Here is a 57,671-nt window from a genome sequence, read left to right on the forward strand (position 1 = left end):
TGGAACAAAACCAAAGAAGGTGCCAGCGAGCTGGAAAAGAAAGTCACTGAGTAAGTATTTATACTCACAAAAAGGTCGCGCTTGCGGCCTTTTTTATTTCTTCGAATACAATTAGCACCTCGGGCGTTTACGCAGTGCGCACTTATCGGAGAAACCACGATGTATCGCCTTTTGGCCTTTCTGACCGTTCTGCTGTTATGTCCTTCCCTGCATGCTGCCCCGAAGAGCTACATTATCGACACCAATAACACCGCCATTCGGTTGTCGTGGCATGCCTTCGGCGGCATACTCTCCTGGGCGACGTTCAGGGGCGTGATGGGCGCCGTGACGCTCAACCCGGAAAATGACGTCGACGACCATATTCACGTCACCATTCCCGTAGCGACTCTCGTAGCCTCAAACAAGCTGCTCACCTGGCAGCTGAAAAACGACATGTTTTTTGAATCCGAGCGCTACCCGACTATCGAGTTCATCAGCTCTCGTGTGGTTTCCCAGGGCGACGGGCGGTTCAGGGTGTTCGGCACGCTGACCGTACGAAACATTGCCCGCCCGTTGATCCTTGAGGCCGTCGTGAGAGACCCGCACGCGCAGGCCCTCACGCTGGATGCCACGACGGCGATCTCGCGCGCGGCCTACGGGATGGATAAGTTTGCCCTGGTCGTGGACGATCGTATTGCCATCGCTATTGCGATTAAGACGAACGACGTGCCGTCATCCTGAGATGAGCCGCTGTAGCTGCTCCGCATTTCCCCGCAGATGAGACGGCGGGTTGCGGCCAATGAGGACAAACTGGTAGCCCGCCTCCTGCCACCACGCCAGGTTCATGCCGTGCCGCTGCTCCTGGCGCAGAGAGGCCGTCGCCTTTTCATCAACAGGAGAGATACAGAGCGCCATCGGGCCGTAGTCGGCGTTGATCCAGGCAATCTGCGCGATCGAGGTGGTTTCATAGCGCAGCATTCGCACCATTTTCAGCTCTGCCCCCTGCAGGACAAGCTGCGACATATTCAGCTTCATGCCGATATCCTGCGCGGCTCGTTCCAGCCCGCGCTGCAGGACCGGCGTTGCGCTGTCCATATCCAGTAGCGTCTCGACGCTGTACAGGGACATATATTGCGCTTCGAGGTCGCGAATATGGGCGTTCTCATCCGCTGGCGAGGAAGCGGGCCTCAGCAGGTAGCCCAGCCCGGATCCGACCATCAAAAAGCTGACCGACGCGGCAATCAGCGCCCGCCTGCTGACGCCAGCCGGCGTGGAGGATTGTGGATCGGAAAGGGCCGCCAGACGCGCCTGCATTGCCTCAAGTGGCGCCTCATCCAGCAGGGGGGCAAACGCCCCGGCGAAATCCTGGGTGCTTTTCATCAGCTCGGCGGTTCGCCCGGAGAGGCGTTCATCACTTTTCAACTGTTCTTCAAATTGCTGCGCGTCGGCGCGGCACATCTCGCCATCTATCCATGCCACGATAGCGTCGTCGTTATAGGGCGGTGCAAAACGGTGCGCGTTCAAGAGCGTTTCTCCTTTACCGGAGGCAGTGCGTCAGCGAACCTGGCAAGCCGAGCTCGTGCCGTCGCCAGCCGGCTCATCACGGTACCGATCGGCACCGCCAGAGTGTCCGCCGCCTCCTGGTAGGTAAAGCCTTCGACATAAACCAAAAATACCGCGTTGCGCTGGGCTTCAGGCAGCGCGTTGACGCGCTGCATCACCTTAAGGTAATGCAGGCGCGTCTCATCCTGTTCACGGGTGTCCGGCGCCAGAAGCTCGTCGCTGGCGACAAATCCCTGCCCCTGACGCACGTGTCGTGCCCGAAGTTCAGAGATCCAGATGGAGTGCAGTATCGCGAACAGCCACCTGTCGATGCGCGTGCCCGGCGTATACTGGCTGCTCCTTTCAAGCGCACGCACGCAGGTGGACTGAACCAGCTCTTCGGCGATATCCCTGTTTCGCGACAGCACCAGCCCATAGCGCCAGAGACGCGGCAGGTGTGCGGCTAACTGTTGACGAACCTCACGGGTAGCGATGTGTTTTCCCTCCACGAGAAAATCAGGACTCCGGATGTCCGTTGATAGCGGCCTGCAGGTCACGATACTCCTCGCAGGACTGGCCACAAATACCGGCAATCACCTTCAGCTGTTCTTTCGCGAGGTCAGGACGCCCTTTTACCATCCACGCTTCACCGAGATATTCCCGGGCTTTGGCATAATCCGGTGCGATAGCCAGCGCGCGCTGGTAGTAACCAATCCCTTCGTCCGTGCGGCCAAGTTTGCGCGTGGCGAACCCGCGATAGTTCCACGCTTCAGGAGTATTGCCATTTTTCAGCGAATCAAGCAGGTTCAGCGCCGCCTGGTACTCGCCTTTCTTCGCGAGATGGTACGCATAGTTGGTTTTGTCCTGGTCGCTGAGGCTGCTGCTCTTGTCCGGCACGCATTTCTGGGTGGCGCTGTCATACACCTGTCCGGAAGGACAATCGGGCGTTTTGCTCTCGGAACTATTATTGCCCATGGCTAGCGCCAGGGGGGACAGCAGGGAAAAAATCAGCACCGGGATCAAACGAAACGAGGTCGTGTTCATACAAAGCTCCAGGGTAAGAAGGAAGTGACGTCAGTTAACGCCCGACTGACGATTTTTATTCATTCTCACCGTGAATATTTTGCTGTCGCAAAATCATGCTGACGTCGTAGCCCCAATGGCTATGAATCAGATTATTTCACCCTTGCCTTAACGTTATTATTTTCGCGTAATAGCAGAGTTTTAAGCCTACATGATAATATATTTCATTATACAAGTAACATAATATATCTTATATCAAAAACGTTAATCTAACTTAAATGCATATTAAGCGCGCTTAAACAATAACGTTAAATGTTATGTTTTAAATGTCCCCTACCAATTATCATACTGCGTTAATCATATTTAGAAGCAGCCTCAAAAGGCAAAGACAAAACAATATAAAACAGAAAGTTATGCAATATGAGCTATTAACACCCCCTATGTATTAATGCCATCTTTATTGTTTTGGCACTTATTTACGAAAGCTTAAGTTGCACAACTATCGTTTTCTGTCTATATCATTTTTATATTTTGAAAAATAATTCCTCTATTAAACACAGGGTTTTATAAGACGCAAAACACCCATAAAAACTGTTCTCTTTTATAAGTCATTAGATTCGCTCTGATGTTGCCACTCTGAATTCTGGCGGGCATCGTGCGCGCTAAAAACGACGGTGAGTGCTGCGTTATAACAGCAACTGCGCCGGGGGCGCCCTTTACCTTCTGCAGAGATGGCTCGTCTTGCTTGCCGTTCATGATACATCTGCTGGAGTAATGCCTAAATGAGCCAAATCTCTGTTATATCGAAACTTACTGGCGTGGAAACGACCACGGAAGGCACACAGATTACGCTGAGCCATTCCTCTATCGTTGAGCTTCATGTCGAGCGAGCGAGCGTCTCCCACTTCGCGCGAAACGGTAACGATCTGCTGGTTACGCTGCACTCCGGCGAGGTGATCACCCTTAAAAATTTCTACGTCACGGACGCGCAGGGCGTGAGCCAGCTGGTACTGCAGGACAGCAACGGCGCATTATGGTGGATTGAAGATCCGACCGGAGCCGCCACGTACGAATCTATCGCGTCCACGGACGTGCTGCTTGCGGCCTCCGGGAGCGACGCCGGTGGTGCCGCCATCTGGCCATGGGCCCTGGGCGGTATTGCCGCTGCGGGCGGCATCGCGGCGGCGGCAAGCTCCGGCGGCGGGGGTGATAGTGGCAGCAGTAACAATTCGGCCGATCCGGATACGACAGCGCCGAACGCGCCTTCCGGCCTTAAGTTCTCTTCAGATGGCAAAACCGTCACCGGTACCGCTGAACCCGGCAGCACCATCACGCTGAAAGACGCGAACGGCAACGTCATTGGCACAGGAAAAACGGGCAGCGATGGCAATTTTACCGTCTCTCTCGACACACCGTTGACCAACGGCGAGCAGGTGACCGCCACAGCGACGGATAACGCCGGGAATACCAGCCCGGGCACAACGCTCAACGCGCCGGACACCACCGCGCCCGATGCGCCAGCCATCACCAGCGTAACGGATGATATCGCCCCGCAGACGGGGGCAGTCAGCAACGGCGGCAGCACCAACGATCAGCGTCCGCAGCTTACCGGCACCGGCGAAGCGGGCTCGACAGTGACGATTTATGACGGCGGAGTCGCTATTGGTACGGCGGTCGTCGCCAGCAACGGCACCTGGACTTTTACCCCGTCAGTTGTTCTGAGCGAAAGCACCCACCAGATTACCGTGCGGGCAACCGACACCGCCGGCAACACCGGGCCTGCCTCGCCGGTGTTTACCCTGACGGTGGATCTTACTCCGCCGGACGCGCCGACCGCGATTGTGTTGACCGACGATACGGGCGTTATCAAGGGAACCATCACGTCGGGCGCTTCTACCGATGCTTCACTGCCGATCCTGGCGGGAACGGGCGAGCCCGGTGGGACCATCACCATCTACGATAACGGCGTGGTTGTTGGCACAACAACGGTGCTGCCCAACGGCACCTGGAGCGTCACGCCGAACGGTCCGCTTCCGGACGGGACACACTCCATAACCGTCACTGAAACTGATGCCGCAGGAAACCTGAGCGCGACCTCAGAGCCCGTCATCTTCACCGTGGACACCACGCCGCCGTCTGCCCCGGGTAATCTCGTGGTGTCGAATGATGGCGGCACCATCAGCGGCATCGCGGAAGCTGGCAGCACGGTGACCATCCGTGAAGGCGACGTCACCCTTGGCACAGCTGTTGCCGACAGCCAGGGTAACTTCAGCCTGACGCTGACCCCGCCAAAAGTTAACGGCGAAATCCTGACAGCTGACGCCACCGACACGGCAGGTAACACGGGGCCCGCAACCTCCGCGGCGTCACCGGATATTACCCCACCGCAGACGCCAGTTATCGTGTCGGTGATTGATGACGTGCAGGCCACCACCGGCCCCGTGGGCCAGAACGGCCTCACCAACGACCGGGCCCCGACCGTGAACGGAACGGGCGAAGCGGGCTCGACCATCACGATTTATAACGGCAGCGATGTCCTCGGTACGGTGGTTGTTCCCTCCTCCGGCCTGTGGAGCTTTACGCCGCCCGCACCGCTGACCGATGGCACGTACGAGCTGACGGCGAAGGCGACGGATCCCGCCGGTAACCCGAGCGGGTTGTCAGCCCCGTGGACAATTAACGTCGACGGCACGGCACCTGGCGCCCCGGTGATTTCACAAGTCGTGGACGATGTTCCCGGGCGCACCGGCTCGCTCGACATTAATGAGACCACTAACGACGCCACCCTGACGCTCAGCGGTACCGCCGAACCAAACGCGACGGTCACCCTCCGCGTGGACGGTGTTGCTATTGGTACGACCGTCGCCAATGGTCTTGGCGTATGGATCTTTACCCCAGACACCCCGATCGCTGAAGGTCCACATACCCTGACCGCCGTCGCGACCGATGCGGCAGGTAACACCAGCGGCGTCTCCAACACCTGGACTCTGACGATTGACAGCGTCGCGCCTGCCGCCCCGGTCATTACCCAGGTGCTGGATGATGTGCCGGAACGCCTCGGCGCGCTCAACCCTAACGACAGCACCAACGACACCACGCCGACGCTCTACGGCACGGCTGAACCCGGCTCAACCGTCACCATCCGCCTCGATGGCACCGATCTTGTCACGGTTCCGGTCGACAACAATGGCGCGTGGACCTATACCCTCACGACGCCTCTTGTCAGCGGGCCTCATACCTTTACCGTTGTCGCCACAGATACCGCGGGTAACACCAGCCAGCCGTCAGGCGGCTTCACCCTGACCGTCGATACCACACCGCCAGCGGCAGCAACCATCGCCACCGTGACAGATGACGTCGGTGGCGTTCAGGGCACGCTCAGCAGCGGCGATACCACGGATGACACCCAACCCCTGCTGCAGGGCACCGCCCCGGCTGATGCGACGATCACCGTCTATGACGGTGCCACCCTGCTCGGTACCGCCACCCTCGACGGCAGCGGAGGCTGGAGCTTTACGCCCGTTACCCCGCTCACTGACGGCCCGCATTCCCTGACGGTTCACGCCACGGATGCCGCCGGCAATACCACTATCTCCAGCCCGTTTGTGTTGACGGTAGATACCGTCGCTCCTGCAACGCCGGGTATCCCGGTCATCACCGTCAATCCTGACGGAGCAGACACAACGCTGAACCCGGGCGAAACCACCCGCGACACCACGCCAACCCTGAGCGGTACCGGCACGGCGGGCGATACCGTGACGATCTATAACAACGGCACCAAACTTGATGATGTCATCGTGGACGGTACCGGCAACTGGTCCTGGACGCCATCACCCCCACTGTCCGGCGGTACCTATGACATCACCCTGACCGTCACCAACGTGGACGGCACGGGCAACGAAAGCGCCCCGTCGCAGCCGATAACTTTCACCATTGATACCGAAGCGCCGGCTACGCCTGCGGCACCGACCGTCACCGACAGCGTCACCCAGATCACCGGCCCCGTACCCAATGGCGGAACCACCAACGATCCGCGCCCGGTTCTGAGCGGTACCGGCACGCCGAACGACGTCATCAACATCACTGACACCGTCAACGGCATATCGACCGTCGTGGGCACCGTAACGGTAGACAGCAGCGGTAACTGGAGCTGGCGCCCTGGCAGCGACATTGCCGAGGGCAGCCACGCCTGGACCGCCACCGCCACCGATGAAGCGGGCAACGTCTCTGACCCGTCGCCAGCGATTACGATCGTCGTGGACACCCTGGCGCCGGATACGCCGGTGATTGGCGCCGTGGGCGGCGCACCTGATGGTGGCTTTATCACGGATACCACACCGACAGTGGGTGGAACCGGGGTTAACGGTGAGACGGTGATCGTCTACAACAACGGCGTCGAAGTGGGCCGTGTTGTGGTGGTTAATGGAGAATGGAGTCTGACGCTTCCCACGCAAACGGACGGTCCGCTCAACATTACCGTGGCGGGCGTGGACGCAGCGGGTAACGTCAGCGCGCCGAGTTCGGTCTTTACCGTCACCCTCGATACCGTTGCGCCTGGGATACCGCAGATTAATGCCGTCTCAGACAGCCAGCTCACCAACAACGTGCTCTACACCCGCGACGGCGCGCCGACCCTTACCGGGACAAGCGAACCCGGCACCACCGTTATCGTCTCCGTCGACGGTATCCCGTCGGGCGTGCCGGTCACGATACAGCCGGACGGCAGCTGGAGCTGGACCGCAGGCACAACGCTCTCAGACGGCCCGCATACCTTCACTGTCTCCGCTACCGATGCGGCGGGTAACGCTTCAGGAACTTCAGCCCCGCTGAGCGTGACTGTTGATACCCAGGATCCAACCGCCCCGGGCAATCTTAGCCTTGCTCCAGAAGGTACACCGCTGACCGGAACCGCCGAGGCTGGAGCACTCATTACCGTTAAGGATAGTGGCGGAAACGTCATTGGTACCGGGGTTGCGACCGGAGGCAACTTCTCCATCGCGGTCAGCCCGGCCCCGCAGGATGGCGCGACCCTGACCGTGACCGCAACCGATGCGTCCGGACGTACCAGCCCTGATGCGACTTACAACGTCACCGGTACGCTTCCGAATCTTCCTGACGTGCCCATCATCACGGCGATCGTCGATGACGCGGATCCGGTCACTGGCGATGTGAAAGGCAAAACAACCAATGACACCACGCCAACGCTTACCGGCACGGCCGAAGCGGGCAGCCTGATCACCATTTATCAGGACGGCAGCGCGACGCCATTGACAACGGTGACCGCCGACGGCAGCGGCAACTGGAGCTATACGCCAGCCGCGCTTGGCGAGGGGCTGCACACCTTTGAGGTGACCGCGACCCTCAACGGCCAGACCAGCGGCCGCTCTCCGGCGGCCAGCGTCACCGTCGACCTCACCGCACCGGGCACGCCAGCTATCGGCGCGGTGATTGACGACGTCGGCCCGGGAACCGGTCCGCTGACCAGCGGCCAGACCACCAACGACAACCAGCCGACCCTCACCGGCACCGGCGCGGTCGGCGATACCATCTCCATCTACAACAACGGCGTGCTGCTGGGGACCGCGGAGGTCGGCAATACCGGCACCTGGAGCTACACCACGCCCGTTCTGGCTGAAGGCAATAACGTCCTGACCATCCGCGAGACCGATCCGGCGGGGAACCAGAGCGGTCCTTCGGCGGGCTTCACCGTTGTGGTGGACTCCGTTTCCGCCACGCCGGTCATCACCAACGTCACGGATAACGTCGGTAACGCTGCCACCACGGTGGTCAGCGGCAGTGAAACGAACGACGCCACGCCAACCCTTTCGGGGACAGCGGACGCAAACAGCGTGGTGACCATTTTCGACGGCGGCACCCAGATTGCCGTGGTAACGGCTGACGGCACCGGCGCGTGGACGTTTACCCCTGACACCGCGCTCGGCGAAGGCTCACACAGCTTCACCGTTCGGGCAACCGATCCGCTGGGCAACGTCAGCGCGGTCTCAGCCCCCTGGAGCATAGAGGTTGACCTGACGGCACCGACGGTTCCGACGCTGGATAATGTGAACGACAACGCCCCTGGCGGCGCCCAGGGCAACCTCACCAGCGGCCAGGTGACCAACGATAGCACCCCAACCATCAGCGGTACCGGCCAGGCGGGCAGCACGATTCACATCATGAACAACGGCACGCAGATTGGTACGGCGCTCGTTGACGGCAGCGGGAACTGGTCCTTTACGCCGACCGCGCCGCTGGGCGACGGCAGCTACTCCCTGCGCGCTTATGCAACGGATACCGCAGGCAACGCCTCGGCGAACTCGTCGGTCTTCGCCTTTACCATTGATACTGCAGCTCCCGGCGTACCGGTGGTGACCAGCGTGATTGACGACGTCGGTCCGGTCACCGGGACGCTAACGTCGGGTAACAGCACCAACGACGCGCGTCCAACCTTCAGCGGCACGGGTGACGTAGGTTCTACCGTGCACGTGATCGTTGATGGCAGCGAAATTGGCACTGCGGTGGTCAATGCCCAGGGCAGTTGGACCTTCACCCCGGGTACCGATCTGCCCGATGGGCCGCACGCCATCACCTTCAACGCCACCGACGTGGCTGGCAATACCGGTAGCACGACGGCACCGTTTAACCTGACGGTGGATACGGGCGTGCCGTCGGCGCCGGTCATTTCGACCGCGGGTGACAACGCGGGCAGCATTCAAACCCCGCTCTCTTCGGGGCAGAGCACTGACGACACCACGCCGACGCTGAACGGCACCGCGACCGCCAACGCCACGGTCACCGTGTACGAGAATGGCCAGCCGGTCGGCACCGTTCAGGCGGACGGTACCGGCGCATGGAGCTTTACGCCGTCAACGCCGCTCACCAGCGGCAGCCATACCTGGACCGCCACGGTCACCGATGCAGCGGGCAACGTCAGCCTGAACTCGCCGGACTTTACCCTGATTGTGGATACCACCGCACCGAACGCGCCGGTTATCAGCCAGGCGATAGACGACGTGGGCACCATCACCGGCCCGCTCACGTCCGGCCAGACAACCGACGATACGGTACCGCGCCTGGTCGGAACCAGCGAACCGTTTGCTACAGTGAAGATCTATGAGGGAACTACGCTGGTTGGCACGGGCACCGCGGATGGCAACGGAAGCTGGAGTATCTTACTCAACACTACGCTGACGGCGGGCGCGCACAGCTTCACCGCGCAGGCGACGGATGCGGCAGGCAACACCAGCGTGTCGTCCACCAGCTTCAGCCTCACCGTCGACACCACGCCGCCTGCGCTGCCGGTGCTGACCAGCATTCTGGATGACGTGGGCAATGCGGCAACGCCGGTGGCGAACGGCGGATTCACCAACGACGCGCAGCCAACCCTCAGCGGCACGGCGGAAGCCGGGTCGACGGTGAAAATCTTTGATAACGGCGTACAAATCGGCAGCGTGACGGCGACCGGCGGAGCGTGGAGCTTTACGCCATCCCCGGCGCTGGCCAACGGTCCGCACAATTTGACCTTTACCGCCACCGATGCGGTGGGCAACGCCAGCGCGCCGACCGCCGGGTATGTGATTAACGTCGATACCCTCGCGCCGGGCGCGCCGGTTATCAGTTCGGTGATTGATGATGTCGGCAGCGTCACCGGTCCGGTGACCGGTACGAATCCGACCAACGACACGCGCCCTACGCTGAGCGGAACCGCCGAAGCGAATGCCACGGTGCGTATCTACGACGGCATTACGCTGGTGGGCACGGTGACCGCAGACGGCAGCGGCAACTGGACCCTGCCGCAAACCACCACGTTGACGCAAGGAACGCATAACTTCACCGCCACGGCCACCGATGCGGCGGGCAACACCAGCGTGGCGTCAGCCGTGACGACGATTATCGTCGATACGACCGCCCCAACGGCGCCAACCGGAACCTTCAACGCCGACGGTAGCGTCCTGACCGGAACTGCGGAAGCAGGCAGCACCGTCGCGATCCGCCTTGCGGACGGCTCAACGGTGACCGCCATTGCGGGCAGCAACGGCACCTACAGCTACACCTTCATCAACAAACAGATCGAAGGCCAGACGCTGCAGATCACCGCTACCGACGCCGCGGGCAACACCTCCCTGCCGGGCTCCGCCCTTGCGCCGGTGGTGCCGCTCTCTGCCAGCAATAACGTCGAAGAGCTGGACCTCAGCACCACGGCCACCGTGACCAACAGCCAGTACAGCGATTACGGCTTCCTGCTGGTCGGCGCCGTGGGCAACGTCCTGACGCTGCTGGGCAATGATACGGCCCAGGTCAACTTCACGGTGGGCAGCGGCGGCAGCGCGGATATCGTGGTGAACGCCAACGCCACGGGAGCAGTGCTCTCTCTGCTCAACACCCTTGAGCTGGTGGTTCAGCATTACGTCAACGGCGCCTGGACCACCGTGGTGGACACCGGCCAACCGCAGTTTGCCGATCTCCTGACCCTCGGCGCAACCGGCGTTTCGCTGAACCTGACCGGGCTGGCCGACGGCAACTATCGCGTGCTCAGCTACAACACCAACCTGCTGGCGACCGGCTCCTACACCAGCCTCGACGTGGCAGTGAAAGAGACCGGTCCGGGTACGGTTACCGGCGACACCAGCCTCAACGGCAACGTGATCCTCGATACGGATCCGACAGCCGGCAGCGACAACGCGCCGGCCGGAACCACTATCTCCACGGTTACTAACGCGCAGGGCGTCACCACTAGCGTGAACGCCGACGGCACGGTGATTCAGGGCCAGTACGGTACGCTGACCATTAACCGCGACGGCAGCTACACCTACAACCTGACCGACACCAGCGCCGCAGTCATTGGCCGCACAGAGAGCTTCAGCTACACCATTACCCACAACGGCGTCAGCGCCTCGGCGAACCTGGTTCTCTCTCTGGGTGCCGGTACGGTAATCAACGGCATTGTGGCGGTGGACGACACGGCCTCGCTGACCTTTGACACCACCGTGAGCGAGATTAACAACGGCACATCGTCTCAGGGCGGCGTTACTCTGGTAGGCATTAATCTCGGCAGCACGCTGGGGCTTAACCTGCTGGACGACATGACCAACCCGATTATCTACAACGTGGAGGAAGGCACGACCCGCACCATGACCATCCAGGCCTCCGTGGGCGGCGTGGCGCTGGCGTCGGTGTTCGACCTGTACGTCTATAAGTTCAACAATGCGACCCAGACCTTCGAGCAGGTTCGCGTTGAGTCGGGCTGGCTGCGCGCCCCGGTGCTGGGGGGAACGTCACCTCAACTGACGCTGAACCTGCCTGCCGGGGAGTACCTGTTCCTGCTGAATACCGCGTCCGGGATCGCTGTACTGACGGCCTACACGCTGAGCGTCCTGCAGGATCATGTCTACAGCGTGGCGAGTATCAGCGAAACCACCACGGGCGACGTGCTGGCGAATGACCCGGTTCCAGCGGGCACGCTGGTTACCGAAGTGAACGGCGTTGCGGTCAACAGCAGTGGAACCACCACCATTCAGGGAGAATACGGCACGCTGACCATTAATTCGTCCGGCCAGTACACCTATACCCTGAGGAGCGGCGTGGGGGCGGATCATATCAGCACGCCGGACACCTTCGTCTACACCGTTACCGCGCCTGACGGCTCGAAGGATACGGCATCGCTCAACATCACCCCAACCGCGCAGGCGATGAATGCGGTCAACGACGTCAGCACCGCAATGGACGTCACCTCGGTGCACCACACGTCGGTCTACTCCGATACCACCGTGGGCGTCGCCAGTTGGACGACCGCGCTGCTTTCATCAACCCAGGGCAGCGGCAGCGGAACCTTCGTGGTCGACGCGAACACCGCGCTGCACAACGCGTCGCTGCACTTTAGCGTGGCCTCGCTGCTGTCGCTGGGCGGACTGACGGTGAACTGGTCTATTAGCGACGGTTCGGGAGTTATCCGCAGCGGCTCCTTCAGCGGCGCCTCGCTGCTGGGCGGCAGTATCGACGTTCCGCTCACCGGGCTGGATCTGAACGCCGGGACCTATACGCTGAGCTTTACCGGTAGCGTACCGGGGCTGAGCGTGGGGAACATCACCATCACGCCAAGCGTGAACGGCACCACCTACTCGCTGAGTGATTTTGACGTCACCGGCAGCCACACCGTCAACGGCAATATCTTTGACGGCACCGATTCTGGCGGCGTCCTGGATCAGCTCCACTCGGTGGATACCCGTCTGAGCGTGACCGGTTACAACGGCGTGACCACCACGCTGGATCCGTATACCGGCAGCGCAACGGTGAACATTGTCGGTCATTACGGCACGCTGGCGATCGGCGCGGACGGTCACTACACCTATACCCTCAACAGCGGGGTATCGCTCTCAACCATGACCTCGAAGGAGACCTTCAACTACACCCTGACCGACTCAACCGGTAGAACGGACAGCGCCACGCTGACCATCAATATGGCGCCACAGTTCATCAGCTCTGAGCATAACGACGCTATCACCGGTACGGCCTACGGCGATACGCTGATTTACCAGGTGCTGAACAGTACGGTGGGGAATGGCACGGCGGGTAACGTCAGCAGCACCGCGGGCGATCACTGGACCGGCTTCTCGCTGGCGCAGGGGGACAAAATCGACATCGGCGATCTGCTGGTCGGCTGGAACGGTAGCTCCGCGACGCTGGGGAATTATCTCCATGTCACTAATAGTAATGGCAATACCGTGATCTCCATCGACCGTGACGGTGCGGGAGGCACCTACACTAATACCACGCTCGTTACGCTTGATGGCGTTCAGACCACCTACGACGAGCTTGTTAACCAGCAACACATCATTACCTGATAGCACCTGCAGGAGATGACCCGGGCGCACAGCGCCCGGGCATAAATAATAAAGCCGTACTCTTTTTATTAGGGACATGACATGGGAATGAAGATGCCTCACTGGTGGCTCTCGTGCTGCCTGATATCTGTGCCCGCTCTTTGCGCGAACCCGGCGGCAATCATCAATACCGGCCAGCTTCGCGAAACGCAGGAACTCCCCTCGCTCAATGGCCGCGTCGCACCTGCGGCGGGCAAAGCCGCACCCGGTTCATTGCAGCTTGGCGATGCCGTCAACCGCGCCGTCACCTGGCACCCGGCCATCAGCGAAGCCGTGGGGAAACTCTACCAGCAGAGCGAAGAGGTGGACGTCGCTAAATCAAAATACTATCCGCAGATTAATGCCGGCGTGGACAACGGTTATTCCCATGACGGCGACCAGAACGGCTTTACGCCGTCGCTGGTGCTCTCTCTTTCACAAATGCTCTACGACTTTGGCAAAGTGGACAGCCAGGTGCGGGCCGAGAGCGCGGGCGTTGCCCAGCAGCAGGCCAACGTGCTGGTAAGTATCGACACTATCGCCCACGATACCGCTATCGCCATGGTGCAGGTGCAAACCTGGCAGCAGATGGTCGAGACCGCTAAAGAGCAGTTCGACGCCCTCTCCTCCATTGGCAAACTGACCCGTCTGCGTAATGACGAAGGAGCCACGTCGCTCTCTGACGTAGTACAGACCGATGCCCGTATCGAAGGCGCGCGCGCCCAGCTAATGCAGTACCAGGCAAGCCTGGACAGCGCCCGCGCCACGCTGATGAGCTTTCTCGGCTGGAACAGCCTGAACGCCATCAGCAATGACTTTCCGCAAAAGCTGGGCCGGAGCTGCGACATTGCCGAGCCGGATGACCGTCTGGTGCCCGCGGTACTTGCCGCCTGGGCGCAGGCTAACGTCGCCCAGGCGAACCTCGACTACGCCGACGCGCAGATGACGCCCACCGTCTCGCTGGAGCCGGAGGTGCGTCACTACATGAACGATCGCTACGCGGGGAGCGAAACCCGGGATCGCACCCAGTATTCCGCATGGGTGAAAGTGCAGATGCCGCTCTACCAGGGCGGCGGCCTCACCGCCCGGCGTAACGCTGCCGGACACGCGGTGGAGGCGGCGCAGTCCACCGTTCAGCGTACGCGTCTGGACGTTCGCCAGAAACTGCTGGAAGCCCGCAGCCAGGTGATGAGCCTGCAAAGCACGCTGCAAATTCAGGGCCGCCAGGAAGCCCTCAGCGCCCGCACCCGTGAACTGTACCAGCAGCAGTATCTCGATCTCGGCTCGCGCCCGCTGCTCGACGTGCTTAACGCCGAGCAGGAGGTCTATCAGGCGCGCTTCACCCAGCAGCAGACCCTCGGTCAGCTGCACCAGCTGCAGCTCAACTGCCTGTATAACACCGGGCAGCTGCGTCATGCGTTCGATCTTGATAACCGCACCATCCAGACCGTGGAGATCCAGCCATGAAGCAACGCGAAATCCCGCAGGGTGAAATGATGACGGATGAGGCGCTGGCGCAGTGGGCGCAGGCCTTTGGTTTTGTCGCCACGCGCTACCGCGTCGCCTGCTCGCCCGGCGCGTTGATCGCAGGCGCACCGTGGCTGAAAGGCAAACCGATGGTGCCCGCCCTCACCCAGCTGGCCCGCGAAGCGGGGCTGTCGTTTCAGCTCCTTACCGACGATCGGCAGGCGATCAACAGCTGGCGTCTGCCGGTGGTGGTGGCGATGAATGACGGCAGGATCGGCGTGATCGAGCATTTCGACGGGGACGATACGCTGGAGGTCAGCTTTTTCGACGATGAGGCCTACACCAACCGGCTGTCGATGACGGCGATGCTGCCCGCTATCCGCCACGTCATTGCCCTGCGTCCACTCGCCGCGCTGAAGGACAGCCGCGTGGACGCCTATATCTCAAAATACCGCCCGGACTGGCTCTACCGGCTGGTGATGCGCGACCTGCGCCCCTACAGCTGGGTCATGCTGGCCGCCCTCTTTATCAACGTGCTGTCGCTCTCCGGGATCGTCTTTTCCATGCAGGTGTACGACCGGGTGATCCCCGCCCAGTCCTACCCGACGCTTTACGTCCTGACTATCGGGGTGCTGATCGCCACGCTGTTTGGCTTTGTGCTTCGCGTGGCGCGCGGGCACATCATGGATCTGCTCGGCAAGCGCTCGGACATGCGCGTTTCGGATCGCGTCTTCGGCCACGCGCTGCGGCTGCGCAACAGCGCGATCCCCCGCTCCACCGGCAGCTTTATTTCTCAGCTGCGCGAGCTGGAGCAGATCCGCGAGATGGTCACCTCGTCCACCATCTCGACGATTGTTGATCTGCCCTTCTTTCTCCTGTTCGTGGTGGTGCTGGCGATCATCGCCCCGCAGCTGGCGTGGATCGCCCCGGTCGCGGCGGTGATCATGGTCCTGCCCGGCCTGCTGCTGCAGAAGAAGCTGGCGGAGCTGGCAAAGCAGTCGGCCCATGAATCAACCCTGCGCAACGCGGTGCTGGTGGAGAGCGTGCAGGGGCTGGAGGACATCAAGCTGATGCAGGCGGAAAACCGCTTTTTGCAGCAGTGGAACAGCTATATCCAGATCACCGCCGAATCCGGCCTGCGCACCCGCGAGCTGACGCAGAACCTCATCAGCTGGGGGATGACCATTCAGAGCCTGGTTTACGCCGCCGTGATTGTGGTCGGCGCCCCGATGGTGATCGACGGCACCCTGACCACCGGCTCGGTGGTCGCCGCGTCGATGCTGGCCTCCCGCATGATCGCCCCAATGGCGACGCTGTGCGGCGTGCTGGCGCGCTGGCAGCAGGTCAAAGCGGCAAAAGAGGGGCTGGACAGCATCATGCAGCTTCCCACCGAAAACCAGCGCGAGGAGACACCGATCCGCCAGGACGTGCTGCGCGGTCATTACCTCTTCGAGCAGGCGCAGTTCCGCTATCAGCCGGACGATCCGCGCATGGCGCTGCGCATTAACCGGCTGGAGATCCGGCCGGGAGAAAAAGTGGCGATCCTCGGGCGCAACGGCGCGGGCAAATCGACCCTGCTGCAGGCCATGGCGGGCGGGATGGATCTGGCGGCCGGCGAGCTGCGGCTTGATAACTTCAGCCTGCCGCATCTCGACGTCGCCGACGTGCGGCGCAACGTCGGCTTTATGACCCAGAACGCCCGGCTGTTTTACGGCACTCTGCGCGAAAACATCATCCTCGGCATGCCGCGCGCTACCGACGAAGAGATTTTCGAGGCGCTGGAGCTAACCGGCGCGGCAGGCTTCGTGCAGAAGCTGCCCAAGGGGCTGGACTACCCGATCATGGAAAACGGCGTGGGATTATCCGGCGGGCAACGCCAGTCGATTCTGCTGGCGCGAATGCTCCTGCGCGATCCGAATATTGTGCTGATGGATGAACCCACCGCGTCGCTGGACGAGCACACCGAGCGGGAATTTATCCAGCGTCTGGGCGACTGGCTCGGGCATCGCACCCTGATTGTCGCCACGCATCGCGTACCGGTGCTGGAACTGGTGGAGCGCGTCGTGGTGTTGAAAGAGGGAATGCTGGTGATGGACGCGCCAAAGGCCCAGGCGCTGAACAACAGCCGTATGCAGCAGCAACAGCAGCAGGCAGCAACTGGACGGGAGTGGAAAAATGAAAATCAGTCAGCGTGACGTGGCGGCAATGGACGATCTGGATAACGCCCTCGACTCCGAAAGCGGCTACACCGGCGCGCGTCGGATCGTGATCTTCTCGCTGCTGATGTTTGTGGTGCTGGGCGTCTGGGCATGGTTTGGCGTGCTGGATGAGGTATCAACCGGCTCGGGTAAAGTGATCCCCAGCTCGCGCGAGCAGGTCTTACAGTCTCTCGACGGCGGGATCCTCACCGAGCTGAACGTCCACGAGGGCGATCTGGTGCAGGCCGGACAGGTGCTGGCGCGGCTCGATCCGACGCGTTCCGAATCGAACGTAGGCGAAAGCGCGGCGCGCTATCGGGCCTCACTGGCCTCCAGCGCCCGCCTGTACGCCGAGGTGAACGATCTGCCGCTGAAGTTCCCCCCTTCGCTGGCGAAATGGCCGGATCTGATTGCTGACGAAACGCGCCTCTACAACTCCCGCCGCGCGCAGCTGGAGGATACCCAGCGAGAGCTGCGCGCCGCGTTAGATCTCGCCAACAAGGAGCTGGCCATCACCCAGCGGCTGGTCAAAACCGGCGCCGCCAGCCACGTGGAGGTGCTGCGCCTGCAGCGGCAGAAAAGCGATCTGGAGCTGAAGCTCACCGACGTACGCTCGCAGTATTACGTTCAGGCGCGCGAGGCGTTATCCAAAGCTAACGCGGAGGTGGATATGGTTTCGGCTATCCTCAAAGGCCGCCAGGATTCCGTCACCCGTCTGACGGTAAAATCCCCGGTGCGCGGGATCGTGAAAAACATCAAGGTGACCACCATCGGCGGCGTGATCCCGCCCAACGGCGAGCTGATGGAGATTGTGCCGGTGGACGATCACCTGCTGATTGAAACCCGCCTGTCGCCGCGCGATATCGCCTTTATCCACCCGAACCAGGAGGCGCTGGTCAAAATCACCGCCTACGACTACGCCATTTACGGCGGCCTGCACGGCGTGGTGGAGACGATATCCCCGGATACCATCCAGGACGAAGCCAAGCCGGAGGTGTTCTATTACCGGGTATTCATCCGCACCAGCCAGGATTACCTGGTCAATAAGGCGGGCAGGCACTTCTCGATTGTGCCGGGGATGATTGCGACGGTGGACATTAAGACCGGAGAGAAAACGGTGCTGGATTATCTGATCAAGCCGTTTAACCGGGCGAAAGAGGCGCTGAGAGAGCGGTAGTCAATCGCCGGGTAGCGGCGCCGCCTTACCCGGCCTACATACCCGGAGGCCCTTGCAAGCCCAGCGCCGCAGGGTATTAAACCGTACGCCAGAACTGGAACCTACCTCGGAGTATTAATCTTTAGCCATGCATCCCACTTCCCTTCAGCCATTGCCCAGGTAATATTAACCGCAGACAAAAACGCACTTGCGCACAGTGCAGGAGTGCATTACTATTCAATCAGCTTCAAGGACTGGAGCTCAGCACCATTATGATAAGTTATTTTCGGGATCAATGGCTTGAGGATTTTTTTCTTTACGGCAGATCGAGCAATGTTATTCCTGCAAATCTGGAAACAGCGCTTGCGAGAAAGCTCGATATCATCAGGGCAGCAACATCGCACAGAGATTTGCGATCGCCACCGGGCAATATGTATGAAGCATTGAATCCTCCGCTGAAGGGATATTCCTCAATCCGGGTAAACAGGCAATACAGGCTCGTATTTCGCTGGACAGAGGGTAAAGCAGAAGATCTCTACCTCTCTCCACACAAGTACACGCAACACAAGTGAGGCATCACCCATGACACTTCAACAGGCACTCCGCAAACCTACCACGCCGGGCGACGTGTTGCAGTATGAGTATCTTGAACCGCTCAATCTGAAAATCAGCGATCTGGCGGAGATGCTCAATGTTCACCGCAACACCATCAGCGCGCTGGTCAATAACAATCGCAAGCTGACTGCCGATATGGCGATCAAACTGGCAAAAGCCTTTGATACCACGATTGAATTTTGGCTGAACTTACAGCTGAACGTCGATATCTGGGAAGCGCAATCTAACTCCAGGACTCAGGAGGAGCTAAGCCGTGTAAAGACCGTTGCGGACGTCATGGCTAAGCGAAAATCTGGCCAGCCGGATGTTGCCTGATTCGGTAAACACTTCACCTATCAATACTTTTAATCGTTAAAAGAGCTGGATCTCAACGCAGCCACGCGTATTACCTTCGCCCAAAAGGGCCTTCTTTAATCGCCCACTGCCCCGGCGTTTTACCGGTCCATGCTCTGAAAACCTCAATAAATGCGCTGAAGCTGCTGTAGCCGCAGGACAGCGCAATCCACCCTACCGGCTTCCCCGCCGCCAGCCACTCCATTGCCCGCATGACGCGTGCCAGCTGCCGCCAGTTAACAAAGTTCATTCCGGTCTGGGCGCTAAACCGACGGTTGAACGTACGCACGCTCATCCCAGCATGAGTAGCATGGCTCTCGACCGTCTGGTTATCATCGACAAACTGCAGCAAATGGCTAACCACTTTCTTCAGACGCGGATCCGTCGGCACGGGCAGAGAAAAGCGAGCCTCGGGCGTCAGGACAAGCTCATCCAGCAGCAAAGTAAGCTTTCGCGGATCGTACTCGCTCTCTGCATCGCATAAACGGGAAAACAGTGCATGGGTGAGATCGTCGGGCTCGAACAGCGCGGGCGCATCGGGAAGCATTGCGCACCCGGCGGGGTCAAGATAGATAGCGCAGCCTTCTATTGCACTTTCGGAAAAAGCGGCGTGCTGCTGATCCGGAGGGATCCAGCCAATGTGTTTTGCCGGTACGACCGAACGCGCCTGCTGCGTCTCAATGACCAGCAGCCCCGTTGCAATGCGCCACAGCTGGCCGGTGCGATGACTGTGCCAGGGCGTTCGATACCCGCCGGAATGAAGGAGCGCTTCAATACTGACCATATCATTTTGACCGAAAATCGTTATTCTTCGGCATATTAGAGAAACTGCGACTTCGGCTGTCAAGGATAATGGTGATTCAACCACACAAGGAGCCCGCATGAGCATTATCACGTCCCTGATAGCCCACACCGACAACGCCGCGCAGCGCGAAAAGATGGCCTGCCTGTTAACCCGCTTATTCAACGGCGATATCGATCCGGCAGAGGTATTTACGCCCGATTACCAGCAGTTTACGGACGGTCACGCGCTTGACTACCGGGGTTTTATCCAGCATCTGAGCCACGTCAGCTCGCAGATCCGCGCGATCGCCTTTACCGTGGTGGAGATAGCCTGTCATGACGAACTTCTGGCTGATCGGCATATCGTGACGGTCACGTATCCCGATGGTCGTCAGGCAGAGATCGAGGTTTACCTGTTTGCCGCGCTGCGTGAAGGGAAAATCTGGCGGATCAATGAAGTCACGCGAGCACTCAGCGGCGATGCTGCAGATCGCACGCTGGCACACGCGACAAAATAACCTTACTCCGCCGGGCGCGGTGCGGCGCTGTTATACACGCCAATATAACGCGCAAATTTCCCGATAAACACACCGGCAAACACGCCGCCGGAGACGATCGCCAGCGCGCTCATGGCGGGCTGCTGCATCGTCTGGGGAGAGACAGCGCTCATCACGCCCAGGACGTACTTCACGCCGAACGCCAGCATCATAAACGGCAGCGCGGTGTAGTCTGCCTGACGGTAAAGGCTGCGCGGCGCCTCTGCGCGGGTGATAACCGCCTGCTTAATCAGGAAATACCCCAGCGCGGCACCGGCGAGGATCCCCGCCGTCCACAATGCCACAGTCTCGGGCGTCAGCGTGCGGTAGACCACCAGGTCGTAGATATCCCAGATTAGAAATATTGCCGGAATGATGGCAAGCCTCTCCAGCGTAACGGTGGCAGGCCTGCGGGCTTTAATGCCGCGAGAGATAAGGAAGATAAAAAGCACCCACACCCAGGCGGGCGTGTGCGTAACGACACCGAACAAAAATTCAAACATGGAGATCTCCATGGACGATCGCGGCCCGTGCCGCCCTGAACGCGTATTGCGCATAACGGCAGGAAAGCCATTATGCGCAGGTCTTTTACAGCGATTTTTTCAGGCGTTGAACCGCTTCCTTCAGCTCTTCATCCGTTGGCGTGACAAACGACATACGCAGCGTTGAATGGTCTGGCTCATTGCAGTAGAAAAATTCGCCCGGCACAAATACTACGCCGTTACTTAACGTTTTTTCCAGCCAGCGGGTGGTATTACTCCCATTTTTCATAGTCGCCCACAGGAACATGCCGCCCTTCGGCTTGTGGAACGACATCACATCGCCCAGCTCGGCCTCCAGCTCGGTTGCGAACGTCTGGTATTTCTGGCGATAGGCTTCGCGGATCGTTTTAATCTGAGCGGGCAGACGACCAGTTTTTAGGTATTCATACGTCATCAGCTGCGACAGCGTGCTGGTGTGCAGATCGGTGGTTTGCTTAAGGTTCACCACCGCGCGCTTCAGCCATTCGGGCACCAGCACCCAGCCCACGCGGGTCCCCGGCGCGAGAATTTTGGAGAAGGTCGAGGTATACACCACGTTCTCTTCGTTGCCGATATCTTTAGCATGGGCAATTAACGGGCGGAAAACTTCATCGGTATAATTAATTTCGCTGTACGGATCGTCTTCAATAATGACGAAATCATAGCGCTTCGATAATTCCACCAGCTGTTTGCGACGCGCCTCAGAAAGGGTTACCCCGCCAGGGTTGCCAAACGTCGGAACAATATAGACCGCTTTGATGGTTTTATTTGCCGCCAGCGCTTCAAGCTCGTCGACCTTCATGCCGTCGCCATCGGTGCCAACGGATTCAAAATTCGCCTGCGCCAGGCCAAATACCTGCAGCGCAGCAAGATAGGTTGGACGCTCAACCACAACAGTGTCGCCCGGGTTAATTAATGCACGCGCCAGCACGTCGAGGGACTGCTGCGAACCGGAGGTCACGACCACATCATCCGCCTTGCAGCTGATCCCACGCCCTTCACAGATGCGCTGAATTTCTTCACGCAGCCCCGGTACACCTTCGGTCAGACCGTACTGAAAGGCCTCACCAAAATGCTGTGATAATACGGCATCAGCGGCAATTTTCAGCCCTTCGTGATCGAACAGGGCCGGATTAGGAATCCCCCCACCCAGCGAAATGACGCCGGCCATTTTGCTATGTTTTAATAATTCACGGATGGCAGATGATTGCAGGCCCTGTGCGCTGCTGGCGAGTTTATTCACAGACATTCTTTGCATACCTTCTTTTTTTATAGTGTGCCCAATCTTAGCAGAATATGGGCGATAAATTCCGTTAGCTTAGGGAGAGGTCGTAAATCCTGACGCCACAGCAAATGCACGGGTCTCGGCGCCGGAATGTACTTCTCCAGCACCCGCACCAGCCTGCCGCTTTCCAGATCTTCCGCCACCAGCACCTCCGGCTGCAGCAGCAGTCCCGCCCCGGCACTCGCGGCCATCCGCAGCCCGTAGCCGTCATTACATCTTAAGACCGCATCACGCTTCCAGCGCACCTCGCCTTCGACGCCCGGCAGCCGCCACTCGTTGCGCGCGGTCCACACGCTGTGGGATAAGCAGAGATGATCCACCAGATCGGCAGGGGTTTGCGGCGTACCGTAGCGCGCCAGATAGTCCGGCGCGGCGCAGATCACCATCCGGTAAGGGCAGAGGTATTTCGCCACCAGATCGTCGTTGCGGATGTCGCCAATACGAATGGCCAGATCGATACCCTCCTCCACCAGATCCACCATCCGATTGGTGAGATCAAGCTCGATGCGCACTTCCGGGTAGCGTTGTAAAAAAGAGGCCGTAAGCGGCGCGATCGCGCTACCGCCAAACGAGGTGGGCGCCGTCACGCGCAGGGTGCCGGACGGCGCGGCACGCAGGCGTTCCACCGCGCTTTCGGCAATCGCCACCTGCTCCAGTACCCGCTTCGCCTCGTCGTAATAGACCCGTCCGGCATCGGTCAGGCTCTGGCGCCGCGTGTTACGCTCCAGCAGGCGGGTGCCAAGCTGGGATTCCAGCAGCGCAACGTATTTCCCCACCATCACCGCCGACATCTCCAGACGTGACGCAGCGCCGGTAAAGCTGCCGCTTTCCACCACCGCAATAAAGGTCTCCATGCTGCGAAGCTTATCCATATTCCAAACCCCTGGTTAGCAATCCTCTAACTTTAGCCCAGTTTATCTCCATTTTTATTTATTAAAGAATGGAGGCTCACAACATAAGGAGTCGGCTATGAAAATCGTCATTATTGGTGCCAGCGGTACGGTCGGTCGTGCGGTAACGGAAGAGCTGAGTCGTCGCCACGAGGTCATCCGCGTCGGCCGCACGCAGGGCGACGAGCTGGTGGATATCACCTCGCAGGCGAGCGTCCAGGCGCTGTTTGAGAAAATCGGCCCGGTGGATGCGATTGTCTCCGCCAGCGGCGGCCTTTACTTTGGCCCGCTCGCGACCATGAAGGACAGCGACTTTAACCAGGGGCTGCAGGATAAGCTGTTGGGGCAGGTGCGCCTGGCGCTGACCGGCCAGCATTATCTGAACGAAGGCGGCTCGATTACGCTGATAAGCGGCATCGTGGCGCACGAGCCGATAGCGCAGGGCGTGAATGCCACCACGGTGAACGCGGCGCTGGAAGGGTTTGTCCGCGCTGCAGCCTGCGAACTGCCGCGCGGGATCCGCATCAACCTGATTAGCCCGACGGTACTCACCGAATCCGTCGAAACCTACGACGGCTTCTTCCCGGGCTTTGAGAGCGTTCCCGCCGCGACCGTGGCGCAAGCCTATCGCCGCAGCGTGGAGGGCGTGCAGAGCGGGCGCGTATACAAGGTCGGCTACTGAGCCTTGCGGGCGGCGATCAGCACCAGCATCGGGCGCTGTGCCTCTTCGGCCAGCGCGGGCCAGGCGTCAATCTGCGCCTGCGCTGGCCCCCACTCGTTGACGTCGCTTATCGTTAATCCTGCCCCGATCAGCGCGTTAAGCGTGGTGCCGAGCGTGCGGTGGTATTTCACCACCCCGTCCGCCAGCCAGTTGCTGACGCGTTTGCCTTCATCCTGATAATGGTTTACGCCCCAGAACCGCTCGCCGCTATCGTCGGTCAGCCAGCCCTGACGGGTGGCGCAGGTGTATATCGGGTGCTCCATGGAAAAGACCAGGCTGCCGCCGGGCCTGAGCGCGCGCTGAACCCTGGCGAATAGCGTGTCCAGTTCCGGCAGGTAGTGCAGCGCCAGCGAGCTATAGACCAGATCGAGGCTGTTCTCGTTGAGCTTAAGAGATTCCAGATCGCTACGCTGATAGTGAATCTGTGGGTCAGCGGTAAGCTCCGCTGCGCGGGCGAGCATCTTTTCTGAGATATCGACCCCCGTGACGTCAGCAGCGCCCAGCTCGCGGGCTGCGCGGCAGAACCAGCCGTAGCCGCAGCCGAGATCGACAACCGATTTGCCGGTTAAATCCGGCAGCATGGCCTTAAGCGCGGGCCACTCCGGCGCGCCGTCCAGCCCCTGCACCGAGCGTGGAAGCTGGGCGTAGCCTTCAAAAAACGCCGGATTGTCGTAGATGTTTTGTGCCATGGCAGATCCCTCTTTAAGAATGTGACTTCCAGTATAAAGCATTGCCTGCGGCCTGATGCCTTCATCCCCCTCTCCCACAGGGAGAGGGAGAAATGCACGTCAACCCACCGAGCCCCAGACAAGATTGCCCTTATGGAACGTCGCGGTGCGCGGTGAAATGCGCGCCACTGCCTCGGCGGAGCAGGAGGCATCCACCAGCACAAAGCTGGCGTCGTCCTGCGCTTTCGGCCACACGCGTTCGCCTTTGTCGTTCAGCGGCAGCACGTCGCCGGTGGCGATACCGAGCGCGCGGGAGAGCGTCTGCTCGTTCGGGCGGATATAGAGCTGGGCGTAGAGATTCGCTTTTTCCAGCATGTCCCCCAGACCGTACGGCGACCAGTGGTCGATGACGCTGTCGGTTCCCGTCATCACGAACACGCCCTTCTCGCGCAGCTGCTTCAGCGGCATATGCAGGGTGCCAATCGGCACGGTGGAAGCGATGGTCACCTGCTGCGCCGCCATGCGGGTGGCGATCTCATCCACCTGCTGCTCGTTGAGCGTCGCCAGCGCAAAGGCGTGGCTGATGGTCAGCTTGCCCTTCAGCTCCGGCGTTTTCTCCACGGTCTCGACCATGTAATTCACCGCCGCCACGCCCGCCGGGCTGGTTTCGTGCAGGTGAATGTCCACCCCTTTGTCGTAGTCCAGCGCAATCTGGAACATGGTGTCGAGGGATTTCTCCATCGCGCCGTCGACGTTGGTTGGATCCAGCCCGCCCACGTAGTGCGCCCCGGCCTGCATCGCCTCGCGCATCAGCTTTTCGGAGTTTGACAGCAGCAGCCCGTGCTGCGGAAAAGCGACGATTTCGCAGTCAAATCCGGGCTTACGGCGCGATAAAACCGCCTGCAGGTTTTCCAGATTCTTCAGACCGGAAACCGGCTCGATATTGCAGTGGCTGCGGGCGATGGTGGAGCCTTTCGACTGGATCAGATCGATCAGCTTTTCCGCACGCTCCTGGGTGTAGGGCTGCAGCTCCGGCAGCAGCTTCTGCTCGAGGCGGATCATATCCTGAATCGTCGTGCCCGCCGGGCGGTTCAGGGAGCGCCACGGACCGCCATAAAAGGTTTTATCCAGATGAATGTGCATGTCGCGCATCGCCGGGAGCATCAGCTTGCCGCCCGCATCGTAGTGCGGCAGCGTGGCGTCGGCGTGGCGCTTGTTGTCGCGCAGGGCGACGATCTTCCCGTCGTTAATCTCCAGCGTTTTCAGCTCGGTGCGGGTGCTCGTCGCCACGCCGCCGTCGACGTTGAACCCGGCCTCCAGCAGCACGTTGTCCAGATAGTAATGTTTCGCGGTGATGCTCATCGGTTTGCCCGTCTCGCAGGTTGGCTTCGCGGAGTCAGCAGCATACGCGACGGATCCGGTGGCGCCAAACAGCGCGCAGGCGGTGACCATTTTGCCGCTCTGGCTAATAAATTCGCGGCGGCTTTTGTTTTCACTCATCTTATCTTCCTTCATTAACAATATGGGTGCCGGTTTCCCCGCGCAGCGCCGCGGGCAGGCAGTCCGGCGAGGTGATGATCACGCGCCTGCCGCCGTGGTGTAAAAATTCCAGCGAGGCGACGATTTTGGGCAGCATGCTGCCCGCCGGGAAGTGGCCCTCTTCCCTGTAGCGCGTCATCTGCGCCACGCTGACGGTGTCCAGCGCCTGCTGGTTCGGCTTGCCGAAGTTGATGCAAACCTTCTCCACGCCGGTGGTGATCACCAGCACGTCGGCGCCGATCTCCTGCGCCAGCAGCGCGGTGGAGAGATCTTTATCAATCACCGCATCGACGCTCTGGTAGTCGCCCTGCTCGCTGCGAATCACGGGTATTCCGCCGCCGCCCGCGCCGATCACCACAAAGCCTTTTTGCGTCAGAGCCTTGATGGCATCCGCCTCGACGATCCGCAGCGGCTGGGGTGAAGCCACCACGCGACGGTAGCCACGGCCTGAATCCTCGACAAAATGCCAGTCCGGGTATGCGCGCTGCAGCTCGTCGCGCTGCGCCTCGCTGAAGAACGCGCCGATCGGTTTCGTCGGATGCGCAAAACCGGGATCGTTTTTATCCACTTCTACCTGGGTAACGACCGTGACCGCCTTTTGCTCCCCGCGCGCGGCAAGGCGATTGTTGAGCGCCTGCTGGATCAGGTAGCCAATCCCGCCCTGCGTGTCCGCCACGCAGTTTGCCAGCGGCGTCAGCGGCAGCCCTTCCCGCTCGTGGGCGATTTCGGCGCGGCGCAGATCCAGCCCCACCTGGGGGCCGTTACCGTGGGTGAGCACGATGTCATAGTCGGAGGCCAGCATTTCGAGCACCGACTCTGCCACCGCTTTCACCGCCTGCGCCTGATGTTCAACCGACTGGCTGGCGTTGTCTTTGATAATGCTGTTACCGCCGATGGCGACGACCATAAGCTCTTTCATAGGTTTTCCTTCGCAACGGCACCAGTCGCAGCACTCGCCGCTTCGCGGCTATCAAGCACATGCTTCACCACAAACATGCCGCCCATCATCAGATACGCGGTGACGAACATCAGCGAACTGCCCTCGGCAAATCCCACCACCGGAGCGTGGATCACGCCAAACAGCGCCAGCAGTGCACCACCCGCAGCGGCGACAGCCCCGCGCAGCGGCTTGTTGATGATGGCGAAGATGGCGATACAGCCCCACAGCATGCTGGCGAGCGGCGCGCCGCTGCCGAGATGCACCAGGCCTTCGTAGTAAATTCCTTTGCTGTGCAGCACGTAGGTGCCGATCTTCGCCGCGCTGGTGCCCGCCGCCCCCATCACGCTGTTCATCATCGTCAGCGCCCAGTTGGCGATCCACGGGAACAGGCAGATGAAGATCACCGGTACCTCCACTTTGGGCGTTTCCCTTACCACCTGGTTGGCGGTGACCACGCCGATAAACACCAGAATCGGCACGATGGCGGTCATTGGAATGATGGCGAGCATAAACGCCCCCAGTCCGAACAGCGGCACGATGAACATGGTCACGCCGGAGGCCAGCGTGTAGCCGATGCTCGCCCCCATCGCTTTCCAGCCAGGGTGGCCGACGTAGACCGTCACCGGGAAGGGGTTCCCCATCAGGCAGCCGAGCATCGACGCCAGGCCGTTCGCCAGCATGACTTTACGCGTCGGGTATTCATCCCCCGCCGCGTGGGCGCTTTCGATGTTCTCCAGGTCAAAGATGTAGTTCGCCAGCCCCAGCGGCACGGCAGAGGCAAGATACGGCAGCGCGTGCGGCAGGCCCTGCATGAAGCTGTCCACGTGCACTTCCGGCGGGTTAAAGCCGAAGGATGACATGGACGCTTTAATCGCTTCCGGGCTTTGCAGACCGGAGATCCACGCCAGTGCCGTACCGGCAATCAGCAGCAGCAGGCCGGTCGGGATACGGGCGAAAATCGGCTTTTTACCGAACCAGTTGATGAAGATCAGCAGCAATACGATGAAGGACACGGTCGGCGCTTCGAACGCCTGAAGCATCGGGTTCATCGCCAGCAGCAGCAGGCCCAAACCGGAGAGGCACGACAGCAGCACGGTACGCGGGATCATCTTGCGGATGGTTTCACCGAGGAACGAACCGCCCGCGAGGATCATCGCCTCCACGAAGCACCACACCAGGCCAATCTGGATCGCGAAGTCCGCATCGCCGGTCTGCTGATAAACCGGCATCAGGACCAGGAAGGTCACGGTAAAAATCGACGGCGCGCTCGGGCCGGACGGCAGCGCGGTCACGTCCGTACGCCCGGTGGCGCGCGCCATCTGCATTCCGAACCAGGCGTAGCAAATACTCGCGACCAGCACCGCCAGCCCGAAGGCTGGCGCGATGCGTCCATAAACAATCTCCTTCGGGATGCCGACGACAAAAATGAGCAGCCCCATCATGGTCAGCAAATTGGTCAGGTTGTTGGTCATCAACCCGAAATATGCCGCCCAGTCACCTCTTTTCCACTCCAGCTTCATGTTTTTCATGGATGCTTGCCTTATAAAAAGTAGCGATCGCGGAAGGTCAACAGCGCCTTTTCAAAACAGCTAAACGGCGGGTGAACGATGCCCGCCCCAATCATGCCGATGCCCGCGTCTTTATGGGCAATGGCGGTGTTAATCACCGGCAGAATGCCGCTGCCGGCGACTTTGGTGATATCGATAGCGGTCGGAATGCCCATAAACGAGAGCAGCGGAATGGTGACGTTCGGGTTTTCGCCGAGGGTGATTTCGCGCATCTGACGGGAGAAGTCGATGGCTTCCTCCACCGTTCCGCCCACCAGAGCAACGATTGCCGGAGCCGTCGCCATCGCAAAGCCGCCGATGCCGTAGGTTTCGGTGATGGCGCTATCGCCTATGTCCAGCCCTGAATCTTCCGGCTTATAGCCCGCGAACATCGGGCCAATCACCTGCTGCGCCGGGCCGGTGAACCACTGCCCCGGCAGGCCGGAAACGCGCAGGCCGAACTCGTAGCCGTTACGCGCCATGGTGGTGACGACGGTGCTGTACTCAATGCCGTGAGCGGCGTCCAGCGCGGCTTTACACATCGCCATCCACGTCGGGCCGGAGAAGTAGTCGCTGCTGGCGACAAATTCGAACACCTCGCGCTGTTGCTCCACCGGATAACCCGCCTGGATCAGCCCCGGCGTCAGCGCCTGAATAAGAAGCGTGGTGCCCGCGTTGTTGCGGTTATGGCACTCGTCGCCCATATGCAGCGCCTGGGCCAGCATCAGGCGCAGGTCAATTTCGCCGACGATCTTCATCGCCTCGCGCAGCATCGGGCCGAGCACGTCGCGCATCCAGTTCAGGCGGTCGATCACGCTCTGGTCGTTGGCGCCCATGCGCAGGATCTTCGCCATCTGCTCGCTGAGGTTGGTGAACGCGCGGTTGCCGTAGGTTTTGTTCTCCACGATGTGCATAAACATCGACGCGGAGGTAACGCCCGCCATCGAGCCCACGCAGTCGTGCTCGTGGCACGGCGAGAAGGTAATGTCTCCGGAGGCAGCGAGCCGTGCCGCGTCGTCCAGATCGTTCGCCAGCCCTTCAAACACCAGCGCCCCGGTGACCGCCCCCTTCATCGCCCCGCACATGTTATCCCAGGCGACAGGCGGACCGGCGTGCAGAATGGTGGTGCGGGTCATGCCCGGCACCACGTTAATGGCCTGGTCATAGCCCACCAGCACCGGATGAGACTGAATAATGCGCTCAAGGGCGATGCGGTTAGCAGCGGCGATTTTCTCCGCCAGCGGTTTTTCCGCCAGCCGATCGAGCGCTTCAACGACCTGCATATTGCCCCGTCCCGGCGGCGTCCAGTCGAGCTGGGTCACGGGAACGTGCTGTTTTTTGAGATCGTCACTGAACATCACAATGCCGACGTTAATCACGTTCAGCGGCTGGTTGAATAAGGTCGTCATTATGCTTTCTCCCCTTTGCAGACAAATTCGCGTGCCAGTAATCCGGTGTTGGTGCTGCTGCTGGCCCAGATAACGCCTGCGTCGGTCAGCAGCTGGCACTGCTGCGCCAGCGACTGCGGATCCTGGTCGGTGCCGAGCACGTAGCCGAGGATCTCCAGCGGACGGTTATCGGCCTTCGCGATGGCCTGCGCCTCTTTGATAGCGTCGATCATCACCCCGACCGGATCCTCGTGCGCGCCAAAGCCCAGCACGAAGTCCATCACAATTACCCCGACTTCCGGGTCGCGGGCTTCCTGCAGCAGGCGGCTGATGCGGTTGGTCGGGTCGATCATCGGGTGCGGCTTGCCGTTGGTGAAGTCGTCGTCGCCAAAATCGAGGAAGGTGTGGGCTTTACTGACGCTGATGTCGCTCAGGCGCTTAGCCGGATCCGGCTGGATGTTGCTGTAGACGTCGTCGAATTTCGCAAGCGACGCGAACATCGCCTCGTCGCACAGGGTACCGCCGCAGAACAGGCCGCGAATGTACTTCTGCTGCGGGGTCAGGCGAGCGCGCACCTCTTCAATCAACGGCCAGTTGAGAGGATGCAGATCGAGGGACTCTTTTTTGATGCCGGTGAGCAGGACCGCCTTCAGGGCCGCCTCTTTCGTGCCGCGCGCAAACTGCAGGCCGTCTTCATCGGCGGGCGGTTCGCTGCGGCCGAGGAAGCAGACAACCACCGGCTTGCGGCAGGCGCGCGCGCGCGCCAGCACTTTCTCCGCCACCGCAGGGGCCGGCGGCTTGGAGATCAGCGCAATCACCTGGGTCGCGTCGTCCGCTTCCAGCATGTCGATGGCGTCGAGCATCATCAGGCCGCCGATTTTCTCGCTAAGATCGCGACCGCCGGTGCCGATCAGCTGCGACACGCCGCCACCGAATTCGTGAATGCGCACGCTCAGCTCCTGGCTGCCGGTGCCGGAGGCGCCGACGATGCCAATCGCTCCGCGGCGCACCGCGTTGGCAAAGCACAATCCCGCGCCGTTGATAATGGCGGTGCCGCAGTCCGGCCCCATCATCAGTAGCCCTTTCTGGTGCGCCAGCTGCTTCAGCGCCAGCTCGTCATCGAGCGAAACGTTGTCAGAGAAGAGCATCACGTTAAGGCCGTTTTCCAGCGCCTGGCGCGCTTCGCGGGCAGCGAAGGTGCCGTTGACGGAAATCACCGCGAGGTTGCTCTCCGGGCGATGAGTTTTGGCGCTGGCAATCGTGGCGTATCGCGCTTCATGGGTGCCGCCGCTCTCTTTACGCGTGAACAGCGCTTCGATGGCCGCCAGCGTTTCATCATTCGCCGCGTCGCCTTTAATCACGATCATCAGGTCGCCGTTTTTGGCTTCCGCTAATTCCGGCGTTAATAGCCCGAGGTTTTTTAATACGCCTTTGTTCATTTCCGTCGCCATCGCGACAAACGCCTGCTCGACGCCCGGTAATTTATTGGCTTTGGTGGAAACGGACATTAATGAGACGGAGTCAAAATATGTGTTCTTTTTTATGACGATTTTTGTGGGCATTATTTTCTCCTGAATGCGGATAAAAGGGGGGCCGCCGTCGTGCAAAATGCACGTCGGTAAAAATGCTTTTTAAATTAACGGCCAGCCGGTCGCGGCTGACCGAATGCGTTATGCGCCCGCCGCCAGCAGCAGGTCAGCTATTGCATCGAAGCCTTTTTCCCGCGCCAGCTCGAGCGGGGTTTTGCCGTATTTATCGGTCATGTGCGGGTTCGCGCCGTGATCCAACAGCAGCTTCACGATCTCCTGCTGCTTAGCGCCGCCGTCGTTGAGCACGATCGCTTCCAGCAGCGGCGTCCAGCCGACAAAATTGGTGTGGTTAACGTTGATATCGGTTTTTTCCAGCAGCTCGCGGACGATCTCCACGTGCCCTTTTTCACTGGCTGGCGTAATGCCCACGCCGCCAAAGCGCGTCAGGCGGTCGAGATCGGGATTTGCCGGAAGGACAAGGCGCAGCAGGGTGATATCGTTGGTCAGGCAGCTAATCAGGAAGGGGTTAAAGCAGGTCTGATCCTGTTTATCAATATCCGCCCCGGCGGCAATTAATAACGCCACGCAGTCATAATGCTTTTTCAGGCTGGCAATAATAACGGCGGTTCTTTTCTGGCGGTTGGTGGCGTTAATATCCACACCTTTCTCCAGACAGGCTTTTAGCGCATCGCTATTGCCCTCTTCTGCCGCCAGCAGAAATTCAGTAACGAGTTCGTTCGCAGACATATTCAGACTCCCGATGTTTTTATTTCTGTTGACCTGAGAATAGCAACAGCCTGGTGATAAAAGAATCCGCTTAAAAATGATTCATCGACAGTCAATTCATTGTTGAGGTAAATTCAATAAACCGGTCAAAACGTGCGTCTGTGCAACCTTTTTCTTATGTTTCTCCGCTTTTTAGCGCTTCTGCCTGCATTATGCTTATGCCTGACGAAGCCTTACTGCATGCGGCTTTCGACAAAGAGTCAGAACTGTGATCGGCTTCAAATGCGTTGTAACGACGCTGTTAAAATATGTTCAAAACTGATGGCTGAAGGGAGTGAGATATGAATTCCATCTTTACCGAGGAGAACCTGCTGGCCTTTACTACCGCCGCACGCTTCGGCAGCTTCAGCAAAGCCGCAGCCGAACTGGGGGTAACAACCTCCGCCATCAGCTACACCATTAAGCGCATGGAGACCGGACTGGACGTGGTGCTGTTCGTCCGCAGCACGCGCAGCATCGAGCTGACCGAGTCCGGCTTTTACTTTTACCGTAAGGCCACCGACCTGCTTAACGACTTTCACGCCATCAAGCGCGGGATTGACACCATTTCTCAGGGCATTGAGGCGCGGGTGCGCATCTGTATCAACCAGCTTTTGTATACCCCACGCCACACGGCGCGGCTGCTGCAGGTGCTGAAAAAGCAGTTTCCCACCTGTCAGATCACCGTGACCACCGAGGTCTACAACGGCGTCTGGGACTCCATCATCAACAACCAGGCCAACATCGCGATTGGCGCGCCGGACACGCTGCTGGACGGCGGCGGGATTGATTACACCGAGATCGGCGCCATTCGCTGGGTGTTTGCCATCGCGCCGGAACACCCGCTGGCGTTCACCCCGGAGCCAATAGCGGAAAGCCAGCTGCGCCTGTATCCCAACATCATGGTGGAAGATACCGCGCACACCATTAACAAAAAGGTTGGCTGGCTGCTGCACGGACAGGAGGCGATTCTGGTGCCGGACTTTAACACCAAATGTCAGTGTCAGATCCTGGGCGAAGGGATTGGCTTTTTGCCGGAATACATGGCCCGCGAGGCGGTAGAAGCGGGGCTGCTGGTCACCCGACGGATTAATAACCCGCGTCAGGATTCGCGCATGCTGCTCGCCACGCAGCATGCCGCAACCGGCCAGGTCACGCGGTGGATCAAGCAGCAGTTTGGTCCTGCGGGGGTGCTGACCGATATCTATAGCGATTTACTGTGGCGCGCCTAGCTTTTGCTCTGTACCCAAAACGCGTGAATGAGGCCGGGGAAGTAGCCCAGCAGCGTCAGAAGAATGTTGATAATAAACGCCCAGCCAAACCCTTTGCCCAACAGCACGCCCAGCGGCGGTATGAGGATCGTAAAAACAATACGCCAAAATCCCATATAAACACTCCGTTCAGTCTAATCCATTGAAAATAATGAAGAGAACGCTGTAAGCATAGCCAGTTTTTTCGTCTGTACCAGTTCCGGGCCTCGCGTTTACCCTCTTTTACGCTTTTGACGGTGGTTAAATGGACTGGATTAGTTTAGCATTCACTTAATTAAGTAAATACTAAACTATTATGACAGAACTCGAACAGCTTCAGGACAGCGCCGGGCAGGCCGCCACACTCTTAAAAGCGATGAGCAACCCCCGTCGGCTGCTGATCCTCTGCACCCTGTGCGGAGCGCCCGGCACCAGCGCGGGGGAGCTTGCTCGAGCCACGGGGCTAAGCGCGTCCGCCACGTCGCAGCATCTGGCGCGCATGCGTGAGGAAGGTCTGATCGACAGCACCCGCGACGCGCAGCGCATTCTTTATTCCATAAAAAACGATGCGGTACATCAGCTTATCAGCACCCTGAAAACCCTTTATTGCCCGTAAGGAGCCGCCATGTCACTTCCTCTTCTTTCACCTCGCCAGGCCAATGCCCGGGTCGCTGAAGGCGCAAAACTGATTGATATTCGTGATGCCGATGAGTACGCCCGCGAGCATATTCCTGCCGCGCGGTCCGTGCCGCTGGATACCTTACCCGGCGCACTTAACGCGCAGGCGGGCGATACGGTGATTTTTCACTGTCAGTCCGGCGCCCGGACGTCGGGGAATGCCGAACGCCTGGCTCAGGCCGCCGCACCCGCAGAGGCATTTGTGGTCGAGGGGGGGATTCAGGGTTGGAAGCAGGCCGGACTGCCGACCGTCGAAGACAAGTCCCAGCCGCTGCCGCTGATGCGTCAGGTGCAAATTGCCGCCGGGCTGTTGATACTCTGCGGCGTGGTGCTGGGCTATAGCGTCTCCAGCGGCTTTTTCCTGCTCAGCGGTTTTGTCGGAGCCGGGCTGCTGTTCGCCGGTGTGACGGGCTTTTGCGGCATGGCGCGACTGCTCAAGGTGATGCCCTGGAACCGGCGTACCTCATAAGCAGTAATCGGTGAAATACGCTGTACCCGGCGTCATGCGTGGGCTAAGGTGAAGATCGCTAAAACGATGAGGAGGTAATATGGTTTCTGTCGGTGATTATGTGCAACCGCGTAAAGGCGGCCCGAAACTGAAAGTGCTCGAAGTGAACGGTGACAGCATTGTGGCGGTCCAGGCCAGCAATGAGCAAGGCGAGAAATATACGCTGAAAGCCGCCGATGTGGCGCCTTATACCGAAGAAGGCGATTTCGGCGTCTGCTGAACAATAAGCCGGGCGGCGTGTTCCGCCCGGCTCATCCGTTAGATCAGAAAATCATCCAGTGATTTACCGTCTGCCAGCGCGCTGGCGATAGGCTTCGGCGTGCGGCCCTGGCCGGTCCACGTTTTCTCTTCGCCGTTCTGGTCAATAAAGCGATATTTTGCCTCACGCGGCTTACGCTTTTTCGCTGGCTTACCCGCCTGCGCCAGTTCAGAACCCAGCAGGTCAGTCGGGGAAATACCATCGGCTTTCATCCGCTCCAGCAGAGCATTAATTTTTTCCTGCTGCTCAGCACGCTGCTGCTCTAATTCCGTCAGCTCGCTGCGTTTCTCTTCAGTAACGACCCTGACCTTTTCCAGCATTTCCTCAAGAACGTCCAGGGATAATTCACGCGCCATGGCGCGCAGGGTTCGGATATTATTAAGATTCTGTAACGTCAAAGACATATTATTTGGAAACCTTTTCTTTGGGGGATAAATAGATAAATCGCCGACAGAATAATTCATTTGAGTTGAAATATCTACCCAAGGGTCCGTACGGGCGTCGGTGTAAATATATTTAGAGCTCATTGTTAATAATAGCGCAAGGTGCTGGCAGGACACCGGTGAATCCAATCATCCCTATTAATATAAATGGCTAAGCTTAATCCAAATCACAGCATACTCACCCGCCATCAGGTGTAAATGCCTGCTTCTCGCCACCTATAAAATCAAGTTATTGATTTTAATATAAAAATTATCAAGCGAGACAGATTATAACGATCGGAACAAAAAACGAACAACTTTAGAGAATTTTGTGGACAAAAGGCGATTAAATAAAAATTAATCACTAGTTGTTAGTTCAAACTCAGAGATATACGCTATACACGTCAAACAAACCAACCTAAAGCACTAACCGCTGAAGGAAAATCGTTTCTTTTGTGTTCTTCTCAAGGAGTTCAGACATGTTCTCGCCGCAATCTCGCCTGCGCCACGCGGTGGCGGATACTTTCGCGATGGTTGTTTACTGTTCCGTCGTGAACATGCTGATCGAAATATTCCTCTCCGGAATGTCCTTCGAGCAGTCGCTTTCTTCTCGTCTGGTGGCGATCCCGGTCAATATTATTATTGCATGGCCTTACGGTTTATACCGCGATGCGGTAATGCGTTTCGCGCGTCGTATCAGTCCTGCAGGCTGGGTGAAAAACCTCGCAGACGTTCTGGCGTATGTGACGTTCCAGTCACCGGTTTACGTGGCCATTCTCCTGACTGTCGGTGCAGACTGGCACCAGATCGCTGCGGCGGTGAGTTCGAATATTGTCATTTCGATGTTGATGGGAGCCGTTTACGGCTATTTCCTCGACTACTGCCGCCGCCTGTTTAAGGTCAGCCAGTACAGCCAGGCAAAAGCGTGATGTGAAGCGACTGGCGCACGCCAGTCGCGGATTTACTGTACGTCGCCAAACAGTCCCTTCAAAAATCGCTCCAGCGCCATACGCGAACTGAAACCGTGCGGAATACCATAATGCTCGTGCCGTTCACCGCCTAAATAGAGCGGAAATTGCTGATAATGATCGCAGGTTTTAATATCCGAGGCAGGCTCAGCAAATGACAGACTTCTGTCTTTCAGCGTCGGATGAATAATGAGAGCAGTGCGTCCCATTCTTGCTTCGCGATTAACATAAACATAATTCTCGCCGCGGCGATATCCATACGCTTTTGGCGTCACCTCATCCATGGTGAATCCCTCTTTTTCAAGAACGCGTGCCACCTCGTCAGGTCGTAAATACATATCTTTTCCTCGTTATCTTTTCCTGCCCGGCAACCTTACAGTATTCAGCAATAGCAGGGCTTTCAGAATAGTCCATAAACTGCCGGATAACGCGTGATACGCTTCAGATATTAAATTTCTGAACTAAACTGAACGGGAACACAAAATTACGGAGGATCGTATGTTTAACAGACCGAACCGAAACGATATTAATGACGACGCTCAGGATATTCGTAATGATGTCAGCCAATTAGCGGACACGCTGGAAGAGGTGCTGAAGTCTTGGGGAAGTGACGCGAAGGACGAAGCGGATGCCGCAAAGCGTAAGGCTCAGTCTCTGCTCCGTGAAACTCGCGCCCGCATGAACGGACGTTCACGCGCCACGCAGGCAGCCTGCGATATGGCAAGCTGTGCTACGACCTTCGTGCGTGAAAAACCGCTATGTACTCTGGGAACCGTCGCGGCGGTCGGCATCTTCGTCGGTGCCCTGCTTAGCCTGCGTAAATAAGCCCGCGTTTTCTGCCCCGGCAGCCTCAGGCGCCGGGGCTTTTTTATACCCGTTAGCCTGAAAAACCCGTACAGCCTGCCCTGCCCCGCTGTGCTCATCACAGGGGCGATATCAATCTAAATTTCCCATATCTTGTATGGTTGAAACTTAAGACAACTACATCTAGTATTACTTTTAGCAAGATACACACAACTGACGCGATGTTTCGCGCCGCTCCCTCATTTTAAATGGAAATACGAATCATGAGCATTATTATTTACACTCGTAATGATTGTGTTCAGTGCCACGCGACCAAACGGGCGATGGAAAGCCGCGGCGTGGCGTTTGAGACGGTGAATATTGACCAGCAGCCCGAGGCCGCCGATACCCTTCGCGCGCAGGGTTTCCGTCAGCTTCCGGTGGTGGTGGCCGGGGAGACCAGCTGGTCCGGCTTCCGCCCGGACATGATCAACCGCATCGCCGCGCAGGCCGTACGGGCATGAGCAGACTGGTGTTCTTCTCCAGCAGCTCGGAAAACACGCTCCGTTTTATTGAGCGCGTCGGGCTGCCTGCGGTGCGCATTCCGCTGAACGAGCGGGAGCGGATCCGGGTAGAGGAGCCTTACATTCTGGTGGTGCCCAGCTATGGCGGAGGCGGTACAGCAGGAGCCGTGCCTCGTCAGGTGATCCGCTTTCTGAACGATCCTCATAACCGCGGGCTCATCCGCGGCGTTATCGCAGCGGGGAATCGCAATTTCGGCGATGCCTTTGGCCGCGCCGGGGATGTCATTTCTCAAAAATGCGGCGTGCCGTATCTCTATCGTTTTGAGCTGATGGGGACACAGCAGGACGTCGAAAACGTGCGTAAAGGAGTGAACGAATTTTGGCAACGACAACCGCAGAACGGGTGATTCAGGCGACACCGGATTACCACGCATTAAACGCGATGCTTAACCTCTACGATCGGGAGGGGCGGATTCAGTTCGAGAAAGATCGTGAGGCGGTGGACGCCTTTTTTGCCGCCCACGTGCGGCCCAACAGCGTGACCTTTGCGAGCCAGAATGAACGTCTCGACTATCTGGTTAACGAGGGCTACTACGACGCGCGCACGCTCACCCGCTACGACCGCGCCTTTGTGGTGAAGCTGTTTGAGCGCGCCCACGCCAGCGGCTTTCGTTTCCAGACCTTCCTCGGCGCGTGGAAGTATTACACCAGCTACACCCTGAAGACCTTTGACGGTAAACGCTACTTAGAAAGCTTTGAAGATCGCGTGGCAATGGTGGCGCTGACCCTGGCGCAGGGTGATGAAGCGCTGGCGGAGCGGCTCACCGACGAGATCCTCTCCGGTCGCTTCCAGCCCGCCACGCCAACCTTTCTCAACTGCGGCAAAGCCCAGCGGGGCGAGCTGGTTTCCTGCTTCCTGCTGCGCATTGAAGACAACATGGAGTCGATTGGCCGCGCGGTGAACTCGGCGCTGCAGCTTTCCAAACGCGGCGGCGGCGTGGCGTTTCTGCTCTCGAACCTGCGTGAAGCGGGCGCGCCGATCAAGCGCATCGAAAACCAGTCCTCCGGCGTGATCCCGGTGATGAAGATGCTGGAAGATGCCTTCTCCTATGCCAACCAGCTTGGCGCACGCCAGGGCGCCGGGGCGGTTTACCTGCACGCACACCACCCGGACATCCTGCGTTTTCTCGATACCAAACGCGAAAACGCCGACGAAAAAATTCGCATCAAAACCCTGTCGCTCGGCGTGGTGATCCCGGATATCACCTTTAAGCTCGCCAAAGAGAATGCCGAGATGGCGCTTTTCTCGCCGTATGACGTTGAGCGAATCTACGGCAAAGCCTTTGGCGACGTGGCCATCAGCGAGCTGTACGACGAGCTGCTGGCCGACGATCGCATCCGCAAAAAAACTATCAACGCCCGCGATTTCTTCCAGACGCTTGCGGAGATCCAGTTTGAGTCCGGCTATCCGTACATCATGTACGAGGACACGGTGAACCGCGCAAACCCGATTGCCGGGCGCATCAACATGAGCAACCTGTGCTCGGAGATTTTGCAGGTCAACAGCGCGTCAACCTACGATGAGAACCTGGACTACGCGGACATCGGCAAGGATATCTCCTGCAACCTCGGGTCGCTGAATATTGCCCACACCATGGATTCCCCCGACTTTGGCCGCACGGTGGAGACCGCCATTCGCGGGCTGACGGCGGTGTCGGACATGAGCCACATCCGCAGCGTGCCGTCTATTGAAGCGGGCAACGCCGCGTCGCACGCCATCGGTCTGGGGCAGATGAACCTGCACGGCTATCTGGCGCGGGAAGGCATCGCCTACGGCAGTCCGGAAGGGCTGGATTTCACCAACCTCTATTTTTACACCATTACCTGGCACGCGCTGCACACCTCGATGATGCTGGCGCGCGAGCGCAGCCAGCGGTTCGCGGGCTTTGAGCAATCGCGTTACGCCAGCGGGGAATATTTTAGCCAGTATCTGGAAGGCGACTGGCAGCCGAAAACCGAAAAAGTGCGCGAACTGTTTGCCCGCGCGGGGATTACCCTGCCGACGCGCGAGATGTGGCAGCAATTGCGTGATGACGTGATGCGCTACGGCATTTATAACCAGAACCTGCAGGCGGTACCGCCGACCGGATCGATTTCCTACATCAACCACGCCACGTCGAGCATTCACCCGATCGTGTCGAAAATTGAAATTCGTAAGGAAGGCAAAACCGGGCGCGTTTACTACCCTGCCCCGTTTATGACCAATGAGAACCTGGCGCTGTATCAGGACGCGTATGAGATCGGCCCGGAGAAAATCATCGATACCTACGCGGAGGCGACAAAACATGTGGATCAGGGGCTGTCGCTGACGCTGTTTTTCCCGGACACCGCCACCACGCGGGATATCAACAGGGCGCAGATCTACGCCTGGAAGAAAGGCATCAAAACGCTCTACTACATTCGCCTGCGCCAGCTTGCGCTGGAAGGCACCGAAATTGAAGGCTGCGTGTCCTGCGCGCTGTAAGGAGAAAGGATGAAACTGTCACGCGTGAGTGCCGTTAACTGGAACAAAATCCAGGACGATAAAGACCTGGAGGTATGGAACCGCCTGACCAGCAACTTCTGGCTGCCGGAAAAGGTTCCGCTCTCCAACGATATTCCGGCCTGGCAAACGCTGAGCCACGCCGAACAGCAGCTGACGATCCGCGTCTTTACCGGCCTGACGCTGCTGGACACCATTCAGAATACCGTGGGAGCGCCCGCGCTGATGAGCGATGCGCTGACGCCGCACGAAGAGGCGGTGATGTCAAACATCAGCTTTATGGAGGCGGTGCACGCCCGCTCCTACAGTTCGATTTTTTCGACGCTCTGCCAGACCAAAGACGTGGACGCAGCCTACGCCTGGAGTGAAGAGAGTGAGTCATTACAGAGAAAGGCGGAGCTTGTTCTGGAATATTACCGGGCCGACGAGCTGCTGAAGAAAAAGATCGCCAGCGTATTCCTGGAATCCTTCCTCTTCTATTCCGGCTTCTGGCTGCCCATGTACTGGTCGAGCCGGGGCAAGCTCACCAACACCGCCGATTTGATTCGGCTCATCATTCGTGATGAAGCGGTGCACGGGTATTATATCGGCTATAAGTATCAGAAAGGGCTGGAGAAAGTCAGCGAGGCAAAGCGCGAGGAGCTTAAAGGCTTTGCGCTCGATTTGCTGATGGATCTGTACGACAACGAGCTGAGCTATACGGAGGAACTCTACGCCGGCACCGGCTGGGAGGAGGACGTGAAGGCCTTCCTCTGCTACAACGCCAACAAGGCGCTGATGAACCTGGGTTACGACGCGCTGTTCCCGCCGGAGATGGCGGAGGTGAACCCGGCTATTCTGGCTGCGCTGTCGCCCAATGCCGACGAAAACCACGATTTCTTCTCGGGATCTGGCTCATCGTACGTGATGGGCAAAGCGGTGGAAACCGAGGATGAAGACTGGGATTTTTAATGAACGCTAACGTTCGTTAATTTAATATAAACCCAACAACTCCCTCTCTAATATTTACAAAACAACTACACTGTAATTTCCACGTCATATTCGCCTGAATCATTCCGATTCAGGTGAAATTTCCCGATGCAGCAGCAAAAAATTGAGAAAAATTCAAACCGCCCTCAGCCCTTTATTCATGGGAAATTCAGCCGTTTCGCTTGCATGAAAATTCCGCCCTTAGCCCGACACAGGGTTGTCTCAGATTCTCAGTATGTTAGGGTTATGCCCGTTAACAATTTACCATGGTAATCATATCGGCATAAACAAATAACAGGACACTCTCTATTGCATGGCAATTAAATTAGAAGTGAAAAATCTTTATAAAGTATTTGGCGAGCACCCGCAGCGCGCATTCAAATATATTGAGAAAGGCCTTACGAAAGAGCAAATTCTGGAAAAAACCGGGCTATCACTTGGCGTTAAAGACGCCAGTCTGGCCATTGAAGAAGGCGAGATTTTTGTCATCATGGGGTTATCCGGTTCGGGTAAATCCACTATGGTTCGCCTTCTCAATCGCCTGATTGAACCCACCCGCGGACAGGTGCTGATTGACGGCGTGGATATCGCCAGAATATCAGACGCAGAGCTTCGCGAGGTGCGCAGAAAGAAGATTGCAATGGTGTTCCAGTCATTCGCGCTGATGCCGCACATGACGGTGCTGGATAATACTGCTTTCGGCATGGAATTAGCCGGCACGTCGGCTCAGGAACGTCAGGAAAAAGCCCTTGATGCACTGCGTCAGGTCGGGCTGGAAAATTATGCGCATGCGTACCCGGATGAACTTTCCGGCGGTATGCGTCAGCGCGTAGGATTAGCCCGTGCATTAGCCATTAATCCAGACATATTATTAATGGATGAAGCCTTCTCCGCCCTCGATCCTTTAATTCGCACCGAGATGCAGGATGAGCTGGTAAAATTACAGGCTAAACATCAGCGAACGATTGTCTTTATTTCCCACGATCTGGATGAAGCCATGCGTATTGGTGACCGTATTGCCATTATGCAAAACGGTGAAGTGGTGCAGGTCGGCACGCCGGATGAAATTCTCAATAACCCGGCGAACGATTATGTGCGCACCTTCTTCCGCGGCGTGGATATTAGCCAGGTCTTTAGCGCCAAAGATATTGCCCGTCGAACGCCAAACGGCATTATCCGTAAAACGCCAGGCTTCGGCCCGCGCTCCGCGCTGAAGCTGCTGCAGGACGAAGACCGTGAATACGGCTATCTGGTTGAACGCGGCAATAAATTTGTTGGCGTTGTCTCCATCGACTCCCTGAAAACGGCTCTGACTGAGAACCAGGGAATCGATGCGGCGTTAATTGACGCTCCGCTTGCCGTGGACGCCGAAACACCGCTCAGCGAGTTGCTCTCTCACGTGGGCCAGGCGCCTTGCGCCGTGCCGGTCGTGGGTGAGGAACAACAGTACGTCGGCATCATCTCAAAACGGATGCTGCTGCAGGCTTTAGATCGCGAGGGGGCAAACAATGACCGATCAATCTAACCCGTGGGGCACCACTGAAGCAGCGGACAGCGCTGCGCAATCTGCCGACGCCTGGGGTTCCACACCAGCGCCGACCGATGGCGGCGGCGCGGCAGACTGGCTGAACAGCGCACCCGCGCCTGCGCCAGAACACTTCAACATCATGGATCCGTTCCACAAAACGCTGATCCCGCTGGACAGCTGGGTTACGGAAGGGATCGACTGGGTGGTCACGCACTTCCGTCCGGTCTTCCAGGGGATCCGCGTTCCGGTGGATTACATCCTGAACGGCTTCCAGCAGCTGATGCTGGGCATGCCGGCGCCGGTGGCGATTATCCTGTTCTCCCTGATCGCCTGGCAGTTCGGTAGCGCGGGCATGGGGGTCGCCACGCTGATTTCGCTGATAGCCATCGGCGCGATTGGCGCGTGGTCGCAGGCGATGATCACCCTGGCGCTGGTGCTGACCGCTCTACTCTTCTGCATTGTCATCGGCCTGCCGATGGGGATCTGGCTGGCGCGCAGCCCGCGGGCAGCGAAGATTATTCGTCCGCTGCTGGATGCGATGCAGACCACCCCGGCATTCGTCTATCTGGTGCCTATCGTGATGCTGTTCGGCATCGGCAACGTGCCGGGCGTGGTGGTCACCATTATCTTTGCCCTGCCGCCGATTATTCGTCTGACCATTCTCGGGATTAACCAGGTGCCTGCGGACCTGATCGAAGCGTCACGCTCGTTCGGTGCCAGCCCGCGCCAGATGCTGTTTAAGGTTCAGCTTCCTCTGGCGATGCCGACCATCATGGCGGGCGTTAACCAGACGCTGATGCTGGCCCTGTCGATGGTGGTGATTGCCTCGATGATCGCCGTTGGCGGTCTGGGCCAGATGGTGCTGCGCGGCATTGGCCGTCTCGACATGGGGCTGGCCACCGTCGGCGGCGTCGGCATTGTGATCCTCGCCATTATTCTTGACCGCCTGACCCAGGCCGTCGGTCGTGATTCACGCAGTCGCGGCAACCGTCGCTGGTATACCACCGGCCCTGTCGGGTTACTCACCCGCCCTTTCACGAAGTCAAAATAAGGAACAACGATGCGACATAACGTACTTTTTGCCACAGCGTTTGCCACCCTTGTCTCCACCAGCGCGTTTGCGGCTGACCTGCCTGGCAAAGGCATTACCGTACAGCCGGTGCAGAGCACCATTTCGGAAGAGAGCTTCCAGACGCTGATCGTCAGCCGCGCGCTGGAGAAGCTGGGCTATACGGTTAACACCCCGAGCGAAGTGGATTACAACGTGGGCTACACCTCGATTGCCTCCGGCGACGCCACCTTTACCGCCGTCAACTGGCAGCCGCTGCACGACGACATGTATGCCGCCGCCGGTGGCGACAAGAAATTCTATCGCGAAGGCACCTTCGTGACGGGTGCGGCGCAGGGGTATCTGATCGACAAAAAAACTGCCGATAAGTACCACATAACCAACATTGAACAGCTGAAAGATCCGAAGATCGCCAAACTGTTCGACACCAACGGTGACGGCAAGGCCGACATGATGGGCTGCTCGCCGGGCTGGGGCTGTGAAGCGGTGATTAACCACCAGAACAAAGCGTTCGATCTGGCGAAAACGGTCGACGTGAGTCACGGCAACTATTCAGCGATGATGGCCGACACCATTGCCCGCTTCAAAGAGGGTAAACCGGTGATCTACTACACCTGGACGCCGTACTGGGTGAGCGACGTGCTAAAGCCGGGAAAAGACGTGGTGTGGCTGCAGGTGCCGTTCTCCTCCCTTCCGGGCGAGCAGAAGGATATCGACACCAAACTGCCGAACGGCATGAACTACGGCTTCCCGGTGAACACCATGCATATCGTGGCCAACAAAGCCTGGGCGGAGAAAAACCCGGCGGCGGCGAAGCTGTTCTCGGTAATGAAGCTGCCGCTGGCGGACATCAATGCCCAGAACGCGATGATGCATGCGGGCAAATCGTCTGAAGCGGATGTGAAAGGCCACGTGGACGGCTGGATCAAAGCCCACCAGCAGCAGTTCGACGGCTGGGTGAAAGAGGCGCTTGAAGCGCAGAAGTAAAGGACTTAGCCCTCTCCCCGTGGGAGAGGGCTAGGATGAGGGGATCAACCGCACCCAACCTAAACCGCACAATACATCACCCAACAATCCCCCAACTTTCACAATCATTAGCTATTATGGTTTCCGGAAAAATAATCACTCAACTAACGATTCCTGAAACTAATGACAAAAACAACTCAAGGGCTTAGCCCCGCACTCATCCTTTTAATGTCCGTGGCAACGGGTCTGGCAGTCGCCAGCAACTATTACGCGCAGCCTCTTCTCGACACCATCGCCCGCGCGTTCAATCTCTCCGCCAGCTCCGCAGGCTTTATCGTCACCGCTGCCCAGCTAGGCTATGCCGCCGGGCTGCTGTTCCTGGTGCCGCTCGGCGATATGTTTGAACGCCGAATGCTGATTGTCTCCATGACCCTGCTGGCCGCCGGTGGGATGCTGATCACCGCCAGCAGCCAGTCGCTGACGATGATGATTATCGGTACCGCGCTAACGGGGCTGTTCTCCGTGGTGGCGCAAATCCTGGTCCCGCTCGCCGCGACCCTCGCCTCTCCGGAAAAACGCGGCAAGGTGGTGGGCACCATCATGAGCGGCCTGCTGCTGGGGATTTTGCTGGCGCGTACCGTTGCAGGGCTGCTGGCAAGCCTCGGCGGCTGGCGCACCGTATACTGGGTGGCGAGCGTGCTGATGGTCGTCATGGCGCTGGCGCTGTGGCGCGGGCTGCCAAAAGTGAAGCAGGAAAACCACCTGAACTATCCTCAGCTGCTGGCCTCCGTTTTCAGCCTGTTCACCGAAGACAAGCTTCTGCGCACCCGCGCCCTGCTGGGCTGTTTCACCTTCGCTAACTTCAGCATCCTGTGGACGTCGATGGCGTTTCTGCTGGCCGCGCCGCCGTTCAATTATTCCGAAGGGGTGATTGGCCTGTTCGGCCTGGCCGGCGCCGCAGGCGCGCTGGGCGCACGTCCCGCAGGCGGGCTGGCCGACAAGGGCAAATCCCACCTGACCACCTCCGCAGGGCTGGTTTTACTTCTGCTCTCCTGGGCGGCGATCTGGTACGGACACATCTCGGTGCTGGCGCTGATTGTCGGTATCCTGGTACTCGATCTCACCGTTCAGGGCGTTCACATCACCAATCAGACCGTCATCTATCGCGTGAAGCCAGAGGCGCGTAACCGCCTGACAGCCGGATACATGACCAGCTACTTCATCGGCGGCGCAGCGGGTTCGCTCATTTCAGCGTCGGCGTGGCAGCATGCGGGCTGGTCGGGGGTATGCGCGATAGGGGCCATCGTCGCAACCCTCAACTTGCTAGTATGGTGGCGCGGTTATCACCGTCAGGATGCAATTAACTAACATTTACATTGAGTTGGCCTCTTAGGGTGTTAAGAGGCCCATCACTCTGTTAATGTAAACGTAATCATTTATCCCAGAAATTTTAATGTGGGTGACATATTTACAATCGGCATGAATAGTTCAGACCCCCGTCCTCACATCCTCTCTCTAGCGGGTTCACACCCAACGCTTTCTGTGCTCACCGGGTCACGGACTTACCCGGCGCTTTCTGACGGTGACATAAATTTGGCGGATATAACCGCACAAATAATTCATTTACATTATTTGTCACTATCGTTACTATATCGGCTGTAATTAATGAGGTTATGCCCAAATGGATAGTTCGTTTACGCCCATTGAACAAATGCTTAAATTCCGCGCCAGTCGCCATGAGGACTTCCCGTATCAGGAAATCCTGCTGACTCGCCTGTGCATGCACATGCAGGGTAAGCTACTGGAAAACCGTAATAAAATGCTGAAAGCTCAAGGGATTAACGAGACGTTGTTTATGGCGTTGATTACGCTGGAGTCTCAGGAAAATCACAGCATTCAGCCTTCCGAACTGAGCTGCGCGCTGGGCTCCTCCCGTACCAATGCGACCCGTATTGCCGATGAACTCGAAAAGCGCGGCTGGATTGAGCGCCGTGAAAGCGACAACGATCGCCGCTGCCTGCATCTGCAACTGACCGATAAAGGTCATCAGTTCCTGCGCGAGGTGCTACCACCTCAGCACAATTGCCTGCACAAACTCTGGTCTGCCCTCAGCACCGCCGAGCGCGACCAGCTTGAGCACATCACTCGCAAGCTGCTCACCCGTCTGGACCAGATGGATGAAGACGGCGCCGTTCTTGAGGCGCTGCGCTAACGCGACGACACGCTCACCATTCCAGATTCATAAGAAAACCGACAGGCCAGCACGTCACAGTGCTGGCCTTTCTGACAACAGGTCGGCTCAGCCGATGTGAAAATAAGAAGATCGTGGAGAACAACAATGAGCGCAAATGCGGAGAGCACTACCCCGCAGCAACCGGCCAACAAGAAAGGCAAACGTAAGAGCGCCCTTCTTCTGTTGACCTTGCTCTTTATCATTATTGCCGTGGCATATGGGATCTATTGGTTTTTAGTACTGCGTCATGCTGAAGAGACTGACGATGCGTACGTGGCAGGGAACCAGGTACAAATTATGGCGCAGGTGTCGGGCAGCGTGACGAAAGTCTGGGCTGACAATACCGACTTTGTGCAAAAAGGCGATGTGTTGGTGACCCTCGATCCAACCGACGCCCAGCAGGCGTTTGAAAAAGCACAGACCGCGCTGGCCTCCAGCGTCCGTCAGACCCGCCAGCTGATGATCAACAGCAAACAGCTGCAGGCCAACATCGACGTGCAGAAAACGGCGCTGGCGCAGGCGCAGAGCGACCTGAACCGCCGTGTTCCGCTCGGCACCGCCAACCTGATTGGCCGTGAAGAGCTGCAGCACGCCCGCGATGCCGTTGCCAGCGCTCAGGCACAGCTGGACGTGGCCATTCAACAGTACAACGCCAACCAGGCGATGGTGCTGGGCACCAGTCTGGAAAATCAGCCTGCCGTACAGCAGGCGGCGACCGAAGTGCGCAACGCGTGGCTTGCCCTGCAGCGTACCAAAATCGTCAGCCCGATGACCGGCTATGTCTCCCGTCGTTCCGTCCAGCCAGGGGCGCAGATTAGCCCAACCACGCCGCTGATGGCGGTCGTGCCGGCGGACAACCTGTGGGTAGACGCCAACTTTAAAGAGACGCAGCTTGCCCATATGCGTATCGGCCAGAGCGCGACGGTTGTCAGCGACATCTATGGCGATGAGGTGAAGTACACCGGTAAAGTGGTCGGTCTGGACATGGGGACCGGCAGCGCCTTCTCCCTGCTGCCAGCGCAAAACGCCACCGGTAACTGGATCAAAGTGGTTCAGCGTCTGCCCGTGCGTATTGAGCTGGATGCCAAACAGCTGGCGGATCACCCGCTGCGTATCGGCCTCTCAACGCTTGTGACGGTCGACACCGCCAACCGCGACGGTCAGATCCTGGCAAGCCAGGTGCGAAGCAGCCCGGCTTATGAAAGTAACGCCCGTGAAATTAGCCTCGATCCGGTCAACAAGCTGATCGATGACATCGTGAAGGCAAACGCCGGTTAATCCGAAGGTGAGCGTTATGCAACAGCAAAAGCCGCAAAAACCGCTCGAAGGCGCGCAGCTGGTCATTATGACCATCGCGCTGTCGCTGGCGACATTCATGCAGGTGCTGGACTCCACCATCGCAAACGTGGCGATCCCGACCATCGCCGGTAACCTTGGCTCGTCGCTGAGCCAGGGAACCTGGGTCATTACCTCGTTTGGGGTGGCAAACGCCATCTCCATTCCGATTACCGGCTGGCTGGCAAAGCGCGTCGGTGAAGTGAAGCTGTTCCTCTGGTCGACGGTATTGTTCGTTCTTGCCTCCTGGGCGTGCGGCATGTCCAGTAGCCTGACGATGCTGATTTTCTTCCGCGTCATTCAGGGGATTGTCGCCGGGCCGCTGATCCCGCTGTCGCAGAGCTTACTGCTGAACAACTACCCGCCCGCCAAGCGCTCGATTGCGCTGGCGCTGTGGTCAATGACCGTAATTGTCGCGCCGATTTGCGGGCCTATCTTAGGCGGCTATATCAGCGACAACTATCACTGGGGCTGGATCTTCTTCATCAACGTACCGATTGGCGCCATCGTGGTAATGCTGACGCTCCAGTCGCTGCGCGGCAGAGAAACCCGGACGGAACAGCGGCGTATCGACGCCATTGGTCTGGCACTGCTGGTTGTCGGCATCGGTAGCCTGCAGGTCATGCTCGACCAGGGCAAAGAGCTGGACTGGTTCAACTCCCGGGAGATCATCATCCTGACGATTGTCGCGGTGGTGTCGCTGAGCTTCCTGATTGTCTGGGAGCTAACGGACGATAACCCGATAGTCGACCTGTCGCTGTTTAAGTCGCGAAACTTTACCATAGGCTGTCTGTGTATCAGCCTCGCCTACATGCTCTACTTCGGCGCGATTGTACTGCTGCCGCAGCTGTTGCAGGAGGTATACGGCTACACCGCAACCTGGGCAGGTTTAGCCTCGGCGCCGGTTGGATTGATTCCGGTTCTGCTGTCGCCGATTATTGGCCGCTTCGCCCACAAGCTCGACATGCGCAGGCTGGTGACGTTCAGCTTTATCATGTATGCCGTTTGCTTTTACTGGCGCGCGTATACGTTCGAACCGGGAATGGACTTTGGCGCGTCCGCGTGGCCGCAGTTTATTCAGGGCTTTGCCGTGGCGTGTTTCTTTATGCCACTGACCACCATCACGCTTTCCGGTTTACCGCCTGAGCGCATGGCGGCCGCATCAAGCCTGTCGAACTTTACGCGAACGCTGGCGGGCTCGATTGGTACGTCGATCACCACCACCCTGTGGACAAACCGTGAATCGATGCACCATGCCCAGCTGACCGAAGCGGTGAACCCGTTCAACCCGAACTCCCGGGAGATGTACAACCAGCTTCAGGGAATGGGTATGACGGAACAGCAGGCGTCAGGGTGGATAGCCCAGCAGATCACCAACCAGGGGCTGATTATCTCGGCCAACGAGATTTTCTGGATATCAGCGGGGATCTTTATCGTCCTGCTGGGGCTGGTGTGGTTTGCTAAACCACCGTTTGGTGCCGGTAGCGGCGGCGGTGGCGCGCACTAATTCGCGTTGTCCAGAACGCGACAGCGATTGTCAGTTTCGATAAAGCAGCGCTCCTGAAATCCATTCACGATGGTGAAAAGACAACAGGAGCGCATCATGCTGAACACACCCGCCGACAAGTACCAACCCTATCCAACCCTTTCCCTGCCCGACCGCCGCTGGCCGGAGCAACGCATTACCCGCGCGCCGCGCTGGCTATCAACCGACTTACGCGACGGCAACCAGGCCCTTGCCGAGCCGATGGACAGCACCCGCAAGCTGCAGTTCTGGGATCTGCTGCTGGGCTGCGGATTCAAAGAAATTGAGGTGGCTTTCCCATCCGCCTCGCAGACGGACTTCAACTTTGTTCGCCAGCTGATTGAAGAGAACCGCATCCCGGATGACGTGACGATTCAGGTGTTAACCCAGGCGCGGGAAGATCTCATCCATCGCACTTTCCAATCCCTGCGCGGCGCGAAACAGGCCACCGTCCATCTGTATAACGCCACCGCCCCGCTGTTCCGCCGCCTGGTATTCGGCATGGAAAAAGCGCAAATCGTCGAGCTGGCGACGCGATCCACGCGGCTTATTCGTCAGCTGTGTGAAGAGAACCCGGACACCCGCTGGCAGTATGAGTATTCCCCGGAGACCTTCTGCTTTACCGAGCCGGAGTTTGCGCTGGAGATCTGTGAAGCCGTGGCGGAGATCTGGCAGCCGTGCGACGAACGGCCCATGGTGATCAACTTACCGGCCACCGTCGAAGTGAGCACGCCGAACGTCTATGCCGACCAGATCGAGTATTTCTGTCGTCACTTCAGCCGCCGCCGGGATGTCTGCATCAGCGTGCATCCGCATAATGACCGCGGTACCGGCGTCGCCAGCGCCGAGCTGGCCGTGATGGCGGGGGCTGACCGCGTGGAAGGCTGTCTGTTTGGTAACGGGGAGCGCACGGGCAACGTCTGCCTGGTGACGCTGGCGATGAACCTCTACAGCCAGGGCATCAGCCCGAATCTCGACTTTAGCGATATGAACCGGATCGTGGAAGTGGTGGAAGCCTGCAACCAGCTGCCGGTGCATCCGCGCCACCCGTGGGCCGGACGACTGGCCTATACCGCCTTCTCAGGCTCGCATCAGGACGCGATCAAAAAAGGCTTTGATGCCCACAGGCCTGGCGATCGCTGGGAGATGCCGTATCTGCCCGTCGATCCACAGGATATCGGCTGCACCTACGAAGCGGTGATCCGCGTCAACAGCCAGTCAGGGAAAAGCGGCAGCGCGTGGCTGATTGAGCAAAACCATGGGCTAAAACTGCCCCGCGCCCTGCAGCAGGATTTCAGCCAGCACGTGCAGCAGGAAACCGATCGCCACGGAAAAGAGATGACGCAAAACGCGCTGTGGCAGCTGTTCCGCACCCGCTACGGCCTGGTAGCCACGCCGCAGTTTGCGCTGCAATCCTACCGCAGCGACAGCCAGCAGGACGGCCAGCTGCGTTTGACGGCAAGCGTCGCTACGCAGGGGGGAACGCGTCAGCTGGAAGGTCAGGGTAACGGTCTGCTCTCCGCCGCCGCTCAGGGCTTAAGCCGCTGGGTCAACGCCCCGTTCGTGATTAAGGATTATCACGAGCATACGTTAGGCGAGCGCAGCGACAGCCGCTCGGTGGCCTACATCCGCTGCCTGTTCCAGGACGGCAGCAGCCGCTGGGGCGTAGGCATTGACAGCGACGTGGCGCGCGCGTCGCTTCAGGCGCTTTTAAACGCCGTCAGTCGTTCTTAAAATAATCGCTGGGGGAGACGCCCATCACCCGGCGGAACATCGCCGTAAAGGCGCTGTGGCTGCCGTAACCCAGATCCAGCGCCACGCGCAGTACCGGCTGGCCCTGCGCCAGCCGCACTAAGGCTTCCAGCAGGCGCGCCCGTCTCAGCCACTCGCCGTAGCTTAATCCCGTCTGCTGCTGAAAATGGCGGTTCAGGGTGCGCTCGCTCATGTTCATCATGCTCGCGGCCTGCGCGCCGCTCCAGCTCTCCCCCGCGTTTTGCCGGATTTGCAGACACAGGTGACGTAACGCCTCGCTTTCCGGCTCCGGCAGATGAAACGGCAGCACCGGCATAGTGCGGATTTCATCGAGAATGAGTTCATAGACGCGTTCATCCCGGCTGCCGGGCGAGTACGATTCAGGTAAAGCAAGAGAGACGAGGATCAGCTCGCGCAACAGCGGCGCGATCTGCACGATCTGGCAGGTGGCCGGGAGATCGGCTCGCGCCAGCGGATCGATGAACAGCGTTCGCGCCGCCACGTTGCCGGTGATGCGAAGCGAGTGGCGAGTACCCGCCGGCAGCCAGACGCCGCGGCCAGGCGGTACCACCCAGCAGCCCGAGACGGTATCAACCCGTACCACGCCGCTCAGGATGTGCAACAGCTGCGCGCAGTCGTGCTCATGCCACGGCTCGCTGTCACCATGAACGTAATCATGGGCGAACGGAACGAGGGGACGATGGGTAAAGGAGAACGTTGCGGTTGTGGTCATGGGGTTAAACAACCCTCACCCTACCCTCTCCCGGTGGGAGAGGGAAAAGGTGCACTAGATGTGCAGTTCCTGCAGTTTTTCTTTTGGCAGGGCCAGCTCTTCGTTGCTGTTCACGCGAACATCACGCTCGATGATGTGACGCGCGATGTCCTGCGCTTCTTCCAGAGAGTGCATCTGGTAAGTACCGCACTGGTAAACGTTCAGCTCAGGGATCTGGTTCTGCTCTTTCACCTTCAGCACGTCTTCCATCGCCGCTTTCCACGCATCAGCGACGCGTTTCTCTTCCGGCTGGCCAATCAGGCTCATGTAGAAACCGGTACGGCAGCCCATCGGAGAGATGTCGATGATCTCAACGCCGTTGCCGTTCAGATGGTCACGCATGAAACCGGCGAACAGGTGTTCCAGGGTATGAATGCCTTTCTCTGGCATCACTTCTTTATTTGGCACGCAGAAACGCAGATCGAAAACGGTGATCGTGTCGCCGTGCGGGGTGTGCATGGTCTTCGCCACGCGTACTGCAGGTGCTTCCATACGGGTATGGTCGACAGTAAAGCTATCTAATAACGGCATACGTCACCTCCGACAGTGATTTTTTTTAAAATAAACTGAACTCTTCTACAGAATGCACGTCTGAGTATATGAAAGACGCGCATTTGTTATCATCATCCCTGAATTCAGAGATGTATATTTTGGCCACAGCGATGTGGCCTTTTTCTTTTCTGCTTAAGACTGCTTCGCCAGAAACGCCTCAAACGACTCGGTATCCGCCGCTTCAACCTCTTTCTGACGCACCACGGACGCATCGCGTTCCGCGGCAAAATCCGCTTCGCTCAGCACTTCTAACGGCTCCTGCATCAGCATCTCACGGTACTCCGCTGAGAGTGAACGCCCCGTGCCGCCAATGCCCTGATCGATCATAGAACGCAGAATACGCGCTGAGAACGTCAGTTCCGGATTATCAAAACATTCCACCAGCTGGTCGCAGATCTGTTGATACGCGTCGCCGCCGTCAATGCTGTCCATTGTGCGGGCAACGCGCTTCAGGTCGCGGAACAGATCTTTGCCGACTTTGGTCAGCGGGAACTGTGCCGTTTCGCAGCCGATACCCAGCGTCAGGCCCGGTTTACGCCCTTCCAGAATCACACGATTCCAGTTTGTACGGGTACAGAGCAGTTCGTCTGAACTCATTTCCGGCGCATCCGCCAGCACGCACCAGACCATAAACAGATCCAGGAAGCGAACCTGCTGTTCATCAACGCCAATCGGTGAGAATGGGTTGATATCCAGCGAACGCACTTCGATGTATTCGATCCCGCCGCGCTGCAGCGCATCCGACGGGGTTTCACCGCTGCGCGTCACGCGTTTAGGACGAATAGGCGCATACAGCTCGTTTTCAATCTGCAGCACATTGCTGTTGATTTGCAGGCGCTTGCCGTCTTTTTCGAGGCCGATTTTCTCGTACTCTTCCGACGGGGTTTTGATCGCCCGCTTCAATCCTGCCACATATTCGTGCAATTCGTTAAACGTAATACCGAGATTGCTTTGCGATTTATTGGTATAACCGAGATCGCTCAGGCGCAGAGAGGTGGCGTACGGGAGATAGTACATTCCGCACTCGGTCTTCTCGAACGGCAGCGTGGTCGGTTTCCCCTGCAGGAACGAAGAACAGATCGCAGGAGACGCACCAAACAGATACGGGATCACCCAGCCGAAACGGTAATAGTTGCGGATCAGGCGGAAGTAGCCTTCAGAGATCGCGTCTTTATCCGTTTCACCGCATTTCGCCTGCCAGAAGGCCATTGGCAGCGAGAAGTTGTAATGCACGCCCGAGATCGTCTGCATCAACGCGCCGTAGCGGTTTTTCAGCCCTTCGCGATAGAGCGTTTTCAGCCGGCCGATATTTGACGTGCCGTACTGCGCCAGCTCAATCTCCTGGCCCTGCTCGATATAGCACGGCATGCTGAGGGGCCACATACGTTCGTCGCCCATGTTGCGCGCGGTGTAGCGATGGATATCGCGCATGATCGTCAGCATATGATCAATATCACCCTCTACTGGGGTGATGAACTCCAGCAGCGCTTCAGCGAAATCGGTTGTGATCCATTTATGTGTCAGCGCCGAGCCTAACGCCTTCGGGTGACCCGTCGTCGCTAAGCTACCGTCCGCGTTAACGCGCAGCGTTTCACGCTCAAGACCACGCTGAATACCCTTCAATGCCTGAGGGTGGTTTTCCAGCCAGGCCAGCGCCTGAGATACGTCCGGGATCAAATTGACCTCCCGCCTGTCAAAGTAATGTTACTCAGCATAATTGTAATGGTTGACGATTGAAGGTCGCGTTTTCATTCCACCAATTAGTGCCACCACGTCATACCCTGTAGTGTTGCCCACGCCACAAGAACATAGCGCAACGCCTTGCCAAGGCACAAAAAAAAGAGCACCGGTCCCCAGGAGATGCGCATCCATCCCGCCAGCAGACACAGTAAATCGCCTATTACAGGCATCCAGCTTAATAACAGCGTGGCAGCGCCATAGCGTTTTAGCCAGCCGACTGCCTTTTCCTGCCAGCGCGATTTTTCGCGCAGCGGAAAGAAACGCCCAAGAATAACGTTAGTCAGCCCTCCAAGGCTATTACCCATTGTTGCTATTAATACAAGCAGCCAGGGCTGACTCACGCCGGACAACAGCATCGCCACCAGCACCACTTCCGAATTTCCCGGTAACAGCGTGGCGCTTAAAAAACTGCTGGCGAATAATGAAGCAAGTGACAGCGCGTCACTCACAGTAAGCGCACATCCACCGCATCCATTCCGGCATCTCGCGCGGCCTGGATACCGAAATCGGCGTCTTCAAACACGACACATTTTGCCGCCGGGACGCCCATTAATTCTGCGCAAAGCAGGAAGGTGTCCGGTGCGGGCTTGTGATGTTTAACATGATCGGCGGCCACCACGGCAGAAAAATAGTGGCGCAGGCCAAGATGGTTGAGCAAAGCTTCTGCAATCGCGCTTTCGCTCCCGGTTCCTACCGACATCGGGCGGCGCCCGTGCCACTCTTTTACCACATCAATCAGCGGCAGAGGGCGTACGGTATCTAAAAGCATGGCTTTTACCGCATCGGTTTTTTCGCGCGCGAGCAGGTGCGGGTCGAGATCGGCCTGATTCAGTTCAATCACGGCCTGCGCAATACGCCAGGTGGGGGATCCGTTGAGGGCAATCATCGCCTGAAGATCGAAACGCATGCCGTAGCGGCCCAGGACGTCAGTCCAGGCTTGACGATGCGTGGGTTCGGTATCCAGGAGAGTGCCGTCCATATCGAAGATCAAACCGTCATACTGTGCGTACATCGTGCTCTCGCTAAACGATTAACAAAGCATTACTTTATCGTAAATGGTGATTTTTGTCGCTGATTGCGAAATGATAACAACGAGAGTGATTAAGAACTAAACATCGAAGGGAAAGCAGAAGAGATGGTGCATCCGGGAGGATTCGAACCTCCGACCGCTCGGTTCGTAGCCGAGTACTCTATCCAGCTGAGCTACGGATGCATCGGGAAATGCTTTTAGAAACAGTAAAGGGTGCATCCGGGAGGATTACTCGGCTGCGCCTCGCCCTGCGGGCCGTTGCTGAAGCAACGTTATCCTCCCAGGTGCTCGCGATTAACTCGCAGACCTTGAAACAACAGCGTGGCTATTATCTCGGAGAATATGGTGCATCCGGGAGGATTCGAACCTCCGACCGCTCGGTTCGTAGCCGAGTACTCTATCCAGCTGAGCTACGGATGCATCAGGGTACTGCTTTCAGAAATAGTAAATGGTGCATCCGGGAGGATTCGAACCTCCGACCGCTCGGTTCGTAGCCGAGTACTCTATCCAGCTGAGCTACGGATGCATCGGGATTTACTACTGTACTGCTCGATATTCATATCACTTCTAAAGCAATATGAAGTAATAGATGGTGCATCCGGGAGGATTCGAACCTCCGACCGCTCGGTTCGTAGCCGAGTACTCTATCCAGCTGAGCTACGGATGCAAAATGGCGGTGAGGCGGGGATTCGAACCCCGGATGCAGCTTTTGACCGCATACTCCCTTAGCAGGGGAGCGCCTTCAGCCTCTCGGCCACCTCACCACACAACGCCTCTTTCGAGTGCTTCGAGTTACTCGTTAAGAGCTTCTCGTCGCTGCGTGGCGCATATATTACTTTCTGGGACTTATAAGTCAAACAATTTTCCAAAAGCTTTTATCGTTTGCACAAATCACACGCAATTCGCATGTAAAAGCCGCAAAGAGGGTGTTTTATAAGCGGATTTTGCAGGCATCTTCACAGAAAACCTCTGCAGAAATGGCGGCGTAGGGGCGAGTTTAGGGTAACAGAGTGGTTAAAAAGAGAGCGTTTGAAATTAAACGGTAACGTTGAGCAGGAAAAATGACAGGAGGGTTGCGTCTCGCCCGACAGCGAGACGCGACAATATCAGTAACTGGACTGCTGGGATTTTTCAGCCTGGATACGCTGGTAGATCTCTTCACGGTGGACAGATACTTCTTTAGGAGCGTTAACACCAATACGTACCTGGTTACCCTTTACCCCTAAAACTGTCACGGTGACCTCATCCCCAATCATGAGGGTCTCACCAACTCGACGAGTCAGAATCAGCATTCTTTGCTCCTTGAAAGATTAAAAGAGTCGGGTCTCTTGTATCCCGGCATTATCCATCATATAACGCCAAAAAGTAAGCGATGACAAACACGTAAGTGTAAGCAGTCACGGCATCACATTCTGTTAAACGTAAGTTTAGCCGATATACACAAACTCAACCTGACTTTATCGTTATCGATAGCACAGTGAACAAGACGCCATAACGTTACCGCTATGGCGTCTGCTTGTGCTTTGTAGTTATTACAGTTTCGCGCTTACCCAGCTTTCAACGCTGGCCAAAGCTTGCGGAAGTGCCGCCGCATCCGTACCACCGGCTTGCGCCATGTCCGGACGACCGCCACCCTTGCCGCCCACCTGCTGAGCGACCATACCAATCAGTTCCCCTGCTTTTACGCGGTCGGTCACATCCTTAGAGACGCCCGCAATCAGAGAAACCTTACCTTCTGCCACTGTCGCCAGCACGATAACGGTAGAACCAAGCTGGTTCTTGAGATCGTCGACCATAGTACGCAGCATCTTAGGCTCAACGCCCGCCAGATCGCTGACCAGCAGTTTGACGCCCTTAATGTTTACAGCCTTGCTGGAGAGGTTTGCACTCTCCTGCGCCGCAGCCTGCTCTTTCAGCTGCTGCAGCTCTTTTTCCAGCTGACGCGTGCGATCCAGCGCAACGCGCACTTTCTCGCCCAGGTT

At 58.3% G+C, this 57,671-nt stretch carries 52 protein-coding genes and 5 tRNA genes (2 of these 57 only partly in view); 28 read left to right on the forward strand and 29 right to left on the reverse strand.

Going from position 1 to position 57,671, the window contains the following annotated elements:
* Positions 1-54, forward strand: partial view of a hypothetical protein gene (locus F0320_RS16595; RefSeq protein ID WP_023333137.1) — the 3' portion only. 303 nt of this gene lie to the left of the window's left edge; 54 of the gene's 357 nt are visible here — the last part of the coding sequence; the start codon falls outside the window, past its left edge; it ends in the stop codon at positions 52-54.
* A gap of 105 nt (positions 55-159) precedes the next feature.
* Positions 160-720, forward strand: a complete 561-nt coding sequence (locus F0320_RS16600) for a YceI family protein (protein ID WP_126329504.1) — start codon at positions 160-162, stop codon at positions 718-720.
* On the opposite strand, the gene F0320_RS16605 is transcribed toward F0320_RS16600, so the two are convergent.
* Genes F0320_RS16605 through F0320_RS16615 form a run of 3 tightly spaced genes read right to left on the reverse strand, consistent with a single transcriptional unit; the run spans position 712 to position 2,565 of the window.
* On the reverse strand, positions 712-1,503 hold the full coding sequence (locus F0320_RS16605; RefSeq protein ID WP_047650337.1) for an anti-sigma factor family protein: 792 nt from the start codon (positions 1,501-1,503) through the stop codon (positions 712-714). The genes F0320_RS16600 and F0320_RS16605 overlap by 9 nt on opposite strands.
* Entirely contained in the window at positions 1,500-2,030 is a 531-nt protein-coding gene (locus F0320_RS16610; protein WP_126329506.1) for a sigma-70 family RNA polymerase sigma factor, read from the reverse strand. The genes F0320_RS16605 and F0320_RS16610 overlap by 4 nt, the downstream gene beginning before the upstream one ends.
* A 7-nt stretch (positions 2,031-2,037) precedes the next feature.
* On the reverse strand, positions 2,038-2,565 hold the full coding sequence (locus tag F0320_RS16615) for a tetratricopeptide repeat protein (protein ID WP_126329508.1): 528 nt from the start codon (positions 2,563-2,565) through the stop codon (positions 2,038-2,040).
* A gap of 761 nt (positions 2,566-3,326) precedes the next feature.
* Here F0320_RS16615 and F0320_RS16620 point away from each other — a divergent pair.
* The 6 genes from F0320_RS16620 to F0320_RS16645 all read left to right on the forward strand — a co-directional run bounded on the left by F0320_RS16620 (position 3,327) and on the right by F0320_RS16645 (position 19,154).
* Entirely contained in the window at positions 3,327-13,385 is a 10,059-nt protein-coding gene (locus F0320_RS16620) for a BapA/Bap/LapF family large adhesin (RefSeq protein WP_149323909.1), read from the forward strand.
* Between the two features lie 81 nt (positions 13,386-13,466).
* Positions 13,467-14,870 carry a TolC family outer membrane protein gene (locus F0320_RS16625; protein ID WP_126329512.1) on the forward strand — a complete coding sequence of 468 codons (1,404 nt, stop codon included), beginning with the start codon at positions 13,467-13,469 and terminating at the stop codon, positions 14,868-14,870.
* Positions 14,867-17,065 carry a type I secretion system permease/ATPase gene (locus F0320_RS16630; RefSeq protein WP_126329513.1) on the forward strand — a complete coding sequence of 733 codons (2,199 nt, stop codon included), beginning with the start codon at positions 14,867-14,869 and terminating at the stop codon, positions 17,063-17,065. The genes F0320_RS16625 and F0320_RS16630 overlap by 4 nt, the downstream gene beginning before the upstream one ends.
* Before the next feature lie 10 nt (positions 17,066-17,075).
* The gene (locus tag F0320_RS16635) at positions 17,076-18,245 is read left to right on the forward strand and encodes an HlyD family efflux transporter periplasmic adaptor subunit (protein WP_126329741.1); all 1,170 of its coding nucleotides are present in this window, start codon (positions 17,076-17,078) and stop codon (positions 18,243-18,245) included.
* Between the two features lie 251 nt (positions 18,246-18,496).
* Positions 18,497-18,796, forward strand: a complete 300-nt coding sequence (locus F0320_RS16640) for a type II toxin-antitoxin system RelE/ParE family toxin (protein WP_033146338.1) — start codon at positions 18,497-18,499, stop codon at positions 18,794-18,796.
* Positions 18,797-18,806: 10 nt separating this feature from the next.
* Complete coding sequence (locus F0320_RS16645) at positions 18,807-19,154, forward strand: HigA family addiction module antitoxin (protein WP_126329515.1); 348 nt, start codon at positions 18,807-18,809, stop codon at positions 19,152-19,154.
* A 70-nt stretch (positions 19,155-19,224) separates the two neighbouring features.
* On the opposite strand, the gene F0320_RS16650 is transcribed toward F0320_RS16645, so the two are convergent.
* Complete coding sequence (locus F0320_RS16650; RefSeq protein WP_126329518.1) at positions 19,225-19,956, reverse strand: helix-turn-helix domain-containing protein; 732 nt, start codon at positions 19,954-19,956, stop codon at positions 19,225-19,227.
* A gap of 97 nt (positions 19,957-20,053) precedes the next feature.
* Here F0320_RS16650 and F0320_RS16655 point away from each other — a divergent pair, with 97 nt between their 5' ends.
* Positions 20,054-20,473: a nuclear transport factor 2 family protein gene (locus F0320_RS16655; RefSeq protein WP_126329520.1), complete on the forward strand. Its 420-nt coding sequence runs from the start codon at positions 20,054-20,056 to the stop codon at positions 20,471-20,473.
* Between the two features lie 2 nt (positions 20,474-20,475).
* Here the strand turns inward: F0320_RS16655 and F0320_RS16660 are convergent, their stop codons facing one another.
* The 3 genes from F0320_RS16660 to F0320_RS16670 form a co-directional block, all read right to left on the reverse strand.
* A complete protein-coding gene (locus F0320_RS16660) occupies positions 20,476-20,994 on the reverse strand; it encodes a DUF6622 family protein (protein WP_126329521.1) in 519 nt (172 codons plus the stop codon).
* Positions 20,995-21,079: 85 nt separating this feature from the next.
* Complete coding sequence (locus F0320_RS16665) at positions 21,080-22,261, reverse strand: PLP-dependent aminotransferase family protein (protein WP_126329523.1); 1,182 nt, start codon at positions 22,259-22,261, stop codon at positions 21,080-21,082.
* Positions 22,262-22,281: 20 nt separating this feature from the next.
* Positions 22,282-23,169 (reverse strand): LysR family transcriptional regulator, encoded by an 888-nt coding sequence (locus F0320_RS16670; protein WP_126329525.1) that lies wholly within the window; start codon positions 23,167-23,169, stop codon positions 22,282-22,284.
* A 97-nt stretch (positions 23,170-23,266) separates the two neighbouring features.
* Here F0320_RS16670 and F0320_RS16675 point away from each other — a divergent pair, with 97 nt between their 5' ends.
* A complete protein-coding gene (locus F0320_RS16675; RefSeq protein WP_126329527.1) occupies positions 23,267-23,869 on the forward strand; it encodes a short chain dehydrogenase in 603 nt (200 codons plus the stop codon).
* Here F0320_RS16675 and F0320_RS16680 read toward each other — a convergent pair.
* From F0320_RS16680 to F0320_RS16710, 7 genes are all read right to left on the reverse strand, one after another.
* A complete protein-coding gene (locus F0320_RS16680; RefSeq protein WP_126329529.1) occupies positions 23,863-24,597 on the reverse strand; it encodes a class I SAM-dependent methyltransferase in 735 nt (244 codons plus the stop codon). The two genes, F0320_RS16675 and F0320_RS16680, sit on opposite strands and share 7 nt — an antisense overlap.
* 99 nt (positions 24,598-24,696) lie before the next feature.
* The gene (locus F0320_RS16685) at positions 24,697-26,076 is read right to left on the reverse strand and encodes an amidohydrolase family protein (RefSeq protein ID WP_126329531.1); all 1,380 of its coding nucleotides are present in this window, start codon (positions 26,074-26,076) and stop codon (positions 24,697-24,699) included.
* 1 nt (position 26,077) lies between these two features.
* Positions 26,078-27,034 (reverse strand): carbamate kinase family protein, encoded by a 957-nt coding sequence (locus tag F0320_RS16690; RefSeq protein WP_126329533.1) that lies wholly within the window; start codon positions 27,032-27,034, stop codon positions 26,078-26,080.
* Positions 27,031-28,584, reverse strand: coding sequence for a xanthine permease (locus F0320_RS16695; RefSeq protein WP_126329535.1), 1,554 nt, complete (start codon positions 28,582-28,584; stop codon positions 27,031-27,033). The genes F0320_RS16690 and F0320_RS16695 overlap by 4 nt, the downstream gene beginning before the upstream one ends.
* Positions 28,585-28,595: 11 nt before the next feature.
* Positions 28,596-30,011, reverse strand: coding sequence for a DUF1116 domain-containing protein (locus F0320_RS16700; protein ID WP_185807257.1), 1,416 nt, complete (start codon positions 30,009-30,011; stop codon positions 28,596-28,598).
* Positions 30,011-31,552 (reverse strand): acyl-CoA synthetase FdrA, encoded by a 1,542-nt coding sequence (fdrA, locus tag F0320_RS16705; protein WP_126329537.1) that lies wholly within the window; start codon positions 31,550-31,552, stop codon positions 30,011-30,013. Before fdrA ends, F0320_RS16700 begins: the two co-directional genes overlap by 1 nt.
* A 108-nt stretch (positions 31,553-31,660) precedes the next feature.
* Positions 31,661-32,266, reverse strand: coding sequence for an ankyrin repeat domain-containing protein (locus tag F0320_RS16710; protein ID WP_039263421.1), 606 nt, complete (start codon positions 32,264-32,266; stop codon positions 31,661-31,663).
* A 320-nt stretch (positions 32,267-32,586) separates the two neighbouring features.
* Here F0320_RS16710 and F0320_RS16715 point away from each other — a divergent pair, with 320 nt between their 5' ends.
* Positions 32,587-33,516, forward strand: a complete 930-nt coding sequence (locus F0320_RS16715) for a LysR substrate-binding domain-containing protein (RefSeq protein WP_029742057.1) — start codon at positions 32,587-32,589, stop codon at positions 33,514-33,516.
* Here F0320_RS16715 and F0320_RS16720 read toward each other — a convergent pair.
* Entirely contained in the window at positions 33,513-33,671 is a 159-nt protein-coding gene (locus tag F0320_RS16720) for a YqaE/Pmp3 family membrane protein (protein WP_023308917.1), read from the reverse strand. The two genes, F0320_RS16715 and F0320_RS16720, sit on opposite strands and share 4 nt — an antisense overlap.
* 179 nt (positions 33,672-33,850) lie before the next feature.
* Between F0320_RS16720 and F0320_RS16725 the strand changes: the two genes are divergently transcribed.
* The 3 genes from F0320_RS16725 to F0320_RS16735 all read left to right on the forward strand — a co-directional run bounded on the left by F0320_RS16725 (position 33,851) and on the right by F0320_RS16735 (position 34,940).
* Complete coding sequence (locus F0320_RS16725; protein WP_126329539.1) at positions 33,851-34,150, forward strand: ArsR/SmtB family transcription factor; 300 nt, start codon at positions 33,851-33,853, stop codon at positions 34,148-34,150.
* 9 nt (positions 34,151-34,159) lie between these two features.
* Positions 34,160-34,681, forward strand: a complete 522-nt coding sequence (locus tag F0320_RS16730) for a rhodanese family protein (RefSeq protein ID WP_064673542.1) — start codon at positions 34,160-34,162, stop codon at positions 34,679-34,681.
* A 79-nt stretch (positions 34,682-34,760) separates the two neighbouring features.
* Positions 34,761-34,940 carry a hypothetical protein gene (locus tag F0320_RS16735; RefSeq protein ID WP_126329541.1) on the forward strand — a complete coding sequence of 60 codons (180 nt, stop codon included), beginning with the start codon at positions 34,761-34,763 and terminating at the stop codon, positions 34,938-34,940.
* Between the two features lie 38 nt (positions 34,941-34,978).
* On the opposite strand, the gene stpA is transcribed toward F0320_RS16735, so the two are convergent.
* Complete coding sequence (gene stpA / locus F0320_RS16740; protein ID WP_033146355.1) at positions 34,979-35,383, reverse strand: DNA-binding protein StpA; 405 nt, start codon at positions 35,381-35,383, stop codon at positions 34,979-34,981.
* Between the two features lie 497 nt (positions 35,384-35,880).
* Here stpA and alaE point away from each other — a divergent pair, with 497 nt between their 5' ends.
* Positions 35,881-36,330 (forward strand): L-alanine exporter AlaE, encoded by a 450-nt coding sequence (gene alaE / locus F0320_RS16745; protein WP_008502567.1) that lies wholly within the window; start codon positions 35,881-35,883, stop codon positions 36,328-36,330.
* Positions 36,331-36,362: 32 nt separating this feature from the next.
* On the opposite strand, the gene F0320_RS16750 is transcribed toward alaE, so the two are convergent.
* The gene (locus F0320_RS16750; protein WP_023308923.1) at positions 36,363-36,707 is read right to left on the reverse strand and encodes a DUF2002 family protein; all 345 of its coding nucleotides are present in this window, start codon (positions 36,705-36,707) and stop codon (positions 36,363-36,365) included.
* Positions 36,708-36,867: 160 nt separating this feature from the next.
* Here F0320_RS16750 and F0320_RS16755 point away from each other — a divergent pair, with 160 nt between their 5' ends.
* From F0320_RS16755 to leuA, 13 genes are all read left to right on the forward strand, one after another.
* Positions 36,868-37,194: a DUF883 domain-containing protein gene (locus tag F0320_RS16755; protein ID WP_023308924.1), complete on the forward strand. Its 327-nt coding sequence runs from the start codon at positions 36,868-36,870 to the stop codon at positions 37,192-37,194.
* A gap of 242 nt (positions 37,195-37,436) precedes the next feature.
* Positions 37,437-37,676, forward strand: coding sequence for a glutaredoxin-like protein NrdH (gene nrdH, locus F0320_RS16760; protein ID WP_126329543.1), 240 nt, complete (start codon positions 37,437-37,439; stop codon positions 37,674-37,676).
* Entirely contained in the window at positions 37,673-38,083 is a 411-nt protein-coding gene (gene nrdI, locus F0320_RS16765; protein WP_047650315.1) for a class Ib ribonucleoside-diphosphate reductase assembly flavoprotein NrdI, read from the forward strand. The genes nrdH and nrdI overlap by 4 nt, the downstream gene beginning before the upstream one ends.
* Positions 38,056-40,200, forward strand: coding sequence for a class 1b ribonucleoside-diphosphate reductase subunit alpha (nrdE, locus tag F0320_RS16770; RefSeq protein WP_126329545.1), 2,145 nt, complete (start codon positions 38,056-38,058; stop codon positions 40,198-40,200). The genes nrdI and nrdE overlap by 28 nt, the downstream gene beginning before the upstream one ends.
* A 9-nt stretch (positions 40,201-40,209) precedes the next feature.
* Entirely contained in the window at positions 40,210-41,169 is a 960-nt protein-coding gene (gene nrdF, locus F0320_RS16775) for a class 1b ribonucleoside-diphosphate reductase subunit beta (protein ID WP_126329547.1), read from the forward strand.
* A gap of 331 nt (positions 41,170-41,500) precedes the next feature.
* The gene (gene proV, locus F0320_RS16780) at positions 41,501-42,712 is read left to right on the forward strand and encodes a glycine betaine/L-proline ABC transporter ATP-binding protein ProV (protein ID WP_126329549.1); all 1,212 of its coding nucleotides are present in this window, start codon (positions 41,501-41,503) and stop codon (positions 42,710-42,712) included.
* Positions 42,696-43,766 carry a glycine betaine/L-proline ABC transporter permease ProW gene (proW, locus tag F0320_RS16785; RefSeq protein ID WP_126329551.1) on the forward strand — a complete coding sequence of 357 codons (1,071 nt, stop codon included), beginning with the start codon at positions 42,696-42,698 and terminating at the stop codon, positions 43,764-43,766. The genes proV and proW overlap by 17 nt, the downstream gene beginning before the upstream one ends.
* A 9-nt stretch (positions 43,767-43,775) precedes the next feature.
* Positions 43,776-44,771 (forward strand): glycine betaine/L-proline ABC transporter substrate-binding protein ProX, encoded by a 996-nt coding sequence (gene proX / locus F0320_RS16790; protein WP_023308931.1) that lies wholly within the window; start codon positions 43,776-43,778, stop codon positions 44,769-44,771.
* Between the two features lie 162 nt (positions 44,772-44,933).
* On the forward strand, positions 44,934-46,118 hold the full coding sequence (locus tag F0320_RS16795) for an MFS transporter (RefSeq protein WP_126329553.1): 1,185 nt from the start codon (positions 44,934-44,936) through the stop codon (positions 46,116-46,118).
* 313 nt (positions 46,119-46,431) lie between these two features.
* A complete protein-coding gene (gene mprA / locus F0320_RS16800) occupies positions 46,432-46,962 on the forward strand; it encodes a transcriptional repressor MprA (RefSeq protein WP_023308933.1) in 531 nt (176 codons plus the stop codon).
* Between the two features lie 126 nt (positions 46,963-47,088).
* The gene (gene emrA / locus F0320_RS16805) at positions 47,089-48,261 is read left to right on the forward strand and encodes a multidrug efflux MFS transporter periplasmic adaptor subunit EmrA (protein ID WP_047650310.1); all 1,173 of its coding nucleotides are present in this window, start codon (positions 47,089-47,091) and stop codon (positions 48,259-48,261) included.
* A gap of 16 nt (positions 48,262-48,277) precedes the next feature.
* Positions 48,278-49,825 (forward strand): multidrug efflux MFS transporter permease subunit EmrB, encoded by a 1,548-nt coding sequence (gene emrB / locus F0320_RS16810; RefSeq protein ID WP_045357562.1) that lies wholly within the window; start codon positions 48,278-48,280, stop codon positions 49,823-49,825.
* A 96-nt stretch (positions 49,826-49,921) separates the two neighbouring features.
* Entirely contained in the window at positions 49,922-51,577 is a 1,656-nt protein-coding gene (gene leuA, locus F0320_RS16815) for a 2-isopropylmalate synthase (RefSeq protein WP_126329555.1), read from the forward strand.
* Here leuA and F0320_RS16820 read toward each other — a convergent pair.
* The 12 genes from F0320_RS16820 to alaS form a co-directional block, all read right to left on the reverse strand.
* Positions 51,564-52,328 (reverse strand): AraC family transcriptional regulator, encoded by a 765-nt coding sequence (locus F0320_RS16820; RefSeq protein WP_126329557.1) that lies wholly within the window; start codon positions 52,326-52,328, stop codon positions 51,564-51,566. The two genes, leuA and F0320_RS16820, sit on opposite strands and share 14 nt — an antisense overlap.
* 54 nt (positions 52,329-52,382) lie before the next feature.
* Complete coding sequence (luxS, locus tag F0320_RS16825) at positions 52,383-52,898, reverse strand: S-ribosylhomocysteine lyase (protein WP_014884972.1); 516 nt, start codon at positions 52,896-52,898, stop codon at positions 52,383-52,385.
* Positions 52,899-53,051: 153 nt separating this feature from the next.
* Positions 53,052-54,596 carry a glutamate--cysteine ligase gene (gene gshA / locus F0320_RS16830; RefSeq protein WP_126329559.1) on the reverse strand — a complete coding sequence of 515 codons (1,545 nt, stop codon included), beginning with the start codon at positions 54,594-54,596 and terminating at the stop codon, positions 53,052-53,054.
* A gap of 83 nt (positions 54,597-54,679) precedes the next feature.
* Positions 54,680-55,108: a YqaA family protein gene (locus F0320_RS16835; RefSeq protein ID WP_008499541.1), complete on the reverse strand. Its 429-nt coding sequence runs from the start codon at positions 55,106-55,108 to the stop codon at positions 54,680-54,682.
* The gene (gene yqaB, locus F0320_RS16840; protein WP_032648006.1) at positions 55,105-55,671 is read right to left on the reverse strand and encodes a fructose-1-phosphate/6-phosphogluconate phosphatase; all 567 of its coding nucleotides are present in this window, start codon (positions 55,669-55,671) and stop codon (positions 55,105-55,107) included. Before yqaB ends, F0320_RS16835 begins: the two co-directional genes overlap by 4 nt.
* A 124-nt stretch (positions 55,672-55,795) precedes the next feature.
* Positions 55,796-55,872, reverse strand: a tRNA-Arg gene (locus F0320_RS16845).
* Between the two features lie 160 nt (positions 55,873-56,032).
* A tRNA-Arg gene (locus tag F0320_RS16850) sits at positions 56,033-56,109 on the reverse strand.
* 29 nt (positions 56,110-56,138) lie between these two features.
* Positions 56,139-56,215 (reverse strand) — tRNA-Arg (locus tag F0320_RS16855).
* A gap of 64 nt (positions 56,216-56,279) precedes the next feature.
* Positions 56,280-56,356: transfer RNA gene (locus F0320_RS16860), tRNA-Arg, on the reverse strand.
* 4 nt (positions 56,357-56,360) lie between these two features.
* Positions 56,361-56,453, reverse strand: a tRNA-Ser gene (locus F0320_RS16865).
* A gap of 342 nt (positions 56,454-56,795) precedes the next feature.
* Complete coding sequence (csrA, locus tag F0320_RS16870; RefSeq protein WP_000906486.1) at positions 56,796-56,981, reverse strand: carbon storage regulator CsrA; 186 nt, start codon at positions 56,979-56,981, stop codon at positions 56,796-56,798.
* Between the two features lie 240 nt (positions 56,982-57,221).
* A protein-coding gene (gene alaS, locus F0320_RS16875; RefSeq protein ID WP_126329561.1) for an alanine--tRNA ligase crosses the window boundary here: on the reverse strand, positions 57,222-57,671 show its final stretch. Its footprint extends 2,178 nt past the window's final position; the window shows 450 of its 2,628 coding nt (coding positions 2,179-2,628); the start codon falls outside the window, past its right edge — the gene reads right to left on this strand; the stop codon is at positions 57,222-57,224.

It is taken from the genome of Enterobacter dykesii (assembly GCF_008364625.2).
Lineage (GTDB): Bacteria > Pseudomonadota > Gammaproteobacteria > Enterobacterales > Enterobacteriaceae > Enterobacter > Enterobacter dykesii.

What these genes read in the sequence shown, in the direction of transcription:
- F0320_RS16650 (WP_126329518.1), bottom strand. Translation starts at nt 19,956, where the DNA reads ATGGTCAGTATTGAAGCGCTCCTTCATTCCGGCGGGTATCGAACGCCC.
- stpA (WP_033146355.1), bottom strand. Translation starts at nt 35,383, where the DNA reads ATGTCTTTGACGTTACAGAATCTTAATAATATCCGAACCCTGCGCGCC.
- F0320_RS16635 (WP_126329741.1), top strand. Translation starts at nt 17,076, where the DNA reads ATGGACGATCTGGATAACGCCCTCGACTCCGAAAGCGGCTACACCGGC.
- F0320_RS16645 (WP_126329515.1), top strand. Translation starts at nt 18,807, where the DNA reads ATGACACTTCAACAGGCACTCCGCAAACCTACCACGCCGGGCGACGTG.
- emrB (WP_045357562.1), top strand. Translation starts at nt 48,278, where the DNA reads ATGCAACAGCAAAAGCCGCAAAAACCGCTCGAAGGCGCGCAGCTGGTC.
- F0320_RS16625 (WP_126329512.1), top strand. Translation starts at nt 13,467, where the DNA reads ATGGGAATGAAGATGCCTCACTGGTGGCTCTCGTGCTGCCTGATATCT.
- F0320_RS16795 (WP_126329553.1), top strand. Translation starts at nt 44,934, where the DNA reads ATGACAAAAACAACTCAAGGGCTTAGCCCCGCACTCATCCTTTTAATG.
- F0320_RS16600 (WP_126329504.1), top strand. Translation starts at nt 160, where the DNA reads ATGTATCGCCTTTTGGCCTTTCTGACCGTTCTGCTGTTATGTCCTTCC.
- csrA (WP_000906486.1), bottom strand. Translation starts at nt 56,981, where the DNA reads ATGCTGATTCTGACTCGTCGAGTTGGTGAGACCCTCATGATTGGGGAT.
- F0320_RS16720 (WP_023308917.1), bottom strand. Translation starts at nt 33,671, where the DNA reads ATGGGATTTTGGCGTATTGTTTTTACGATCCTCATACCGCCGCTGGGC.
- F0320_RS16715 (WP_029742057.1), top strand. Translation starts at nt 32,587, where the DNA reads ATGAATTCCATCTTTACCGAGGAGAACCTGCTGGCCTTTACTACCGCC.
- F0320_RS16670 (WP_126329525.1), bottom strand. Translation starts at nt 23,169, where the DNA reads ATGGATAAGCTTCGCAGCATGGAGACCTTTATTGCGGTGGTGGAAAGC.
- emrA (WP_047650310.1), top strand. Translation starts at nt 47,089, where the DNA reads ATGAGCGCAAATGCGGAGAGCACTACCCCGCAGCAACCGGCCAACAAG.
- F0320_RS16675 (WP_126329527.1), top strand. Translation starts at nt 23,267, where the DNA reads ATGAAAATCGTCATTATTGGTGCCAGCGGTACGGTCGGTCGTGCGGTA.
- F0320_RS16680 (WP_126329529.1), bottom strand. Translation starts at nt 24,597, where the DNA reads ATGGCACAAAACATCTACGACAATCCGGCGTTTTTTGAAGGCTACGCC.
- F0320_RS16655 (WP_126329520.1), top strand. Translation starts at nt 20,054, where the DNA reads ATGAGCATTATCACGTCCCTGATAGCCCACACCGACAACGCCGCGCAG.
- F0320_RS16615 (WP_126329508.1), bottom strand. Translation starts at nt 2,565, where the DNA reads ATGAACACGACCTCGTTTCGTTTGATCCCGGTGCTGATTTTTTCCCTG.
- proW (WP_126329551.1), top strand. Translation starts at nt 42,696, where the DNA reads ATGACCGATCAATCTAACCCGTGGGGCACCACTGAAGCAGCGGACAGC.
- F0320_RS16620 (WP_149323909.1), top strand. Translation starts at nt 3,327, where the DNA reads ATGAGCCAAATCTCTGTTATATCGAAACTTACTGGCGTGGAAACGACC.
- F0320_RS16700 (WP_185807257.1), bottom strand. Translation starts at nt 30,011, where the DNA reads ATGACGACCTTATTCAACCAGCCGCTGAACGTGATTAACGTCGGCATT.
- F0320_RS16755 (WP_023308924.1), top strand. Translation starts at nt 36,868, where the DNA reads ATGTTTAACAGACCGAACCGAAACGATATTAATGACGACGCTCAGGAT.
- nrdH (WP_126329543.1), top strand. Translation starts at nt 37,437, where the DNA reads ATGAGCATTATTATTTACACTCGTAATGATTGTGTTCAGTGCCACGCG.
- fdrA (WP_126329537.1), bottom strand. Translation starts at nt 31,552, where the DNA reads ATGCCCACAAAAATCGTCATAAAAAAGAACACATATTTTGACTCCGTC.
- F0320_RS16630 (WP_126329513.1), top strand. Translation starts at nt 14,867, where the DNA reads ATGAAGCAACGCGAAATCCCGCAGGGTGAAATGATGACGGATGAGGCG.
- alaE (WP_008502567.1), top strand. Translation starts at nt 35,881, where the DNA reads ATGTTCTCGCCGCAATCTCGCCTGCGCCACGCGGTGGCGGATACTTTC.
- F0320_RS16750 (WP_023308923.1), bottom strand. Translation starts at nt 36,707, where the DNA reads ATGTATTTACGACCTGACGAGGTGGCACGCGTTCTTGAAAAAGAGGGA.
- yqaB (WP_032648006.1), bottom strand. Translation starts at nt 55,671, where the DNA reads ATGTACGCACAGTATGACGGTTTGATCTTCGATATGGACGGCACTCTC.
- F0320_RS16730 (WP_064673542.1), top strand. Translation starts at nt 34,160, where the DNA reads ATGTCACTTCCTCTTCTTTCACCTCGCCAGGCCAATGCCCGGGTCGCT.
- F0320_RS16725 (WP_126329539.1), top strand. Translation starts at nt 33,851, where the DNA reads ATGACAGAACTCGAACAGCTTCAGGACAGCGCCGGGCAGGCCGCCACA.
- proV (WP_126329549.1), top strand. Translation starts at nt 41,501, where the DNA reads ATGGCAATTAAATTAGAAGTGAAAAATCTTTATAAAGTATTTGGCGAG.
- F0320_RS16710 (WP_039263421.1), bottom strand. Translation starts at nt 32,266, where the DNA reads ATGTCTGCGAACGAACTCGTTACTGAATTTCTGCTGGCGGCAGAAGAG.
- mprA (WP_023308933.1), top strand. Translation starts at nt 46,432, where the DNA reads ATGGATAGTTCGTTTACGCCCATTGAACAAATGCTTAAATTCCGCGCC.
- F0320_RS16640 (WP_033146338.1), top strand. Translation starts at nt 18,497, where the DNA reads ATGATAAGTTATTTTCGGGATCAATGGCTTGAGGATTTTTTTCTTTAC.
- F0320_RS16690 (WP_126329533.1), bottom strand. Translation starts at nt 27,034, where the DNA reads ATGAAAGAGCTTATGGTCGTCGCCATCGGCGGTAACAGCATTATCAAA.
- leuA (WP_126329555.1), top strand. Translation starts at nt 49,922, where the DNA reads ATGCTGAACACACCCGCCGACAAGTACCAACCCTATCCAACCCTTTCC.
- luxS (WP_014884972.1), bottom strand. Translation starts at nt 52,898, where the DNA reads ATGCCGTTATTAGATAGCTTTACTGTCGACCATACCCGTATGGAAGCA.
- proX (WP_023308931.1), top strand. Translation starts at nt 43,776, where the DNA reads ATGCGACATAACGTACTTTTTGCCACAGCGTTTGCCACCCTTGTCTCC.
- F0320_RS16695 (WP_126329535.1), bottom strand. Translation starts at nt 28,584, where the DNA reads ATGAAAAACATGAAGCTGGAGTGGAAAAGAGGTGACTGGGCGGCATAT.
- F0320_RS16820 (WP_126329557.1), bottom strand. Translation starts at nt 52,328, where the DNA reads ATGACCACAACCGCAACGTTCTCCTTTACCCATCGTCCCCTCGTTCCG.
- F0320_RS16685 (WP_126329531.1), bottom strand. Translation starts at nt 26,076, where the DNA reads ATGAGTGAAAACAAAAGCCGCCGCGAATTTATTAGCCAGAGCGGCAAA.
- nrdI (WP_047650315.1), top strand. Translation starts at nt 37,673, where the DNA reads ATGAGCAGACTGGTGTTCTTCTCCAGCAGCTCGGAAAACACGCTCCGT.
- nrdF (WP_126329547.1), top strand. Translation starts at nt 40,210, where the DNA reads ATGAAACTGTCACGCGTGAGTGCCGTTAACTGGAACAAAATCCAGGAC.
- F0320_RS16735 (WP_126329541.1), top strand. Translation starts at nt 34,761, where the DNA reads ATGGTTTCTGTCGGTGATTATGTGCAACCGCGTAAAGGCGGCCCGAAA.
- F0320_RS16665 (WP_126329523.1), bottom strand. Translation starts at nt 22,261, where the DNA reads ATGTCTGTGAATAAACTCGCCAGCAGCGCACAGGGCCTGCAATCATCT.
- F0320_RS16660 (WP_126329521.1), bottom strand. Translation starts at nt 20,994, where the DNA reads ATGTTTGAATTTTTGTTCGGTGTCGTTACGCACACGCCCGCCTGGGTG.